The organism is Streptococcus pyogenes, assembly GCF_002055535.1.
GTDB classification, from domain to species: domain Bacteria; phylum Bacillota; class Bacilli; order Lactobacillales; family Streptococcaceae; genus Streptococcus; species Streptococcus pyogenes.
The window spans coordinates 57672-114732 of the sequence record NZ_LN831034.1; the positions used below are offsets into that span (position 1 = coordinate 57672).

The 57061-nt window shown below is 40.5% G+C and carries 61 protein-coding genes, 13 tRNA genes, 3 rRNA genes and 1 pseudogene (2 of these 78 only partly in view); 71 read left to right on the top strand and 7 right to left on the bottom strand.

The genetic code is table 11. From position 1 onward, the window contains the following. The 53 genes and pseudogenes from B6D67_RS00345 to B6D67_RS00610 form a co-directional block, all read left to right on the top strand. Positions 1-329: the 3' end of an acyltransferase family protein gene (locus tag B6D67_RS00345; RefSeq protein ID WP_010921782.1), read on the top strand. Its footprint begins 1447 nt before the window's first position; the window shows 329 of its 1776 coding nt (coding positions 1448-1776); its start codon lies beyond the left edge, outside the window; it ends in the stop codon at positions 327-329. 308 nt (positions 330-637) lie between these two features. After that, complete coding sequence (gene adhE / locus B6D67_RS00350; RefSeq protein WP_011285347.1) at positions 638-3280, top strand: bifunctional acetaldehyde-CoA/alcohol dehydrogenase; 2643 nt, start codon at positions 638-640, stop codon at positions 3278-3280. Positions 3281-3531: 251 nt separating this feature from the next. Next, on the top strand, positions 3532-4548 hold the full coding sequence (gene adhP, locus B6D67_RS00355) for an alcohol dehydrogenase AdhP (RefSeq protein WP_010921783.1): 1017 nt from the start codon (positions 3532-3534) through the stop codon (positions 4546-4548). Between the two features lie 387 nt (positions 4549-4935). Next, positions 4936-6228, top strand: coding sequence for an MATE family efflux transporter (locus tag B6D67_RS00360; protein WP_010921784.1), 1293 nt, complete (start codon positions 4936-4938; stop codon positions 6226-6228). 200 nt (positions 6229-6428) lie between these two features. Then, positions 6429-6737 carry a 30S ribosomal protein S10 gene (gene rpsJ, locus B6D67_RS00365; RefSeq protein ID WP_001284518.1) on the top strand — a complete coding sequence of 103 codons (309 nt, stop codon included), beginning with the start codon at positions 6429-6431 and terminating at the stop codon, positions 6735-6737. Positions 6738-6984: 247 nt separating this feature from the next. Continuing rightward, a complete protein-coding gene (gene rplC, locus B6D67_RS00370; protein WP_002986659.1) occupies positions 6985-7611 on the top strand; it encodes a 50S ribosomal protein L3 in 627 nt (208 codons plus the stop codon). A 23-nt stretch (positions 7612-7634) separates the two neighbouring features. After that, positions 7635-8258, top strand: a complete 624-nt coding sequence (rplD, locus tag B6D67_RS00375; protein ID WP_002986657.1) for a 50S ribosomal protein L4 — start codon at positions 7635-7637, stop codon at positions 8256-8258. Continuing rightward, the gene (locus tag B6D67_RS00380) at positions 8258-8554 is read left to right on the top strand and encodes a 50S ribosomal protein L23 (RefSeq protein WP_002986656.1); all 297 of its coding nucleotides are present in this window, start codon (positions 8258-8260) and stop codon (positions 8552-8554) included. The genes rplD and B6D67_RS00380 overlap by 1 nt, the downstream gene beginning before the upstream one ends. Positions 8555-8571: 17 nt before the next feature. Beyond that, positions 8572-9405: a 50S ribosomal protein L2 gene (gene rplB, locus B6D67_RS00385; protein WP_002986654.1), complete on the top strand. Its 834-nt coding sequence runs from the start codon at positions 8572-8574 to the stop codon at positions 9403-9405. A 138-nt stretch (positions 9406-9543) separates the two neighbouring features. Continuing rightward, positions 9544-9822 (top strand): 30S ribosomal protein S19, encoded by a 279-nt coding sequence (gene rpsS, locus B6D67_RS00390; protein ID WP_000533765.1) that lies wholly within the window; start codon positions 9544-9546, stop codon positions 9820-9822. A 15-nt stretch (positions 9823-9837) separates the two neighbouring features. Beyond that, entirely contained in the window at positions 9838-10182 is a 345-nt protein-coding gene (gene rplV / locus B6D67_RS00395) for a 50S ribosomal protein L22 (RefSeq protein ID WP_002986651.1), read from the top strand. Positions 10183-10194: 12 nt separating this feature from the next. Continuing rightward, positions 10195-10848: a 30S ribosomal protein S3 gene (gene rpsC / locus B6D67_RS00400; protein WP_000529929.1), complete on the top strand. Its 654-nt coding sequence runs from the start codon at positions 10195-10197 to the stop codon at positions 10846-10848. A gap of 3 nt (positions 10849-10851) precedes the next feature. Next, on the top strand, positions 10852-11265 hold the full coding sequence (rplP, locus tag B6D67_RS00405; protein WP_002986644.1) for a 50S ribosomal protein L16: 414 nt from the start codon (positions 10852-10854) through the stop codon (positions 11263-11265). Positions 11266-11274: 9 nt separating this feature from the next. After that, positions 11275-11481: a 50S ribosomal protein L29 gene (gene rpmC / locus B6D67_RS00410; RefSeq protein ID WP_000775731.1), complete on the top strand. Its 207-nt coding sequence runs from the start codon at positions 11275-11277 to the stop codon at positions 11479-11481. Positions 11482-11506: 25 nt separating this feature from the next. Further along, positions 11507-11767, top strand: a complete 261-nt coding sequence (rpsQ, locus tag B6D67_RS00415) for a 30S ribosomal protein S17 (protein WP_000440811.1) — start codon at positions 11507-11509, stop codon at positions 11765-11767. A 24-nt stretch (positions 11768-11791) separates the two neighbouring features. Beyond that, positions 11792-12160: a 50S ribosomal protein L14 gene (gene rplN / locus B6D67_RS00420; protein ID WP_000615920.1), complete on the top strand. Its 369-nt coding sequence runs from the start codon at positions 11792-11794 to the stop codon at positions 12158-12160. Positions 12161-12238: 78 nt separating this feature from the next. Continuing rightward, the gene (rplX, locus tag B6D67_RS00425; RefSeq protein WP_010921786.1) at positions 12239-12544 is read left to right on the top strand and encodes a 50S ribosomal protein L24; all 306 of its coding nucleotides are present in this window, start codon (positions 12239-12241) and stop codon (positions 12542-12544) included. 23 nt (positions 12545-12567) lie between these two features. Further along, complete coding sequence (gene rplE / locus B6D67_RS00430; RefSeq protein WP_002986634.1) at positions 12568-13110, top strand: 50S ribosomal protein L5; 543 nt, start codon at positions 12568-12570, stop codon at positions 13108-13110. A 15-nt stretch (positions 13111-13125) separates the two neighbouring features. Next, entirely contained in the window at positions 13126-13311 is a 186-nt protein-coding gene (locus B6D67_RS00435) for a type Z 30S ribosomal protein S14 (protein ID WP_002987746.1), read from the top strand. Between the two features lie 150 nt (positions 13312-13461). Further along, entirely contained in the window at positions 13462-13860 is a 399-nt protein-coding gene (rpsH, locus tag B6D67_RS00440; protein WP_002987748.1) for a 30S ribosomal protein S8, read from the top strand. Positions 13861-14062: 202 nt separating this feature from the next. Beyond that, positions 14063-14599 carry a 50S ribosomal protein L6 gene (rplF, locus tag B6D67_RS00445; RefSeq protein ID WP_002986629.1) on the top strand — a complete coding sequence of 179 codons (537 nt, stop codon included), beginning with the start codon at positions 14063-14065 and terminating at the stop codon, positions 14597-14599. Positions 14600-14703: 104 nt separating this feature from the next. Next, positions 14704-15060: a 50S ribosomal protein L18 gene (gene rplR, locus B6D67_RS00450; protein WP_002987751.1), complete on the top strand. Its 357-nt coding sequence runs from the start codon at positions 14704-14706 to the stop codon at positions 15058-15060. 18 nt (positions 15061-15078) lie between these two features. Next, positions 15079-15573: a 30S ribosomal protein S5 gene (rpsE, locus tag B6D67_RS00455; protein ID WP_002986625.1), complete on the top strand. Its 495-nt coding sequence runs from the start codon at positions 15079-15081 to the stop codon at positions 15571-15573. A gap of 14 nt (positions 15574-15587) precedes the next feature. Next, positions 15588-15770, top strand: coding sequence for a 50S ribosomal protein L30 (gene rpmD, locus B6D67_RS00460; RefSeq protein WP_002986624.1), 183 nt, complete (start codon positions 15588-15590; stop codon positions 15768-15770). A gap of 213 nt (positions 15771-15983) precedes the next feature. Further along, on the top strand, positions 15984-16424 hold the full coding sequence (gene rplO / locus B6D67_RS00465) for a 50S ribosomal protein L15 (protein WP_002986622.1): 441 nt from the start codon (positions 15984-15986) through the stop codon (positions 16422-16424). 16 nt (positions 16425-16440) lie between these two features. Then, positions 16441-17745 carry a preprotein translocase subunit SecY gene (secY, locus tag B6D67_RS00470; protein ID WP_002986618.1) on the top strand — a complete coding sequence of 435 codons (1305 nt, stop codon included), beginning with the start codon at positions 16441-16443 and terminating at the stop codon, positions 17743-17745. Positions 17746-17894: 149 nt separating this feature from the next. Beyond that, on the top strand, positions 17895-18533 hold the full coding sequence (locus B6D67_RS00475; protein ID WP_010921787.1) for an adenylate kinase: 639 nt from the start codon (positions 17895-17897) through the stop codon (positions 18531-18533). A gap of 117 nt (positions 18534-18650) precedes the next feature. Continuing rightward, on the top strand, positions 18651-18869 hold the full coding sequence (infA, locus tag B6D67_RS00480; RefSeq protein ID WP_001040189.1) for a translation initiation factor IF-1: 219 nt from the start codon (positions 18651-18653) through the stop codon (positions 18867-18869). Positions 18870-18894: 25 nt separating this feature from the next. Next, on the top strand, positions 18895-19011 hold the full coding sequence (gene rpmJ / locus B6D67_RS00485; protein ID WP_000868345.1) for a 50S ribosomal protein L36: 117 nt from the start codon (positions 18895-18897) through the stop codon (positions 19009-19011). A 17-nt stretch (positions 19012-19028) separates the two neighbouring features. After that, positions 19029-19394: a 30S ribosomal protein S13 gene (gene rpsM / locus B6D67_RS00490; protein ID WP_002986615.1), complete on the top strand. Its 366-nt coding sequence runs from the start codon at positions 19029-19031 to the stop codon at positions 19392-19394. Positions 19395-19411: 17 nt separating this feature from the next. Further along, positions 19412-19795, top strand: coding sequence for a 30S ribosomal protein S11 (gene rpsK, locus B6D67_RS00495; RefSeq protein ID WP_010921788.1), 384 nt, complete (start codon positions 19412-19414; stop codon positions 19793-19795). Between the two features lie 45 nt (positions 19796-19840). Beyond that, positions 19841-20779: a DNA-directed RNA polymerase subunit alpha gene (locus B6D67_RS00500; protein ID WP_002986607.1), complete on the top strand. Its 939-nt coding sequence runs from the start codon at positions 19841-19843 to the stop codon at positions 20777-20779. A gap of 14 nt (positions 20780-20793) precedes the next feature. Beyond that, positions 20794-21180 (top strand): 50S ribosomal protein L17, encoded by a 387-nt coding sequence (gene rplQ, locus B6D67_RS00505; protein ID WP_002986602.1) that lies wholly within the window; start codon positions 20794-20796, stop codon positions 21178-21180. A gap of 821 nt (positions 21181-22001) precedes the next feature. Beyond that, positions 22002-23550: ribosomal RNA gene (locus tag B6D67_RS00510) — 16S ribosomal RNA — on the top strand. Positions 23551-23601: 51 nt separating this feature from the next. Next, positions 23602-23674: transfer RNA gene (locus B6D67_RS00515), tRNA-Ala, on the top strand. A 298-nt stretch (positions 23675-23972) separates the two neighbouring features. Further along, positions 23973-26875, top strand: a 23S ribosomal RNA gene (locus B6D67_RS00520). Positions 26876-26960: 85 nt separating this feature from the next. Next, positions 26961-27076, top strand: a 5S ribosomal RNA gene (rrf, locus tag B6D67_RS00525). Together the 16S, 23S and 5S rRNA genes with 13 tRNA genes alongside form the textbook arrangement of a ribosomal RNA operon. A 17-nt stretch (positions 27077-27093) precedes the next feature. Beyond that, positions 27094-27166: transfer RNA gene (locus B6D67_RS00530), tRNA-Val, on the top strand. A gap of 5 nt (positions 27167-27171) precedes the next feature. Then, a tRNA-Gly gene (locus B6D67_RS00535) sits at positions 27172-27242 on the top strand. Between the two features lie 34 nt (positions 27243-27276). Then, positions 27277-27350 (top strand) — tRNA-Ile (locus tag B6D67_RS00540). 22 nt (positions 27351-27372) lie between these two features. Beyond that, positions 27373-27444: transfer RNA gene (locus tag B6D67_RS00545), tRNA-Glu, on the top strand. Between the two features lie 10 nt (positions 27445-27454). Next, positions 27455-27544: transfer RNA gene (locus B6D67_RS00550), tRNA-Ser, on the top strand. A gap of 9 nt (positions 27545-27553) precedes the next feature. Beyond that, positions 27554-27627, top strand: a tRNA-Met gene (locus B6D67_RS00555). A 20-nt stretch (positions 27628-27647) separates the two neighbouring features. Further along, a tRNA-Phe gene (locus tag B6D67_RS00560) sits at positions 27648-27720 on the top strand. A 19-nt stretch (positions 27721-27739) separates the two neighbouring features. Continuing rightward, positions 27740-27820 (top strand) — tRNA-Tyr (locus B6D67_RS00565). A gap of 6 nt (positions 27821-27826) precedes the next feature. Next, positions 27827-27897, top strand: a tRNA-Trp gene (locus tag B6D67_RS00570). Positions 27898-27908: 11 nt separating this feature from the next. Continuing rightward, positions 27909-27981, top strand: a tRNA-His gene (locus B6D67_RS00575). An 8-nt stretch (positions 27982-27989) separates the two neighbouring features. Further along, a tRNA-Gln gene (locus B6D67_RS00580) sits at positions 27990-28061 on the top strand. A gap of 19 nt (positions 28062-28080) precedes the next feature. Next, positions 28081-28164 (top strand) — tRNA-Leu (locus tag B6D67_RS00585). 857 nt (positions 28165-29021) lie between these two features. Then, positions 29022-29861: pseudogene (ispE, locus tag B6D67_RS10175) on the top strand (4-(cytidine 5'-diphospho)-2-C-methyl-D-erythritol kinase). Positions 29862-29929: 68 nt separating this feature from the next. Beyond that, positions 29930-30373, top strand: coding sequence for a zinc-dependent MarR family transcriptional regulator (locus B6D67_RS00600; protein WP_010921790.1), 444 nt, complete (start codon positions 29930-29932; stop codon positions 30371-30373). Between the two features lie 3 nt (positions 30374-30376). Beyond that, complete coding sequence (locus B6D67_RS00605; RefSeq protein ID WP_010921791.1) at positions 30377-31096, top strand: metal ABC transporter ATP-binding protein; 720 nt, start codon at positions 30377-30379, stop codon at positions 31094-31096. Continuing rightward, a complete protein-coding gene (locus B6D67_RS00610) occupies positions 31089-31904 on the top strand; it encodes a metal ABC transporter permease (RefSeq protein WP_010921792.1) in 816 nt (271 codons plus the stop codon). Before B6D67_RS00605 ends, B6D67_RS00610 begins: the two co-directional genes overlap by 8 nt. Positions 31905-31943: 39 nt before the next feature. Here the strand turns inward: B6D67_RS00610 and B6D67_RS00615 are convergent, their stop codons facing one another. Together B6D67_RS00615 and tyrS are read right to left on the bottom strand one after the other, a co-directional pair. After that, positions 31944-32327 carry an HIT family protein gene (locus B6D67_RS00615; protein ID WP_010921793.1) on the bottom strand — a complete coding sequence of 128 codons (384 nt, stop codon included), beginning with the start codon at positions 32325-32327 and terminating at the stop codon, positions 31944-31946. 50 nt (positions 32328-32377) lie between these two features. Then, complete coding sequence (gene tyrS / locus B6D67_RS00620; RefSeq protein ID WP_010921794.1) at positions 32378-33634, bottom strand: tyrosine--tRNA ligase; 1257 nt, start codon at positions 33632-33634, stop codon at positions 32378-32380. A gap of 103 nt (positions 33635-33737) precedes the next feature. Between tyrS and pbp1b the strand changes: the two genes are divergently transcribed. The 14 genes from pbp1b (at position 33738) to B6D67_RS00690 (ending at position 50628) form a co-directional block, all read left to right on the top strand. Further along, positions 33738-36038, top strand: coding sequence for a penicillin-binding protein PBP1B (gene pbp1b / locus B6D67_RS00625; protein WP_015055892.1), 2301 nt, complete (start codon positions 33738-33740; stop codon positions 36036-36038). Between the two features lie 263 nt (positions 36039-36301). Continuing rightward, positions 36302-39868, top strand: coding sequence for a DNA-directed RNA polymerase subunit beta (gene rpoB / locus B6D67_RS00630; RefSeq protein ID WP_010921796.1), 3567 nt, complete (start codon positions 36302-36304; stop codon positions 39866-39868). Between the two features lie 90 nt (positions 39869-39958). Beyond that, positions 39959-43600 carry a DNA-directed RNA polymerase subunit beta' gene (gene rpoC / locus B6D67_RS00635; RefSeq protein WP_010921797.1) on the top strand — a complete coding sequence of 1214 codons (3642 nt, stop codon included), beginning with the start codon at positions 39959-39961 and terminating at the stop codon, positions 43598-43600. Positions 43601-43751: 151 nt separating this feature from the next. Next, on the top strand, positions 43752-44117 hold the full coding sequence (locus tag B6D67_RS00640) for a DUF1033 family protein (protein ID WP_002986560.1): 366 nt from the start codon (positions 43752-43754) through the stop codon (positions 44115-44117). 92 nt (positions 44118-44209) lie between these two features. Beyond that, on the top strand, positions 44210-45148 hold the full coding sequence (gene comGA / locus B6D67_RS00645; protein ID WP_010921798.1) for a competence type IV pilus ATPase ComGA: 939 nt from the start codon (positions 44210-44212) through the stop codon (positions 45146-45148). Then, entirely contained in the window at positions 45084-46118 is a 1035-nt protein-coding gene (gene comGB, locus B6D67_RS00650; protein ID WP_011054115.1) for a competence type IV pilus assembly protein ComGB, read from the top strand. The genes comGA and comGB overlap by 65 nt, the downstream gene beginning before the upstream one ends. 1 nt (position 46119) lies before the next feature. After that, positions 46120-46446 (top strand): competence type IV pilus major pilin ComGC, encoded by a 327-nt coding sequence (gene comGC / locus B6D67_RS00655; protein ID WP_002986552.1) that lies wholly within the window; start codon positions 46120-46122, stop codon positions 46444-46446. Continuing rightward, positions 46421-46849: a competence type IV pilus minor pilin ComGD gene (gene comGD, locus B6D67_RS00660; RefSeq protein WP_002986548.1), complete on the top strand. Its 429-nt coding sequence runs from the start codon at positions 46421-46423 to the stop codon at positions 46847-46849. Before comGC ends, comGD begins: the two co-directional genes overlap by 26 nt. Beyond that, positions 46806-47090, top strand: coding sequence for a competence type IV pilus minor pilin ComGE (comGE, locus tag B6D67_RS00665; protein WP_002987779.1), 285 nt, complete (start codon positions 46806-46808; stop codon positions 47088-47090). The genes comGD and comGE overlap by 44 nt, the downstream gene beginning before the upstream one ends. Then, the gene (comGF, locus tag B6D67_RS00670) at positions 47083-47517 is read left to right on the top strand and encodes a competence type IV pilus minor pilin ComGF (RefSeq protein ID WP_010921800.1); all 435 of its coding nucleotides are present in this window, start codon (positions 47083-47085) and stop codon (positions 47515-47517) included. Before comGE ends, comGF begins: the two co-directional genes overlap by 8 nt. Beyond that, complete coding sequence (comGG, locus tag B6D67_RS00675) at positions 47501-47827, top strand: competence type IV pilus minor pilin ComGG (protein ID WP_010921801.1); 327 nt, start codon at positions 47501-47503, stop codon at positions 47825-47827. Before comGF ends, comGG begins: the two co-directional genes overlap by 17 nt. 97 nt (positions 47828-47924) lie before the next feature. Continuing rightward, on the top strand, positions 47925-48878 hold the full coding sequence (locus B6D67_RS00680; RefSeq protein WP_010921802.1) for a class I SAM-dependent methyltransferase: 954 nt from the start codon (positions 47925-47927) through the stop codon (positions 48876-48878). Positions 48879-48936: 58 nt separating this feature from the next. After that, entirely contained in the window at positions 48937-50133 is a 1197-nt protein-coding gene (locus tag B6D67_RS00685; RefSeq protein WP_029714175.1) for an acetate kinase, read from the top strand. A gap of 186 nt (positions 50134-50319) precedes the next feature. Beyond that, positions 50320-50628 (top strand): hypothetical protein, encoded by a 309-nt coding sequence (locus tag B6D67_RS00690; protein WP_010921804.1) that lies wholly within the window; start codon positions 50320-50322, stop codon positions 50626-50628. An 82-nt stretch (positions 50629-50710) separates the two neighbouring features. Here the strand turns inward: B6D67_RS00690 and proC are convergent, their stop codons facing one another. Then, on the bottom strand, positions 50711-51481 hold the full coding sequence (proC, locus tag B6D67_RS00695; protein WP_010921805.1) for a pyrroline-5-carboxylate reductase: 771 nt from the start codon (positions 51479-51481) through the stop codon (positions 50711-50713). A 47-nt stretch (positions 51482-51528) separates the two neighbouring features. Beyond that, positions 51529-52596 (bottom strand): glutamyl aminopeptidase, encoded by a 1068-nt coding sequence (pepA, locus tag B6D67_RS00700; protein ID WP_029714177.1) that lies wholly within the window; start codon positions 52594-52596, stop codon positions 51529-51531. Between the two features lie 464 nt (positions 52597-53060). Between pepA and B6D67_RS00710 the strand changes: the two genes are divergently transcribed. The 4 genes from B6D67_RS00710 (at position 53061) to B6D67_RS00725 (ending at position 54850) form a co-directional block, all read left to right on the top strand. Next, entirely contained in the window at positions 53061-53345 is a 285-nt protein-coding gene (locus B6D67_RS00710) for a DUF4651 domain-containing protein (RefSeq protein ID WP_002992749.1), read from the top strand. Continuing rightward, on the top strand, positions 53342-53659 hold the full coding sequence (locus B6D67_RS00715; protein ID WP_011285355.1) for a thioredoxin family protein: 318 nt from the start codon (positions 53342-53344) through the stop codon (positions 53657-53659). The genes B6D67_RS00710 and B6D67_RS00715 overlap by 4 nt, the downstream gene beginning before the upstream one ends. Before the next feature lie 17 nt (positions 53660-53676). Continuing rightward, the gene (ytpR, locus tag B6D67_RS00720; RefSeq protein WP_011285356.1) at positions 53677-54303 is read left to right on the top strand and encodes a YtpR family tRNA-binding protein; all 627 of its coding nucleotides are present in this window, start codon (positions 53677-53679) and stop codon (positions 54301-54303) included. 151 nt (positions 54304-54454) lie between these two features. Next, complete coding sequence (locus tag B6D67_RS00725; protein WP_003053955.1) at positions 54455-54850, top strand: single-stranded DNA-binding protein; 396 nt, start codon at positions 54455-54457, stop codon at positions 54848-54850. Positions 54851-55109: 259 nt separating this feature from the next. On the opposite strand, the gene B6D67_RS00730 is transcribed toward B6D67_RS00725, so the two are convergent. The 3 genes in view from B6D67_RS00730 to hslO are tightly spaced (at most 19 nt apart) and all read right to left on the bottom strand, a layout consistent with a single transcriptional unit that may run on beyond the window. Beyond that, positions 55110-55751, bottom strand: a complete 642-nt coding sequence (locus B6D67_RS00730; RefSeq protein ID WP_010921807.1) for a deoxynucleoside kinase — start codon at positions 55749-55751, stop codon at positions 55110-55112. Between the two features lie 19 nt (positions 55752-55770). Further along, positions 55771-56748, bottom strand: a complete 978-nt coding sequence (dusB, locus tag B6D67_RS00735; protein WP_002987812.1) for a tRNA dihydrouridine synthase DusB — start codon at positions 56746-56748, stop codon at positions 55771-55773. Then, positions 56735-57061: the 3' end of an Hsp33 family molecular chaperone HslO gene (hslO, locus tag B6D67_RS00740; RefSeq protein WP_010921808.1), read on the bottom strand. Its footprint extends 546 nt past the window's final position; the window shows 327 of its 873 coding nt (coding positions 547-873); the start codon falls outside the window, past its right edge; the stop codon is at positions 56735-56737. The genes dusB and hslO overlap by 14 nt, the downstream gene beginning before the upstream one ends.

Here is a 57061-nt window from a genome sequence, read left to right on the forward strand (position 1 = left end):
CAGTAGGTGTTAACTCGCTTGACAACTATTCTCAAGCAGTTCAGTCTTTTATTGAGGCATTGCCAAAAGGTCATCGTTTAGTTTTGGTTTCTCCATATAATGCCAAAAATGCCAGTCAGGTTGCAGAAGCTAGAGACTATGGTCTTAAATTGTCCAAAAAATACAAGTATGTCACTATTGCAGACTGGTATAAAGTTGCTGTTGAACATCCAGATATTTGGTATGGCAGTGATGGTGTTCATTATAGTGAAGATAGTCAAGGAGCAGAACTATATGTCTCCACAATCCAGACTGCTGTTGAGAAGTCAGCTAAAAAACCAGCTAAATAAAGTTAAAAAATGTCTAAGAGATAAGTCAGATCCATTGTGCTCTGGCTTTTTCTTGTGAACAAATGATGATGGTAAAATAGTAGTACTTTGAGGTTTTTAAAAGAAAGCGGTTTCAGAAATAAAACGGCTTTTTTTAGATATATTTCTGAAAAAAAGTTAATGAAGAATATTGATACCATAGGATTTCAGAAATAATTTGAAAAAAACTTCACAAATTTATTGTGAAATGATTTACAAAATTTCAAAAAGTGCTATAATAATTTTGTAAACAAAATTGTGAAACTTTTAACAATATAAAGGAGTCTCAAATGACTGAAGGACATAATACTGTTGAAACAACCTCTGTTTCTGTGACAATTGATGCTCTTGTTCAAAAAGGTTTAGCTGCTCTTGAAGAGATGCGTAAGCTTGACCAAGAACAAGTTGATTATATCGTAGCCAAAGCTTCTGTTGCTGCTTTGGATGCTCACGGTGAACTTGCTAAACATGCTTATGAAGAAACAGGTCGCGGTGTCTTTGAAGATAAAGCAACAAAAAATCTATTTGCTTGTGAGCATGTGGTTAATAACATGCGCCATCAAAAAACAGTAGGAATTATTGAAGAAGATGATGTGACAGGTTTGACATTAATTGCTGAGCCGGTGGGTGTTATCTGTGGGATTACACCAACAACTAACCCAACTTCAACAGCTATCTTTAAATCTTTGATTTCGTTAAAAACACGTAATCCAATTATTTTTGCCTTTCACCCATCAGCACAAGAATCATCAGCACATGCCGCTCGTATTGTTCGTGATGCTGCTATTGCCGCTGGTGCTCCTGAAAATTGTGTGCAGTGGGTTGAAACACCATCACTTGAAGCAACAAATGCTTTGATGAATCATGACGGCATTGCCACTATCCTTGCGACAGGTGGAAATGCGATGGTTAAAGCGGCATACTCATGTGGGAAACCTGCCCTTGGGGTAGGTGCTGGTAACGTTCCAGCTTATGTTGAAAAATCAGCTAATATCCGTCAAGCCGCTCATGATATTGTGATGTCTAAATCATTTGATAATGGTATGGTCTGTGCCTCTGAACAAGCTGTTATCATCGATAAAGAAATCTATGACGATTTTGTAGCAGAATTCAAATCTTACCATACTTATTTTGTAAATAAAAAAGAAAAAGCCCTTCTTGAAGAATTCTGTTTTGGTGCCAAAGCAAATAGCAAAAACTGTGCTGGTGCAAAATTAAATCCAAATATTGTAGGAAAACCAGCTACTTGGATTGCAGAACAAGCTGGATTTACTGTTCCAGAAGGAACCAATATTCTTGCTGCAGAATGTAAAGAAGTTTCAGAAAATGAGCCTTTAACACGTGAAAAATTATCTCCAGTCATTGCTGTTTTAAAATCTGAATCACGTGAAGACGGTGTTGAAAAAGCTCGTCAAATGGTTGAATTTAATGGACTCGGTCACTCAGCTGCCATTCATACAGCAGATGCAGAATTGGCAAAAGAATTTGGAACTAGAATCCGTGCTATCCGCGTCATCTGGAATTCACCTTCTACATTTGGTGGTATCGGGGATGTTTACAATGCTTTCTTACCATCATTGACTCTTGGTTGTGGTTCGTATGGACGTAACGCAGTTGGTGATAACGTTAGTGCTATAAATCTCTTGAACATCAAAAAAGTAGGAAGACGTAGAAATAATATGCAATGGTTTAAAGTTCCTTCAAAAACATACTTCGAACGTGATTCAATTCAATATTTGCAAAAATGTCGTGACGTTGAACGTGTCATGATTGTTACAGATCACGCTATGGTTGAGCTTGGTTTCTTGGATCGTATCATTGAACAACTTGATCTTCGTCGCAATAAAGTTGTTTATCAGATCTTTGCTGAAGTAGAACCAGATCCAGACATTACAACTGTTATGAAAGGTACTGAATTAATGCGTACCTTCAAACCAGACACCATTATTGCCCTTGGCGGGGGATCCCCTATGGATGCAGCCAAAGTTATGTGGCTCTTCTACGAGCAACCAGAAGTTGATTTCCATGACCTCGTTCAAAAATTCATGGATATCCGCAAACGTGCGTTCAAATTCCCAGAACTTGGTAAGAAAACAAAATTTGTTGCTATCCCAACAACTTCTGGAACAGGTTCAGAGGTGACACCATTTGCCGTTATCTCTGACAAAGCAAATAATCGTAAATATCCAATCGCTGATTACTCATTAACACCAACTGTAGCCATTGTTGACCCAGCTTTGGTATTGACTGTTCCAGGCTTTATTGCTGCTGATACTGGTATGGACGTTTTGACACACGCAACCGAAGCTTACGTGTCACAAATGGCCAATGACTTTACGGATGGTTTAGCTCTTCAAGCCATTAAAATTGTTTTTGATAATCTTGAAAAATCAGTTAAAACAGCCGATTTTGAAGCACGTGAAAAGATGCATAATGCGTCAACTATGGCAGGTATGGCTTTCGCCAATGCATTCTTAGGTATTTCTCACTCAATGGCGCATAAAATTGGCGCACAATTCCATACCGTACACGGACGTACAAATGCAATTCTTTTGCCGTATGTTATCCGCTATAATGGGACTCGTCCAGCTAAAACGGCGACATGGCCTAAGTATAATTACTACCGTGCGGATGAAAAATACCAAGACATTGCGAAATTGTTAGGGCTTCCAGCTTCTACACCAGAAGAAGCAGTGGAATCTTATGCGAAAGCTGTTTATGATCTGGGTTGCCGAGTTGGTATTCAAATGAACTTCAAAGCTCAAGGTATCGACGAAAACGAATGGAAAGAACATTCTCGTGAATTGGCTTACCTTGCTTATGAAGACCAATGTTCACCTGCTAACCCACGTCTTCCAATGGTTGATCACATGCAAGAAATTATTGAAGATGCTTACTATGGTTATGCTGAACGTCCAGGACGACGTAAGTGATTTTTAATGTTGATACCAGGAAATGATTTCTTATGATTAAAGTCATAAGAAATCATTTTATTTTCTAAATATATCATTTATATCCAGTGTCAGAAAATGTAGTTAAGTATTTTGCAGATAGGCAAACAGCTATAAGATTAACCAGTTAAGTTTCAGAAACTTTTCAGGTTTCTATTGACTTTCATTGTGAAAAGATGTACAATTTATTTGTAACCGATTACAAAAAAGTCATTATTAGATGGAGGACTGATATGAAAGCCGTAGTTGTTAATCAAGCTAGTACAGGTGTCGAAGTTGTTGAGCATGATCTTCCAAATATTGGTCATGGTGAAGCGCTTGTTAAAGTAGAATACTGTGGCGTTTGTCATACTGATTTACACGTTGCACATGGCGATTTTGGTCAGGTACCAGGACGTATTTTGGGGCACGAAGGTATTGGTATAGTAGAAGAAATTGGAGAAGGCGTAACATCCTTAAAGGTTGGTGATCGTGTCTCTATTGCATGGTTCTTTGAAGGATGTGGTCATTGCGAATACTGTACTACAGGACGTGAGACACTTTGTCGTAGTGTTAAAAATGCTGGATACAGTGTTGATGGAGGAATGAGTGAATATGCAGTAGTAACAGCTGATTATGCAGTTAAAGTTCCAGAAGGTTTAGACCCGGCTCAAGCTTCTTCCATTACTTGTGCTGGTGTAACAACTTATAAAGCTATTAAAGAGGCAGGTGCTGCTCCAGGCCAATGGATTGTTATCTTTGGGGCTGGTGGCCTTGGAAATCTGGCTGTTCAATACGCTAAAAAAGTCTTTAATGCACATGTTGTCGCAGTGGACATTAATAATGATAAACTTGAGTTAGCTAAAGAAGTTGGCGCAGATATTTTAGTTAACGGCAAAGAAATTGAAGATGTTCCAGGCTATATTCAAGAAAAAACCGGTGGAGCACATGGTGTTGTGGTAACGGCTGTTTCTAAAGTTGCTTTTAACCAAGCAATTGATAGTGTCCGTGCCGGTGGAACAGTTGTAGCCGTAGGTCTTCCATCAGAATACATGGAACTGTCTATCGTAAAAACTGTTTTAGATGGTATCAAAGTGGTCGGATCACTTGTAGGGACACGTAAAGACTTGGAAGAAGCCTTTGCCTTTGGTGCAGAAGGTCTGGTTGCTCCGGTTGTCGAAAAAGTTCCAGTTGACACTGCTCCAGAAGTCTTTGATGAAATGGAACGTGGTTTAATCCAAGGGCGCAAGGTCTTAGATTTCATCAGCTAAACATACAAATGTATTAAATATGAGATAAGCCTAAGTTGCTTAAACTTGATTCCAAATAAAATAGCACTCTCGAGTATCAGAAAACATTTTTGACTCGAGAGTGCTATTTTGATACATTGAAAGTTGCTAAATGAAGAATATATTATATAATAGAAAAAATTCGTTTGGAGTCCTTTTGTTCTTCATCTTCTTAGTTATAAACGTTAGGTAAATGTTAAGGATTGGCATGTGGTCAATTGTTACTGTAACACTAAGTGTCGTGTATCTTGGGACTCTGCTATTAAGATAGACTTTATGAATTCATTAATGGACCAAAATAACTGAATGAGTCCAGTGACTGTGTTTGAAAAAATCGTTTGATCAAGAATTTTTTATTAGGGGACATAAATGATATATAATAATAGAAGAAAAATTTTCTCTTTAGCTCTGCCTTCTATGATAGAAAATATTTTACAGATGTTAATGGGAATGGTTGATAATTACCTGGTGGCTCAAATTGGACTTGTAGCAGTCTCTGGTGTCTCCATAGCTAACAACATTATCAGTATTTATCAGTCCCTCTTTATCGCGCTGGGAGCTGCTGTATCTAGTCTGATTGCTCGAAGTATTGGAGAAAATAATCAGAACAAACAATTAAACTATATGGCAGGTGTCTTGCAAGTAACACTCCTCCTTTCGGTCGGCTTAGGGTTGTTATCAGTTGCTGGACATCATCAGGTGTTAGAATGGCTAGGAGCTGAAGCTTCTGTAACATTGGTTGGAGGGCAATATCTATCCATTGTCGGCGGTATGATTGTTAGTCTAGGACTTTTAACTAGCTTAGGAGCTATTGTTCGAGCTCAAGGGTATCCTAAGATTCCTATGCAAGTGAGCTTATTAATAAACGTACTCAATGCCATTTTTTCTGCCTTGTCTATCTATGTATGGGGATTTGGTCTTCTTGGTGTTGCTTGGGCGACGGTTTTATCTCGTTTAGTGGGTGTGTTTTTACTTTGTCAGTTTATTCCTATTAAACAGGTTGCGAAACGATTGATGAGACCTTTGGACAAAATTATTTTTGATTTATCACTACCTGCTGCTGGTGAACGTTTGATGATGAGAGCAGGAGATGTCCTAATTATTGGCATTGTTGTTCGCTTTGGGACAACGGCCTTGGCAGGTAATGCTATTGGAGAAACCTTGACTCAGTTTAATTACATGCCTGGCTTAGCCATGGCAACGGCAACAATTATTCTAGTGGCTAGGCAACTGGGGGGCGGTAAGGTGACTGAGATAAGGTATATTATTAGAGAAGCTTTTATTTTATCCACCCTCATGATGCTGGTTATGGGAGCCTTGACCTATCTGCTAGGTCCTAGTCTCTTGCCGCTATTTACACAGAATACTGATGCTCAAAGGTCTGCCATGATTGTTTTACTTTTTTCTTTACTAGGAGCTCCCGCAACGGCAGGCACTTTAGTTTATACAGCCGTCTGGCAGGGTTTGGGAAAAGCAAAGCTTCCTTTCTATGCAACAACCATAGGAATGTGGGTGATTCGCATTGGCCTTGGTTATGTGATTGGTGTGGTTTGGCAATATGGACTCATAGGGGTCTGGATGGCGACAGTGTTAGATAATACCAGTCGGTGGTTTATTCTCTCTAAACACTTTAAAAAGTACCAAGAAATTACCTTTCATTAGGAAGGTAGTTTTTTTTTGAAAAAAATGCCTAAAAAGCTTGCAATGACTAAATGATTCTGTTATTATATTGTGGTGCTGTAAAAATACAGCTTTAGCAATGATACAAGAGGTTGCGACACGCTCGGTTGCATTGCCACGCAACAGGTGTCGGTTTTCTTGAGGAGCTAGCCTATTATCGTAAATAGACGAGAGGAGAAAAGATGGCAAACAAAAAAATCCGTATCCGTTTGAAAGCGTACGAACACCGTACACTTGATACAGCGGCAGAAAAAATCGTTGAAACTGCAACACGTACAGGTGCTACAGTTGCTGGACCAGTTCCACTTCCAACTGAACGCAGTCTTTACACAATTATTCGTGCGACTCACAAATACAAAGATTCTCGCGAACAATTTGAAATGCGTACACACAAACGTTTGGTAGACATCATCAATCCAACACAAAAAACTGTTGATGCTTTGATGAAACTTGATCTTCCAAGTGGTGTCAACGTAGAAATCAAACTTTAATCGGTGAGATTTTGCAAGTACAGTTAGTGTTTGATGGAACTTGAACACGAGCTAAACTCTACATGAAAAAGATAAATCTTCCTCGAAACAGAAGCTTTTGTGTTAGATTTTCTATTTTTATTTTGAGTTTGACGCTCTTTGTATCTTGCTATGAGCACAAAAAACGCTCGTAAAAAACTTTTTTGAGCACAAAAAACGCTCATAAAAAACTTTTTGAAATATTATTAAGAAAAGGAAATATTTTCTCATGACAAAAGGAATCTTAGGGAAAAAAGTGGGAATGACTCAAATCTTCACTGAATCAGGCGAATTCATCCCTGTTACTGTCATTGAAGCAACTCCAAACGTTGTGCTTCAAGTTAAAACTGTTGAAACAGACGGTTATGAAGCAGTTCAGGTTGGTTTTGATGACAAACGTGAAGTCTTGAGTAACAAACCTGCCAAAGGCCATGTTGCAAAAGCAAACACAGCTCCTAAGCGCTTCATTCGTGAATTCAAAAACATTGAAGGCTTAGAAGTTGGTGCAGAATTATCTGTAGAACAATTTGAAGCTGGTGATGTTGTTGACGTCACAGGGACATCAAAAGGTAAAGGTTTCCAAGGTGTTATCAAACGCCATGGTCAATCACGTGGTCCTATGGCTCACGGTTCTCGTTACCATCGTCGCCCAGGTTCTATGGGACCTGTTGCGCCTAACCGCGTTTTCAAAAACAAACGCTTGGCAGGACGTATGGGTGGTAACCGTGTAACAGTTCAAAACCTTGAAATTGTACAAGTTATCCCAGAAAAGAACGTTATCCTTGTTAAAGGTAACGTACCAGGTGCTAAGAAATCTCTTATCACTATCAAGTCAGCAGTTAAAGCTGCTAAATAATAAGAAAGGAGAAAACAGTTAAAATGGCAAACGTAAAACTATTTGACCAAACTGGTAAAGAAGTTAGCTCAGTTGAATTAAACGACGCTATCTTCGGTATCGAACCAAACGAATCAGTTGTTTTTGATGTTGTAATTAGCCAACGCGCTAGCCTTCGCCAAGGTACTCATGCGGTTAAAAACCGTTCAGCAGTATCAGGTGGTGGACGTAAACCATGGCGTCAAAAAGGAACTGGACGCGCTCGTCAAGGTTCTATCCGCTCACCACAATGGCGTGGTGGTGGTGTTGTCTTTGGACCAACTCCCCGTTCATACGGATACAAACTTCCACAAAAAGTTCGTCGCCTTGCGTTGAAATCAGTTTACTCAGCAAAAGTTGCTGAAGATAAATTTGTAGCTGTAGAAGGCCTTTCATTTGCAGCACCAAAAACTGCTGAATTTGCAAAAGTGCTTTCAGCTCTTAGCATTGATACAAAAGTACTTGTTCTTGTTGAAGAAGGAAATGAATTTGCAGCACTTTCTGCACGTAACCTTCCAAACGTAACTGTTGCAACTGCAGCAACTGCAAGTGTTCTTGATATCGTGAACGCAGACAAACTTCTTGTTACTAAAGAAGCAATCTCTACAATTGAGGAGGTTCTTGCATAATGAATTTGTACGACGTAATCAAAAAACCAGTTATCACTGAGAAGTCAATGATTGCTCTTGAAGCAGGCAAATACACTTTCGAAGTTGATACTCGTGCACACAAACTTTTGATCAAACAAGCTGTTGAAGCTGCTTTTGACGGAGTTAAAGTTGCAAGTGTAAACACTGTTAACGTTAAACCAAAAGCAAAACGCGTTGGTCGTTACACAGGTTTCACTTCAAAAACTAAAAAAGCTATCATCACTCTTACAGCTGATTCTAAAGCAATCGAGTTGTTCGCAGCTGAAGCTGAATAATCTAAGGAGGAAATAACGTGGGTATTAAAGTTTATAAACCAACGACAAATGGCCGTCGTAACATGACTTCTTTGGATTTCGCGGAAATCACAACAAGCACGCCTGAGAAATCATTGCTTGTTTCTCTTAAGAGCAAAGCTGGTCGTAACAACAATGGTCGCATCACAGTTCGTCACCAAGGTGGTGGACACAAACGTCATTACCGTTTGATCGACTTCAAACGTAACAAAGATGGCGTTGAAGCAGTTGTTAAAACAATCGAATACGATCCAAACCGTACTGCAAACATCGCACTTGTACATTACACTGACGGTGTGAAAGCTTACATCATTGCACCTAAAGGTCTTGAAGTAGGTCAACGTATTGTTTCTGGTCCAGATGCAGATATCAAAGTTGGTAACGCACTTCCATTAGCAAACATTCCTGTCGGTACAGTTGTTCACAATATTGAGTTGAAACCTGGTAAAGGTGGAGAACTTGTTCGTGCAGCTGGAGCTTCTGCTCAAGTACTTGGTCAAGAAGGTAAATACGTTCTTGTTCGTCTTCAATCAGGCGAAGTTCGTATGATTCTTGGTACATGCCGTGCAACTATCGGTACTGTTGGTAACGAACAACAATCACTTGTTAACATTGGTAAAGCAGGACGTAGCCGTTGGAAAGGTATCCGCCCAACAGTTCGTGGTTCTGTAATGAACCCTAACGATCACCCACACGGTGGTGGTGAAGGTAAAGCACCAGTTGGACGTAAAGCGCCATCAACTCCATGGGGTAAACCAGCGCTTGGTCTTAAAACTCGTAACAAGAAAGCTAAATCAGACAAACTTATCGTTCGTCGTCGTAACGAAAAATAATTTTAGTAAGTTGCTAAAAACTTGCTGAAATAGCGTTACAATAGCTTTGCTATTTATTCCGCCAACTCGGTAGAGTTTGGAGTCTTGCTCTTGAATTCAAGCCGCTGTGGTACATTATTTAAAGGAGAAAACTACAAAATGGGACGTAGTCTTAAAAAAGGACCTTTCGTCGATGAGCATTTGATGAAAAAAGTTGAAGCTCAAGCAAACGACGAAAAGAAAAAAGTAATCAAAACTTGGTCACGTCGTTCAACGATTTTCCCAAGTTTCATCGGATATACAATCGCAGTTTATGACGGACGTAAACATGTACCTGTTTACATCCAAGAAGACATGGTAGGTCACAAACTTGGTGAATTTGCACCAACGCGTACTTACAAAGGTCACGCAGCTGACGACAAGAAAACACGTCGTTAATAGGAGGAGGACACAATGGCAGAAATTACTTCAGCTAAAGCAATGGCTCGTACAGTGCGTGTTTCACCTCGTAAAACACGTTTAGTACTTGATCTTATCCGTGGTAAGAAAGTTGCTGACGCAATCGCAATCTTAAAATTCACTCCAAACAAAGCAGCTCGTGTTATTGAGAAAACTCTTAACTCAGCAATTGCTAACGCAGAAAACAACTTTGGTTTGGAAAAAGCAAACTTGGTAGTATCTGAAACATTCGCTAACGAAGGACCAACAATGAAACGTTTCCGTCCACGTGCGAAAGGTTCAGCTTCACCAATCAACAAACGTACAACTCACGTAACTGTAGTTGTATCAGAAAAATAAGGAGGTAAAATCGTGGGTCAAAAAGTACATCCAATTGGTATGCGTGTCGGAATCATCCGTGACTGGGATGCGAAATGGTATGCTGAAAAAGAATACGCGGATTACCTTCATGAAGATCTTGCAATCCGTAAATTCATTAATAAAGAATTAGCTGACGCATCAGTTTCAACTATTGAAATTGAACGTGCAGTAAACAAAGTTATTGTTTCACTTCACACTGCTAAACCAGGTATGGTTATCGGTAAAGGTGGCGCAAACGTTGACGCTCTTCGTGGTCAACTTAACAAATTAACTGGAAAACAAGTACACATCAACATCATCGAAATCAAACAACCTGATTTAGATGCTCACCTTGTTGGTGAAAACATTGCTCGTCAACTTGAGCAACGTGTTGCTTTCCGTCGTGCTCAAAAACAAGCAATCCAACGTACAATGCGTGCAGGAGCTAAAGGGATTAAAACTCAAGTTTCTGGTCGTTTGAACGGTGCTGATATCGCTCGTGCTGAAGGTTATTCAGAAGGAACTGTTCCACTTCACACGCTTCGCGCTGATATCGACTATGCTTGGGAAGAAGCTGACACAACTTATGGTAAACTTGGCGTTAAAGTTTGGATTTACCGTGGAGAAGTTCTTCCAGCTCGTAAAAACACTAAAGGAGGCAAATAACAAATGTTAGTACCTAAACGTGTTAAACACCGTCGCGAATTCCGTGGAAAAATGCGCGGTGAGGCTAAAGGTGGTAAAGAAGTTTCATTCGGTGAATACGGACTTCAAGCCACAACTAGCCACTGGATTACAAACCGTCAAATCGAAGCTGCCCGTATTGCGATGACTCGTTACATGAAACGTGGTGGTAAAGTTTGGATTAAAATCTTCCCACACAAATCATACACTGCAAAAGCTATCGGTGTACGTATGGGTTCTGGTAAAGGGGCACCTGAAGGTTGGGTAGCACCAGTTAAACGTGGTAAAGTGATGTTTGAAATTGCTGGTGTTTCTGAAGAAATTGCTCGCGAAGCATTACGTCTTGCTAGCCACAAATTACCAGTTAAGTGCAAATTCGTAAAACGTGAAGCAGAATAAGGAGAAGACATGAAACTTCAAGAAATTAAAGATTTTGTTAAAGAGCTTCGTGGATTGTCTCAAGAAGAACTTGCTAAGAAAGAAAACGAACTCAAAAAAGAATTGTTTGATCTTCGTTTCCAAGCTGCAGCAGGTCAACTTGAAAAGACTGCTCGCCTTGACGAAGTTAAGAAACAAATTGCACGTGTTAAAACTGTGCAATCAGAAATGAAATAATAGATTGGGAAAGGAGAAATTCTAAATGGAACGTAATCAACGTAAAACTCTTTACGGACGCGTAGTGTCTGACAAGATGGACAAAACAATCACAGTTGTAGTTGAAACTAAACGTAACCACCCAGTCTATGGTAAACGTATCAACTATTCTAAAAAATATAAAGCACATGACGAAAACAACGTTGCTAAAGAAGGCGATATCGTTCGTATCATGGAAACTCGCCCACTTTCAGCTACAAAACGTTTCCGTCTTGTGGAAGTAGTGGAAAAAGCTGTTATTATCTAATCAAACTAAAAGGAGAAAATTGAAATGATTCAACAAGAAACTCGCTTGAAAGTTGCTGATAATAGCGGTGCTCGTGAGATCTTGACTATCAAAGTACTTGGTGGTTCAGGACGTAAATTCGCTAACATCGGTGACGTAATCGTTGCTTCTGTAAAACAAGCTACTCCTGGTGGAGCAGTTAAAAAAGGTGATGTGGTTAAAGCTGTTATCGTTCGTACAAAAACTGGTGCACGCCGTCCAGACGGTTCATACATCAAATTTGACGACAATGCTGCTGTAATCATCCGTGATGATAAAACTCCTCGCGGAACTCGTATCTTTGGCCCAGTTGCACGCGAATTGCGTGAGGGTGGCTACATGAAGATCGTATCACTTGCACCAGAAGTACTTTAATCTCAGATTAACAAACGTAGTCCCCTAGGTTTTCCTAGGGTGCCCATCGGGGCGTAAGAAATAATAGGAGAAACCAGAATGTTTGTAAAAAAAGGCGACAAAGTTCGCGTAATTGCTGGCAAGGACAAAGGCACTGAAGCTGTAGTTCTTAAAGCACTTCCAAAAGTTAACAAAGTTATTGTTGAAGGTGTTGGAATGATTAAAAAACACCAAAAACCTAACACTGAAAATCCTCAAGGAGCTATCGTCGAAAAAGAAGCACCTATCCATGTCTCTAATGTTCAAGTATTAGATAAAAATGGTGTAGCTGGACGTATTGGTTATAAAGTTGTTGACGGTAAAAAAGTACGTTACAGCAAAAAATCAGGCGAAGTGCTTGATTAATCACGAAGGAAAGGAGAAGCATAATGGCAAATCGTTTAAAAGAAAAATATACTAACGAAGTAATTCCTGCGTTGACAGAGAAATTCAATTACACATCAGTTATGGCTGTGCCAAAAGTTGAGAAAATTGTTCTCAATATGGGTGTTGGTGATGCTGTATCCAACGCAAAAAACCTAGAGAAAGCTGCAGCTGAATTAGCACTTATCTCAGGTCAAAAACCACTTATTACTAAAGCTAAGAAATCAATCGCTGGCTTCCGTCTTCGTGAAGGTGTAGCGATCGGTGCAAAAGTTACCCTCCGTGGCGAACGTATGTACGAATTCCTAGACAAATTGGTTAGCGTTTCACTTCCTCGTGTACGTGACTTCCATGGCGTTCCAACAAAATCGTTTGATGGACGCGGAAACTACACTCTCGGTGTGAAAGAACAACTTATCTTCCCAGAAATCAGCTTTGATGATGTTGATAAAGTACGTGGTCTTGATATTGTAATCGTCACTACTGCAAATACTGACGAAGAATCACGTGAATTGCTTAAGGGCCTTGGAATGCCTTTTGCAAAATAATAGGGGGTAAATAAATTGGCTAAAAAATCTATGATTGCTAAGAACAAACGTCCTGCAAAACACTCTACACAAGCTTATACTCGCTGTGAAAAATGTGGACGTCCACATTCAGTTTACCGCAAGTTTAAACTTTGTCGTGTTTGCTTCCGTGAATTGGCTTACAAAGGTCAAATTCCAGGTGTTGTCAAAGCTTCTTGGTAAAAATATGACACAAAACTTAATTTGTTCTTCAGATTAAGTCTTGTGCTTAATTAAAACGGTGTGAGCATAAGCTGATACCAAAGTCCTTTAAGGACAACATTAACTAGTAAGTGATAGCATCAAACTGCTAGTAAGAGGAGAATATAAAAAATGGTTATGACTGACCCAATTGCAGACTTTTTAACACGTATCCGTAATGCTAATCAAGTAAAACACGAAGTGTTAGAAGTACCTGCTTCAAACATTAAAAAAGGGATTGCTGAGATTCTTAAACGTGAAGGTTTTGTAAAAAATGTTGAAGTTATCGAAGATGATAAACAAGGCATCATTCGTGTGTTCTTAAAATACGGAAAAAATGGTGAACGTGTTATCACTAACTTAAAACGTATTTCAAAACCAGGTCTTCGCGTTTACGCAAAACGTGATGACATGCCTAAAGTTCTTAACGGACTTGGAATTGCAATCATTTCAACATCAGAAGGTCTTTTGACTGACAAAGAAGCTCGCCAAAAGAATGTTGGTGGAGAAGTGATCGCTTACGTTTGGTAATTTAAGATACTAAGAGCGTCGTGGACAAAGTGAAAATAGGAAATCTGACGTAGCGTGTTTACACTCAAGGAAGATTTATCTTTTTCACACAGACCACAGCTCGTGTTCAATTTTGAAATATAAATTGAAGTATATCATTCTATCAAACCCCCGTGAAAACTAGTCGCTATGCGGCTTGACAATTTAACAGGAGAAAATAAACATGTCACGTATTGGTAATAAAGTAATTACTATGCCTGCAGGCGTTGAATTAACAAATAACAACAATGTTATTACTGTTAAAGGCCCTAAAGGCGAACTCACTCGTGAGTTCAACAAAAATATTGAAATCAAAGTTGAAGGGACTGAAATCACAGTTGTACGTCCTAACGACTCAAAAGAAATGAAAACAATCCATGGTACAACCCGTGCTAACTTGAATAACATGGTTGTAGGTGTTTCTGAAGGTTTCAAAAAAGATCTTGAAATGAAGGGTGTCGGTTACCGTGCTCAACTTCAAGGTACTAAACTTGTCCTTTCAGTAGGTAAATCTCACCAAGACGAAGTTGAAGCTCCAGAAGGAATTACTTTCACTGTTGCTAACCCAACTTCAATCTCAGTTGAAGGAATCAACAAAGAAGTTGTTGGTCAAACAGCTGCTTACATCCGTAGCTTGCGTTCACCAGAGCCTTACAAAGGCAAAGGGATCCGTTACGTTGGTGAATACGTACGCCTTAAAGAAGGTAAAACAGGTAAATAATGTTCTTAGTCGGGTATGGGAAGTATTGCACCTTAACATGCTCGATAAGTTCAATCGACAACTTGTCAATGAGACAAATTGATTAAAATTAAGAGGTGAAAATTGTGATTTCGAAACCAGATAAAAACAAAATCCGCCAAAAACGCCACCGTCGCGTCCGCGGTAAACTCTCTGGAACTGCTGATCGCCCACGTTTGAACGTATTCCGTTCTAATACAGGCATCTACGCTCAAGTTATTGATGACGTAGCGGGTGTAACGCTCGCAAGTGCATCAACTCTTGATAAAGACGTTTCTAAAGGAACAAAAACAGAACAAGCCGTTGTAGTCGGCAAACTTGTTGCTGAACGTGCAGTGGCTAAAGGTATTTCTGAAGTGGTGTTTGACCGCGGTGGATATCTCTATCACGGACGTGTTAAAGCCTTGGCTGATGCAGCTCGTGAAAACGGATTGAAATTCTAATAGGGAGGACACAAAATAATGGCATTTAAAGATAATGCAGTTGAACTTGAAGAACGCGTTGTTGCGATTAACCGCGTTACAAAAGTTGTTAAAGGTGGACGTCGTCTTCGCTTTGCAGCTCTTGTAGTTGTTGGTGATGGAAATGGTCGTGTTGGATTTGGTACTGGTAAAGCTCAAGAAGTTCCAGAAGCTATCCGTAAAGCAGTTGAAGCTGCTAAGAAAAACATGATCGAAGTACCAATGGTTGGTACAACAATCCCTCACGAAGTTTACACTAACTTCGGTGGAGCTAAAGTATTATTGAAACCAGCTGTAGAAGGTTCTGGAGTTGCTGCTGGTGGTGCAGTTCGTGCCGTCATCGAATTAGCAGGTGTTGCTGATATTACTTCAAAATCTCTTGGTTCAAACACTCCAATCAACATTGTTCGTGCAACTGTTGAAGGATTGAAACAACTTAAACGTGCAGAAGAAGTTGCCGCACTTCGTGGCATCTCAGTTTCTGACTTAGCATAAGAAAGGGGATCATCATGGCTCAAATTAAAATTACTTTGACTAAGTCTCCTATCGGACGTAAGCCAGAACAACGTAAAACTGTTGTTGCTCTTGGACTTGGTAAATTAAACTCTTCAGTAGTCAAAGAAGATAATGCTGCTATCCGTGGTATGGTGACAGCTATTTCTCACTTGGTTACCGTTGAAGATGTTAAATAAGTTATAACTGTGAAATCTCTGATTTCATAATTAAAAACGAGCACAAAACCGACTCTTGTAGTTTGCTTTTTGGCAACAAACAGTAGTCGGTTAGTGCGTATCTGTATTAAGTTATTTTGGATAACTTAAGTATCATTAATGTATAGGCGAGTTTCTATAGGGAGTCCTTTTCCCTCATAGAGGCGCTAGCATTTTACAAAAAAAGGAGAAAAAATGAAACTTCATGAATTAAAAGCTGCTGAAGGCTCACGTAAAGTACGTAACCGTGTTGGTCGTGGGACATCATCAGGTAATGGTAAAACATCTGGTCGCGGTCAAAAAGGTCAAAAAGCTCGTAGCGGTGGCGGTGTACGTTTAGGTTTTGAAGGTGGACAAACACCATTGTTCCGTCGTATTCCAAAACGTGGCTTTACAAATATTAATACTAAAGAATATGCACTTGTGAATCTTGATCAACTGAATGTTTTTGATGATGGTACAGAAGTGACTCCGGCTATTTTAAAAGATGCTGGTATTGTCCGAGCTGAAAAATCAGGCGTTAAAGTGCTTGGTAACGGTGAATTGACTAAAAAATTGACTGTAAAAGCAGCTAAGTTCTCAAAATCTGCTGAAGCAGCTATTATTGCTAAAGGTGGTTCAATCGAAGTCATCTAATGAGGGGATACTCATTATGTTCTTAAAAATACTAAAAGACGCGTTAAAGATAAAGACTGTACGGAATAAAATTTTCTTTACTATATTTATCATTCTTGTATTCCGAATTGGGACACATATTACCGTACCTGGTGTAAATGCCAAGAGCTTAGAGCAATTAAGTGAACTCCCTTTCTTAAATATGTTAAACTTAGTTAGTGGTAATGCGATGAGAAATTTCTCAGTATTTTCAATGGGGGTTAGCCCATATATTACTGCTTCTATCGTTGTTCAGTTATTGCAGATGGATATTTTACCTAAGTTTGTTGAGTGGGGCAAACAAGGTGAGGTTGGACGTCGTAAATTAAATCAAGCGACGCGCTATATTTCACTTGTTTTGGCTTTTGCCCAATCCATTGGTATCACTGCAGGGTTTAATACTTTGTCGAACGTTGCACTTGTTAAGACACCAGACATCAAAACATATTTACTGATCGGGGCATTACTGACAACAGGTAGCGTTATTGTTACCTGGCTTGGAGAACAAATCACAGATAAAGGATTTGGTAATGGCGTATCAATGATTATCTTTGCGGGTATTATTTCGTCTATTCCAAGTGCAATTGCAACAATTCGTGAAGACTATTTTGTAAATGTTAAGGCAAGTGATTTACACTCGTCTTATCTCATTGTTGGGATTTTAATCATAGCTGTTCTTGCTATTGTTTTCTTTACAACATATGTCCAACAAGCGGAATATAAAATTCCAATCCAATACACAAAGCTAATGCAAGGTGCACCTACAAGTTCATATCTTCCATTAAAAGTAAATCCAGCCGGCGTTATTCCCGTTATCTTTGCTAGCTCGATTACAACTATCCCAAGTACGATTATTCCTTTTGTTCAAAATGGTAGAGATTTACCGTGGTTAAACCGTTTGCAAGAAATTTTTAATTATCAAACTCCAGTCGGAATGATAGTTTACGCCTTGTTGATTATATTGTTCTCATTCTTCTATACCTTTGTACAAGTTAATCCTGAGAAGACAGCAGAAAATCTTCAGAAGAATTCCTCATATATACCAAGTGTTCGCCCTGGACGTGAGACAGAACAATTTATGTCCGCATTGCTAAAAAAACTAGCAACCGTAGGAGCTATCTTCTTAGCATTTATCTCTTTAGCGCCAATAGCAGCACAACAAGCTCTCAACCTTTCTTCTAGTATTGCTTTAGGTGGAACTAGTTTGCTCATTTTGATTTCAACTGGTATCGAAGGTATGAAACAGCTTGAGGGATATCTTCTAAAGAGAAAATATGTCGGATTTATGAATACAGCAGAATAGAATACAGGTTGACATTGTCAACCTTCTATTTTGTTTTTAAATGACAATAAGACTTGGTTATCATCAAACGATTTCTTGTTGCCATTTGAAAACAAAAACCAAGGAAAATAATTTCCTACTATGTATTTATTTTAAAAGAGGAGGAAAAGATGAATCTTTTAATCATGGGTTTGCCGGGAGCTGGTAAAGGGACCCAAGCAGCTAAGATTGTTGAAGAATTTGGTATTGCTCACATCTCAACAGGGGATATGTTCCGCGCCGCAATGGCTAATCAAACCGAAATGGGACGTTTAGCTAAAAGTTATATTGATAAAGGTGAATTGGTTCCTGATGAAGTCACAAACGGGATTGTAAAAGAGCGCTTAGCTGAGGATGATATCGCAGAAAAAGGTTTTTTGCTTGATGGGTATCCACGTACTATTGAACAAGCACACGCCTTAGATGCAACACTTGAAGAACTAGGACTCCGCTTAGATGGTGTTATTAATATTAAAGTGGATCCATCATGTCTTGTAGAGCGTTTGAGTGGTCGTATTATCAATCGTAAAACTGGTGAAACGTTCCATAAAGTGTTCAACCCACCAGTAGATTATAAAGAAGAAGATTACTATCAACGTGAAGATGATAAGCCTGAAACTGTTAAACGTCGTTTGGACGTCAATATGGCTCAAGGAGAACCTATTCTTGAACACTATCGTAAGCTTGGTCTTGTTACAGATATTGAAGGTAATCAAGAAATAACAGACGTTTTTGCAGATGTTGAAAAAGCGTTGCTAGAACTCAAATAAATTATACAAATCTACTTGCATAAGTAGATTAGTAATGATATACTAGTTTAGTCTGACTTATAATTGTTACCTCTGTGCTCAGAGGACATCAAATCGAAATTTAGGGGGTACTTTTGCGTGGCAAAAGAAGACGTGATTGAAATTGAAGGCAAAGTAGTAGAAACGATGCCAAATGCAATGTTTACTGTTGAATTGGAAAATGGACATCAAATTCTAGCAACTGTATCAGGAAAAATCCGCAAAAATTACATTCGTATTTTAGTAGGTGACCGTGTTACAGTAGAAATGAGTCCTTATGACTTGACACGTGGACGCATCACATACCGCTTTAAATAATCGAAATAATTGGAGGGATTAAAACATGAAGGTAAGACCATCGGTTAAACCAATTTGCGAATACTGTAAAGTTATTCGCCGTAATGGTCGTGTTATGGTAATTTGTCCGACAAATCCAAAACACAAACAACGTCAAGGATAAAATAGAAAGGAGAAAAAATGGCTCGTATTGCTGGAGTTGATATTCCAAATGATAAACGCGTAGTAATTTCACTTACTTATGTTTACGGAATTGGTCTTGCAACATCTAAAAAAATCTTAGCAGCTGCAGGTATTTCTGAAGATATCCGTGTTAAAGATTTAACATCAGATCAAGAAGATGCTATCCGTCGTGAAGTGGATGCAATCAAAGTTGAAGGTGACCTTCGACGTGAAGTAAACATGAACATTAAACGTTTGATGGAAATCGGTTCATACCGTGGAATCCGTCATCGTCGTGGACTTCCTGTCCGTGGACAAAATACTAAAAACAATGCTCGCACTCGTAAAGGGAAAGCTGTTGCGATTGCAGGTAAGAAAAAATAAAATAGGAGGTAAAACAATTGGCTAAACCAACACGTAAACGTCGTGTGAAAAAGGACATCGAATCTGGTGTTGCACACATTCACGCTACATTTAATAACACTATTGTTATGATTACAGATGTGCATGGTAATGCTCTTGCATGGTCATCAGCTGGTGCTCTTGGTTTCAAAGGTTCTCGTAAATCTACTCCATTTGCTGCTCAAATGGCTGCAGAAGCTGCTGCAAAATCTGCACAAGAACACGGACTAAAAACTGTTGAAGTGACTGTAAAAGGTCCTGGTTCAGGTCGTGAATCAGCTATTCGTGCTCTAGCAGCTGCAGGTCTTGAAGTAACTGCAATTCGTGATGTGACCCCTGTGCCACATAATGGTGCTCGTCCTCCAAAACGTCGTCGTGTATAATCATATAACAAATAGTACACAAGTTTCGTTTCGAGGGGTGAAAAAATGATTGAGTTTGAAAAACCAATAATAACAAAAATTGATGAAAATAAAGATTACGGTAGATTTGTCATCGAACCACTTGAACGTGGCTACGGAACAACTCTAGGTAATTCTCTTCGTCGTGTACTCTTGTCTTCACTTCCAGGTGCAGCAGTAACATCAATTAAAATTGATGGAGTACTACACGAATTTGATACAATCCCAGGTGTACGTGAAGATGTCATGCAAATTATCCTTAATGTTAAGGGACTTGCTGTGAAATCATACGTCGAAGACGAAAAGATTATCGAACTTGAAGTAGAAGGACCAGCAGAGGTAACAGCTGGTGATATTCTTACTGACAGTGATATCGAACTTGTTAACCCGGATCATTATCTTTTTACAATCGCTGAAGGACATTCTCTACGTGCAACAATGACTGTTGCTAAAAAACGTGGTTATGTGCCAGCAGAAGGCAACAAAAAAGATGATGCACCTGTGGGTACATTGGCAGTAGATTCAATCTATACGCCAGTTAAAAAAGTTAATTATCAAGTTGAACCTGCCCGTGTAGGTAGCAATGATGGCTTTGATAAATTAACGATTGAAATCATGACAAACGGAACAATTATTCCTGAAGATGCTTTAGGTCTATCTGCTCGAGTTTTGATCGAACACTTAAACCTGTTTACTGATTTAACAGAGGTTGCAAAAGCTACCGAAGTAATGAAAGAAACTGAAAAAGTGAACGATGAAAAGGTACTTGACCGCACCATCGAGGAGCTTGATTTATCCGTACGCTCATATAACTGTTTAAAACGTGCAGGCATTAACACTGTCTTCGATTTAACAGAAAAATCTGAGCCTGAAATGATGAAAGTCCGTAATCTTGGACGTAAGAGCCTTGAAGAAGTTAAGGTTAAACTTGCTGACTTAGGTCTCGGACTAAAAAACGATAAATAATATAGGAGGACAAAATGGCTTACCGTAAACTAGGACGCACTAGCTCACAACGTAAAGCAATGCTTCGTGATTTGACGACAGATCTTTTGATCAACGAATCAATTGTAACGACAGAAGCACGTGCAAAAGAAATCCGTAAAACAGTTGAAAAAATGATTACTCTTGGTAAACGTGGTGATCTTCATGCTCGTCGCCAAGCAGCTGCATACGTTCGTAACGAAATCGCATCAGAAAATTATGATGAAGCTACCGATAAATACACATCAACGACAGCTCTTCAAAAACTTTTCTCAGAAATTGCACCTCGTTATGCAGAACGTAACGGTGGATACACTCGTATTCTTAAAACAGAACCACGCCGTGGAGATGCTGCTCCAATGGCAATTATTGAATTAGTTTAATTTTTATCAATTTTGTTGAGTGTTATGATGATGGAGTAATCGAGAGATTATTCTTAGTCTAGCTCTGGTCTACCGCTAGGATTTTTCCTAGCGGGAACACTCATCATATTGTTAATATGTAACGCTTGTTTATGAAAGGTATCTAAGCTATAGAAACTTTTTATAAGCAGGCGTTTTGTTGTATTATGAGGTGAACACCCCCCGCTTTTAAGCTGAGCAAAACAATAACACAGAAGCCTCTTCTGATGCGTTTATAAAGTTTTCTCAGAGACAATAAGGTCATCAGAATAAGAAAACCTTATGCAGGTGTTTAAAGACCTCTCATGGGCAAATAAACGGTGTAATCCCCTCGTTTAAATGTCCGAAAAAAACTTGCATCGCAAACAGATGCTCAAACTATATTGTTAGTTTTATCCCCTATTCAATATTTTATTAATAAGTATTCTAAAATCCTCTTTTAATTTGGAGGTGAAAATATCTTTTTTACTTTTAAAATCTGTCACTTTAAGCCGTTTCCAACAAAATTGTAAAAAAGTACAAAAAAAGTAAAAAAAGAGTTGACAATGACAGTAAAGATATCGTATACTAATAAAGCTGTCAGAGAGGTTCCTGTAACACACTTATTGAAAAAAGATGAAAAAGTAGTTGACAGGCTATGAGAAACCTGATAGAATAAAGAAGTTGTCTCTTAGGAGACGTTAAGACCTTTGAGAACTGAATAAGACGAACCAAACGTGAGGGTGATATGGAGACATATTACCCGTCAAGAAACGAGAAATAAATCTGTCAGCGACAGAAGGAACGAGTAAGTTCAAACGCAAATTAAAGAGAGTTTGATCCTGGCTCAGGACGAACGCTGGCGGCGTGCCTAATACATGCAAGTAGAACGCTGAGAACTGGTGCTTGCACCGGTTCAAGGAGTTGCGAACGGGTGAGTAACGCGTAGGTAACCTACCTCATAGCGGGGGATAACTATTGGAAACGATAGCTAATACCGCATAAGAGAGACTAACGCATGTTAGTAATTTAAAAGGGGCAATTGCTCCACTATGAGATGGACCTGCGTTGTATTAGCTAGTTGGTGAGGTAAAGGCTCACCAAGGCGACGATACATAGCCGACCTGAGAGGGTGATCGGCCACACTGGGACTGAGACACGGCCCAGACTCCTACGGGAGGCAGCAGTAGGGAATCTTCGGCAATGGGGGCAACCCTGACCGAGCAACGCCGCGTGAGTGAAGAAGGTTTTCGGATCGTAAAGCTCTGTTGTTAGAGAAGAATGATGGTGGGAGTGGAAAATCCACCAAGTGACGGTAACTAACCAGAAAGGGACGGCTAACTACGTGCCAGCAGCCGCGGTAATACGTAGGTCCCGAGCGTTGTCCGGATTTATTGGGCGTAAAGCGAGCGCAGGCGGTTTTTTAAGTCTGAAGTTAAAGGCATTGGCTCAACCAATGTACGCTTTGGAAACTGGAGAACTTGAGTGCAGAAGGGGAGAGTGGAATTCCATGTGTAGCGGTGAAATGCGTAGATATATGGAGGAACACCGGTGGCGAAAGCGGCTCTCTGGTCTGTAACTGACGCTGAGGCTCGAAAGCGTGGGGAGCAAACAGGATTAGATACCCTGGTAGTCCACGCCGTAAACGATGAGTGCTAGGTGTTAGGCCCTTTCCGGGGCTTAGTGCCGGAGCTAACGCATTAAGCACTCCGCCTGGGGAGTACGACCGCAAGGTTGAAACTCAAAGGAATTGACGGGGGCCCGCACAAGCGGTGGAGCATGTGGTTTAATTCGAAGCAACGCGAAGAACCTTACCAGGTCTTGACATCCCGATGCCCGCTCTAGAGATAGAGTTTTACTTCGGTACATCGGTGACAGGTGGTGCATGGTTGTCGTCAGCTCGTGTCGTGAGATGTTGGGTTAAGTCCCGCAACGAGCGCAACCCCTATTGTTAGTTGCCATCATTAAGTTGGGCACTCTAGCGAGACTGCCGGTAATAAACCGGAGGAAGGTGGGGATGACGTCAAATCATCATGCCCCTTATGACCTGGGCTACACACGTGCTACAATGGTTGGTACAACGAGTCGCAAGCCGGTGACGGCAAGCTAATCTCTTAAAGCCAATCTCAGTTCGGATTGTAGGCTGCAACTCGCCTACATGAAGTCGGAATCGCTAGTAATCGCGGATCAGCACGCCGCGGTGAATACGTTCCCGGGCCTTGTACACACCGCCCGTCACACCACGAGAGTTTGTAACACCCGAAGTCGGTGAGGTAACCTATTAGGAGCCAGCCGCCTAAGGTGGGATAGATGATTGGGGTGAAGTCGTAACAAGGTAGCCGTATCGGAAGGTGCGGCTGGATCACCTCCTTTCTAAGGAAATGGAACACGTTTATCGTCTTATTTAGTTTTGAGAGGTCTTGTGGGGCCTTAGCTCAGCTGGGAGAGCGCCTGCTTTGCACGCAGGAGGTCAGCGGTTCGATCCCGCTAGGCTCCATCAGGATACAATCCTACTAAACTTAATACAAGTGAAGTTGAACACGCAACTCACTTCCTAGGAAAATGGACAATCTTCCCTTGTGTGCAAGGCCCACATGGTCAGATTCCTAATTTTCTACAGAAGTTTCGCTAAAGCGAGCGTTGCTTAGTATCCTATATAATAGTCCATTGAAAATTGAATATCTATATCAAATTCCACGATCTAGAAATAGATTGTAGAAAAGTAACAAGAAAATAAACCGAAAACGCTGTGACTATTTAATAAGTTTTCTAGTTTAAAAAAACTAGGTTAATAAGGTTAAGTTAATAAGGGCGCACGGTGGATGCCTTGGCACTAGAAGCCGAAGAAGGACGTGACAAACGACGAAATGCTTTGGGGAGCTGTAAGTAAGCGCTGATCCAGAGATGTCCGAATGGGGGAACCCACTAACTAATGGTTAGTATCCATAACTGTTAAGGTTATGAGAAGGAAGACGCAGTGAACTGAAACATCTAAGTAGCTGCAGGAAGAGAAAGCAAACGCGATTGCCTTAGTAGCGGCGAGCGAAACGGCAGGAGGGCAAACCGAAGTGTTTACACTTCGGGGTTGTAGGACTGCGACGTGGGACTTTAAAAGGATAGAAGAATTACCTGGGAAGGTAAGCCAAAGAGAGTAAAAGCCTCGTATTTAAAATTCTTTTGAGCCCTAGCAGTATCCTGAGTACGGCGAGACACGTGAAATCTCGTTGGAATCTGGGAGGACCATCTCCCAACCCTAAATACTCTCTAGTGACCGATAGTGAACCAGTACCGTGAGGGAAAGGTGAAAAGCACCCCGGGAGGGGAGTGAAATAGAACCTGAAACCGTGTGCCTACAACAAGTTCGAGCCCGTTAATGGGTGAGAGCGTGCCTTTTGTAGAATGAACCGGCGAGTTACGATATGATGCGAGGTTAAGTTGAAGAGACGGAGCCGTAGGGAAACCGAGTCTTAATAGGGCGATTTAGTATCATGTTGTAGACCCGAAACCATGTGACCTACCCATGAGCAGGTTGAAGGTGAGGTAAAACTCACTGGAGGACCGAACCAGGGCACGTTGAAAAGTGCTTGGATGACTTGTGGGTAGCGGAGAAATTCCAAACGAACTTGGAGATAGCTGGTTCTCTCCGAAATAGCTTTAGGGCTAGCGTCGATGTTAAGTCTCTTGGAGGTAGAGCACTGTTTGGGTGAGGGGTCCATCTCGGATTACCAATCTCAGATAAACTCCGAATGCCAACGAGATATCATCGGCAGTCAGACTGCGAGTGCTAAGATCCGTAGTCGAAAGGGAAACAGCCCAGACCACCAGCTAAGGTCCCAAAATAACTGTTAAGTGGAAAAGGATGTGGGGTTGCACAGACAACTAGGATGTTAGCTTAGAAGCAGCTATTCATTCAAAGAGTGCGTAATAGCTCACTAGTCGAGTGACCCTGCGCCGAAAATGTACCGGGGCTAAAACAGTTTACCGAAGCTGTGGATGACACAAAAGTGTCATGGTAGGAGAGCGTTCTATGTGTGAAGAAGGTGTACCGTGAGGAGCGCTGGAACGCATAGAAGTGAGAATGCCGGTATGAGTAGCGAAAGACAGGTGAGAATCCTGTCCACCGTAAGACTAAGGTTTCCAGGGGAAGGCTCGTCCGCCCTGGGTTAGTCGGGACCTAAGGAGAGACCGAAAGGTGTATCCGATGGCCAACAGGTTGATATTCCTGTACTAGAGTATATAGTGATGGAGGGACGCAGTAGGCTAACTAAACCGGACGATTGGAAGAGTCCGGCTAAGCAGTGAGGTGTAAGATGAGTCAAATGCTTATCTTTATAACATTGAGCTGTGATGGGGAGCGAATTTTAGTAGCGAAGTTAGTGATGTCACACTGCCAAGAAAAGCTTCTAGCGTTTAATGATACTCTACCCGTACCGCAAACCGACACAGGTAGTCGAGGCGAGTAGCCTCAGGTGATCGAGAGAACTCTCGTTAAGGAACTCGGCAAAATGACCCCGTAACTTCGGGAGAAGGGGTGCTGACTTAGGTCAGCCGCAGTGAATAGGCCCAAGCAACTGTTTATCAAAAACACAGCTCTCTGCTAAATCGTAAGATGATGTATAGGGGGTGACGCCTGCCCGGTGCTGGAAGGTTAAGAGGAGGGTTTAGCGCAAGCGAAGATCTGAATTGAAGCCCCAGTAAACGGCGGCCGTAACTATAACGGTCCTAAGGTAGCGAAATTCCTTGTCGGGTAAGTTCCGACCCGCACGAAAGGCGTAATGATTTGGGCACTGTCTCAACGAGAGACTCGGTGAAATTTTAGTACCTGTGAAGATGCAGGTTACCCGCGACAGGACGGAAAGACCCCATGGAGCTTTACTGCAGTTTGATATTGAGTATCTGTACCACATGTACAGGATAGGTAGGAGCCATTGACTTCGGGACGCCAGTTTCGAATGAGGCGTTGTTGGGATACTACCCTTGTGTTATGGCTACTCTAACCCAGATAGGTTATCCCTATCGGAGACAGTGTCTGACGGGCAGTTTGACTGGGGCGGTCGCCTCCTAAAGAGTAACGGAGGCGCCCAAAGGTTCCCTCAGATTGGTTGGAAATCAATCGCAGAGTGTAAAGGTATAAGGGAGCTTGACTGCGAGAGCTACAACTCGAGCAGGGACGAAAGTCGGGCTTAGTGATCCGGTGGTACCGAATGGAAGGGCCATCGCTCAACGGATAAAAGCTACCCTGGGGATAACAGGCTTATCTCCCCCAAGAGTTCACATCGACGGGGAGGTTTGGCACCTCGATGTCGGCTCGTCGCATCCTGGGGCTGTAGTCGGTCCCAAGGGTTGGGCTGTTCGCCCATTAAAGCGGCACGCGAGCTGGGTTCAGAACGTCGTGAGACAGTTCGGTCCCTATCCGTCGCGGGCGTAGGAAATTTGAGAGGATCTGCTCCTAGTACGAGAGGACCAGAGTGGACTTACCGCTGGTGTACCAGTTGTCTTGCCAAAGGCATCGCTGGGTAGCTATGTAGGGAAGGGATAAGCGCTGAAAGCATCTAAGTGCGAAGCCCCCCTCAAGATGAGATTTCCCATGATTTTATATCAGTAAGAGCCCTGAGAGATGATCAGGTAGATAGGTTAGGAGTGTAAGTGTAGCGATACATGTAGCGGACTAATACTAATAGCTCGAGGACTTATCCAAAAAGAAATATTGACAACGTTACGGATTCTTGTTAGACTATAGATATTCAATTTTGAGTGGGTTATGAAAATAGCACATTTACAAGTTAAGTGACGATAGCCTAGGAGATACACCTGTACCCATGCCGAACACAGCAGTTAAGCCCTAGAACGCCTGATGTAGTTGGGGGTTGCCCCCTGTGAGATAAGGTAGTCGCTTAGCTTAATGACACACTCAATGGGAGTTTAGCTCAGCTGGGAGAGCATCTGCCTTACAAGCAGAGGGTCAGCGGTTCGATCCCGTTAACTCCCATTTTAGCGGGTGTAGTTTAGTGGTAAAACTACAGCCTTCCAAGCTGTTGTCGCGAGTTCGATTCTCGTCACCCGCTTTATAGTTTTCCCAAGCTATATCAATAAAAGCTTGGGCGCGTAGCTCAGGTGGTTAGAGCGCACGCCTGATAAGCGTGAGGTCGGTGGTTCGAGTCCACTCGTGCCCATTATCTATAATTATATTATTATGGTCCGTTGGTCAAGGGGTTAAGACACCGCCTTTTCACGGCGGTAACACGGGTTCGAATCCCGTACGGACTATATTATATTTGGAGGATTACCCAAGTCCGGCTGAAGGGAACGGTCTTGAAAACCGTCAGGCGTGTAAAAGCGTGCGTGGGTTCGAATCCCACATCCTCCTTTTAACTATCGCGGGATGGAGCAGTTAGGTAGCTCGTCGGGCTCATAACCCGAAGGTCGTAGGTTCAAATCCTGCTCCCGCAATACATAAGTATGTAGTTGTTGGCTCGGTAGCTCAGTTGGTAGAGCAATGGATTGAAGCTCCATGTGTCGGCGGTTCGATTCCGTCTCGCGCCATTAAAGTTTAATATTTTACGGAAAGATAGCGAAGAGGCTAAACGCGGCGGACTGTAAATCCGCTCCTTCGGGTTCGGGGGTTCGAATCCCTCTCTTTCCATCCTAAACGGGCATAGTTTAAAGGTAGAACTAAGGTCTCCAAAACCTTCAGTGTGGGTTCGATTCCTACTGCCCGTGTTAGAAATATGGCGGGTGTGGTGAAGTGGTTAACACATCAGATTGTGGCTCTGACATTCGTGGGTTCGATTCCCATCACTCGCCTATTTTATTGGGGTATAGCCAAGCGGTAAGGCAAGGGACTTTGACTCCCTCATGCGTTGGTTCGAATCCAGCTACCCCAGTTTAAATTTTATATTTAAAGCCGGCGTGGCGGAATTGGCAGACGCGCTGGACTCAAAATCCAGTGTCCGCAAGGACGTGCCGGTTCGACCCCGGCCGCCGGTATACTTGAAAAACAAGGTTTGTAAACCTTGTTTTTTGTTTTGATCTTAAGCTGTAGCTACGTAGTACAATCTCTTATATTACTGATAAGGTCTATTTAATGCGCAAGATTTGTGGTATGATGAATATGATTGAGTATTGATGCTTTATGGGATTACCGGTAAGGTTTTGAAAAAGGTTTGTCACTACTAGGTGCTTTTTTAACTATAGAAAGACAGTTATGGATTGATGTATTGTAACTAATGTTGGAGGTTAATGGTGGTTGAGTTTTGAGATATTTACACTGATAATCGGGTGGAAACTGGTCGGGTATCGGGTAATGGAGTGTGGTTCTTCGTTTAAGCAAGGAGATTATCGTTTGGTGGTTCATATTTGCTTGTTAAATGTTAGGGATGAGATGCTGAGTCAGCAAGGCCATGAAGATAAAGCTGACTGGCTAGAGCCTTGAGATGTGACGTTTGGTGGAAGTCCTTTTTGGTGAGATGGCACAGCATATAGTAATATTAGATCCTGAGGAAGAATTGGGACTTTCATTAGGCTTGACTGGGGTATGACCTCACTTTACAATTCATTTCGATGATGGGTTTGATGATACGTTTTTAGTTCAAGACTTTGTAGAGTTGGAGAATTTGGTTCTTTATGAAGAAGAAGTGCAGGTAATTCGTTGAGCCAGTCGTGAAGATATTTTAGGTATGATTGATGAAGGTTCGTTTATTCCTTATCTGAAGTATAAAATAAATTTGTGCTTTGAGATGGTTGGCCAATATAAAGTCCATCAATCTTAGAAGTAATAATTTTTGAATTTTTTCTGAGGTTTGTGTATATTTGATAGTGTACTGATGTAAGAAGTAAGGAGTACTATGATGGCAATCAATGAGAGAGCTTCTGTAAAAATCAAGTTAGGCCTTGATACTAAGAATAAGCGATGAGATGGTTACCACGATTTATCGATGGTCATGATGAGTATTGATCTGTGTGACTATGTGACGGTTGACCATATAGATGACAATAAGATTGTCTTTGCCTCAAACTGTCCGAAAATACCTATTAACTAAGATAATGATGTTTATAAGATAGTTCAGCTAATGAAACATCGATTTCAAGTTAAAAGAGGAGTTTCCGTTTACTTGGAAAAGCGGATTCCCATGTGTGCTGGTATGGGAGGAGGTTCTAGCGATGCTGTTACTATCAGAGCATTAAATCAGATGGCTCCTTACTCTTAGCCGAAAAGATATGATGGATATTGGTATACCGATTGGTAGTGATGTGCCTTATTGCTTGCTTTCAGGTTGTGCCCAAGTCACTGGTAAAGGTGAAGTGGTTTGTCGCATTTTGGGGCTGTTATCGTCTTGGGTGGTTTTGGTTAAACCAGATTTTGGTATCTCGACTTGAACATTTTTTCTAGATATTAATTGTAAAATCATTTCAAGAGTGTCTACTACTCATTTGGTTGCGGCGATTGAAGCGGGTAACTATAATGATGGGATATTGACTGAAATGAACAATTTGCTGGAAGATATTTTCATTGCCAAGCGACCCTTTATTCAAAAAATAAAAGAGAAAACACTGCAAGCTGGTGCTGCTAATGCTTTGATGACAGGAAGTGGACCGACTGTTTTTGCTTTGTGCCAAACCGAAAAACAAACTATAATAGTTTAAAAGGACTTTGCAAGGAAGTTTTTAAGGTGAGAATGTTGTAATATTTTGTTGGGATTGCTTCTTTGGAAGCTTCATGTTATAATTAACTGGTTAATGAAAGAGGAGATTTATGGGGATTTTAGAAAAAAAACTTGATAACTTAGTAAATACTATTTTATTAAAAGCAGAAAATCAGCATGAGTTATTATTTGGAGCTTGTCAAAGTGACGTTAAGCTTACTAATACGCAAGAACATATTTTAATGTTACTATCTCAGCAACGTCTCACTAATACAGATTTGGCTAAGGCATTAAATATTAGTCAGGCGGCAGTAACTAAGGCTATCAAGAGTTTGGTCAAACAAGACATGTTAGCAGGAACTAAGGATACGGTTGATGCTAGGGTGACTTATTTTGAATTAACCGAGTTAGCTAAGCCTATTGCGTCAGAACATACCCATCATCATGATGAAACCTTAAATGTTTACAACCGTTTATTACAAAAATTCTCCGCGAAAGAATTAGAGATTGTAGATAAGTTTGTAACAGTTTTTGCTGAGGAATTAGAAGGGTAATCCATGAGATACATATCAGTGAAAAATCTCTCCTTTCAATATGAAAGTGAGCCAGTTTTAGAAGGGATCACTTATCATTTAGATAGTGGAGAATTTGTCACCATGACCGGTGAAAATGGTGCTGCAAAGTCAACCTTAATAAAAGCAACCTTAGGAATTTTACAACCAAAGGCTGGACGAGTTACTATTGCTAAAAAAAATAAAGACGGTAAACAATTAAGAATTGCTTACTTGCCGCAGCAAGTAGCTAGCTTTAACGCTGGTTTTCCATCCACCGTTTACGAGTTTGTCAAATCAGGTCGCTACCCACGTAGTGGTTGGTTTAGACATTTGAACAAACACGATGAAGAGCATGTGCAAGCAAGCTTAGAAGCAGTCGGCATGTGGGAAAACCGTCATAAGAGAATTGGTAGTTTATCAGGTGGTCAAAAACAACGTGTGGTTATTGCCCGTATGTTTGCTTCTGACCCTGATATTTTTGTGCTAGACGAGCCAACAACGGGAATGGATAGCGGTACTACTGATACCTTTTATGAACTGATGCACCACAGTGCACATCAACATGGGAAATCCGTTCTGATGATTACCCATGACCCAGAAGAAGTGAAGGCTTATGCTGATCGGAACATTCATTTAGTCAGAAACCAAAAACTTCCTTGGCGTTGTTTCAACATTCATGAAGCTGAAACAGATGACGAAAAAGGAGGTCATGGTCATGCTTGATATTTTATTCTATGATTTCATGCAACGGGCGGTAATGGCGGTAGTTGCCATTAGTATTTTTGCTCCGATTTTAGGTATTTTCCTTATTTTACGTCGTCAAAGTTTGATGAGCGATACCCTTAGTCATGTTTCTTTGGCTGGGGTAGCGCTTGGGGTAGTCCTTGGTATTTCACCAACCATCACTACTATTATTGTTGTGGTTTTAGCTGCTATTTTGTTAGAATACCTGCGTGTAGTTTACAAACACTACATGGAGATTTCAACGGCGATTTTGATGTCACTTGGCTTGGCCCTATCTCTGATTATTATGAGTAAGTCGCATAGTTCATCAAGCATGAGTTTAGAACAATACCTTTTTGGATCGATCATCACGATTAGTATGGAACAAGTTGTCGCCTTGTTTGCTATTGCTGCGATTATTTTAATCTTGACCGTTCTCTTCATTAGACCGATGTACATTCTGACCTTTGATGAAGATACTGCTTTTGTAGATGGTTTGCCCGTTCGCTTGATGTCTGTTCTATTCAATATCGTCACTGGGGTTGCTATTGCTTTGACCATTCCAGCAGCAGGAGCACTTTTGGTTTCTACCATTATGGTCTTGCCAGCAAGTATCGCAATGAGATTGGGTAAAAACTTTAAAACAGTTATCTTACTGGGAATTGTCATCGGTTTTAGCGGTATGTTATCTGGTATTTTCTTATCTTATTTCTTTGAAACGCCAGCTAGTGCCACTATTACCATGATTTTCATTAGTATTTTCCTCTTAGTTAGTCTAGGTGGAATGCTTAAAAAACGGTTATTTTAATAAGAAAAATCCTCACATGTTTAACATGTGAGGATTTATTTATAAATGCTTTAAAAAGGGGGTAAGGTCCCAATTTTCTTGATTAATGGTGATGCCCTCCCAAAAGCTATCATTAGTTAAACGAGGAATCAAATGAAGGTGAAAATGAGTCCCCTCATCCATCAACTCCTTGTCATTGCTGACGCTAGTAACGCCTGAAATGGGAAGGTGCTGCTCTAGCTTAGCAACTAGAGCGGCTTGTAAGTCGATGAGATCATAGTGCCCTTCCTTTGGTAGTTGTGTCAGACTAGTGTAATGGTCTTTGGAAATCAGTAAAAGGTGCCCCTTTTGGATAGGATCAATATCAAAAACAACCTTGAAATATTGACTTTGAGTCAGTAGCTGATTTGCTTTGAGCTGATGGCAAAAGATACATTCTGTCATAGGTACATCTCCTTATGAAAAAACGAGCCAGAGCTCGTTTAATCGGTTATCTAGTAAGTGAGAACAGCGTATTTTTTCTTACCGCGGCGAATAACGGTTAATTGATCATCAATTTTATCATCATTACTTAATTGGTAATCTAAATCTTGAACGCGGTCTCCGTTAATGTAGATTGCTCCATTTTGCACGTCTTCACGCGCCTGGCGTTTTGATGGGGAAATCTTAGCAGCTACTAAAATCTCGACAATATTATGATTGTCTATTGATTGAACGTGATAATTTGGTACATTGCTCAATCCTTGTTTTAATTCATTGGCAGAAAGATTTTTGATGTTTCCAGCAAATAACTGCTCGGTAATGTTAAGAGCTTGTTTATAAGCTTCTTCGCCATGAACCAAGGTAACCACTTCGCGTGCCAAGGTTTTTTGAGCGAGACGCTCGTGACGAGCGGCATTAAATTGAGTTTCAATTTCTGCAATCTCATCTAGAGATAAGAAGGTGAAGATTTTCAAGAAACGCACTGCATCATCATCCATGACATTTAACCAGAATTGGTACATCTCGTAAGGAGACGTCTTATCGGCATCAAGCCAGACAGCATTACCTTCTGATTTACCGAATTTTTTCCCGGTTGAGTCAGTGATGAGTGGTACAGTCATGACGTGCCCAGTTTTATCAGCCTTTTTGCGGAGCAATTCAGTACCAGCTGTCATATTACCCCACTGGTCAGAGCCGCCAATTTGTAAGGTTACATTATGCTTGTCATTGAGTTCGTAGAAGTCGTAGCCCTGCATGATTTGGTAAGCAAACTCAGTGTAAGAAATGCCTGTTTCAATGCGTTTTTTAACAGAGTCTTTACTCATCATGTAGTTAACGGTGAAGTATTTACCGACATCACGGAGGAAGTCAATAAAGCTGATTTGCGAGAACCAGTCGTAGTTGTTGACAAGCTCTGCTTTATTATCACCATTTTCAAAATCAAGGAAAGTAGACAACTGCCCTTTAATCTTGTCACTCCACTCCAAAACTGTTTCTTTGGTTTGAAGGCTGCGCTCTGCATCTTTAAAGGAAGGATCACCAATTAAACCTGTGGCACCCCCCACAAGAGCGTAAGGTTTGTGCCCTGCTAGTTGCAAGCGACGAGATGTTAAGATAGCCACTAGATGGCCCAGATGAAGGCTGTCAGCGGTTGGATCATAACCGGTATAATAGGATACTTGCCCTTCTGTTAATGCTTTGACAAGGGCTTGTTCATCAGTCGTTTGAAAGACCAAGCCACGAGCTTTGAGTTCTTCAAAAATATTCATAGGCTTTCTCCATTTTCATTATAGTTTCGAATCATTATATCAAAAAACGCTACTGCTATGCAAGCTTTATCAAAGTTTGGTATAATGATAAATGAGGTATTTTATGGTGAAATGGAACACGAAACAAAAGCGTATAAGTCATCAAAGATTAGGTCTCTTGGATTTGGGGCCGGTGCTATTACGTACGTTGAGACTACTGTCTAACTTTTTTTATATTGTTATCTTCCTTTTTGGAATGATGGGATTTGGTATGGCATTTGGGTATTTGGCTAGTCAGATTGAATCTGTTAAGGTACCAAGTAAAGAAAGTTTAGTCAAACAAGTTGAATCATTAACGATGATTTCGCAAATGAACTATTCTGATAATAGTTTAATTTCTACTTTAGATACGGATTTACTTCGAACACCAGTAGCTAATGATGCGATTTCAGAGAATATCAAAAAAGCTATTGTATCAACAGAAGACGAACATTTTCAAGAACATAAAGGTATCGTGCCAAAAGCTGTTTTTCGGGCAACATTGGCTTCTGTATTGGGATTTGGAGAAGCTAGTGGAGGTTCGACCTTAACACAGCAATTAGTCAAGCAACAAGTTTTGGGAGACGATCCCACATTTAAGCGCAAGTCTAAGGAGATCGTTTACGCTCTTGCCTTAGAGCGTTATATGTCCAAAGACAATATCTTATGTGATTATCTTAATGTTTCACCTTTTGGCCGTAACAACAAGGGTCAAAATATTGCTGGTGTTGAAGAAGCTGCGCGTGGCATTTTTGGCGTTTCTGCCAAAGATTTAACGGTGCCACAGGCAGCATTTTTGGCGGGTCTTCCGCAGAGTCCTATTGTTTACTCTCCTTATTTGTCAACGGGACAACTGAAATCAGAAAAGGACATGGCTTATGGCATCAAGCGTCAGCAAAATGTTCTCTTTAACATGTACCGTACAGGTGTTCTGTCTAAAAAAGAATACGAGGACTATAAGGCTTATCCGATTCAAAAGGATTTTATTCAACCGGGAAGTGCAATAGTAAATAATCACGATTACCTTTATTACACGGTGTTAGCGGATGCTAAGAAAGCCATGTATAGCTATTTGATTAAGCGAGATAAGGTGTCTAGTCGTGACTTGAAAAATGACGAGACTAAGGCTGCTTATGAAGAGAGAGCCTTAACAGAATTGCAACAGGGTGGCTATACCATCACCACAACCATTAATAAGCCTATTTACAATGCGATGCAGACAGCGGCAGCTCAGTTTGGTGGCTTGTTAGATGATGGCACTGGTACAGTTCAAATGGGAAATGTCTTGACAGACAATGCGACTGGTGCTGTGTTAGGTTTTGTTGGTGGTAGAGATTATGCTCTGAATCAAAATAATCATGCTTTCAATACAGTTAGATCGCCAGGTTCTAGCATTAAACCGATAATCGCTTATGGTCCTGCTATTGATCAAGGTTTAATGGGGAGTGCTAGCGTTTTGTCTAATTACCCAACAACTTACTCGAGTGGCCAAAAAATCATGCATGCTGATAGTGAAGGAACAGCCATGATGCCACTTCAAGAGGCCCTAAATACTTCTTGGAACATCCCAGCTTTTTGGACACAGAAATTACTGCGTGAAAAAGGTGTCGATGTCGAAAATTATATGACAAAAATGGGTTATAAGATTGCAGACTACTCGATTGAAAGTTTACCTCTAGGGGGCGGTATTGAAGTCTCGGTTGCTCAACAAACCAATGCTTACCAAATGCTTTCAAACAATGGCTTATATCAAAAGCAATATATTGTAGATAAGATTACTGCTAGCGATGGTACAGTCGTTTACAAACATGAAAATAAGCCAATTCGTATTTTTTCTGCAGCAACAGCTACGATTTTACAAGAATTGTTGAGAGGTCCGATTACTTCAGGCGCTACGACTACTTTCAAGAACCGTTTGGCGGCTATTAATCCGTGGCTTGCTAATGCTGATTGGATTGGTAAGACCGGAACAACTGAGAATTATACGGATGTTTGGCTAGTCCTGTCTACTCCAAAAGTTACTTTAGGCGGTTGGGCAGGACATGATGACAATACCTCATTAGCGCCATTAACAGGATATAACAATAATTCTAATTATCTTGCCTATTTAGCTAATGCCATTAATCAGGCCGATCCCAATGTTATTGGAGTAGGGCAACGCTTCAACTTAGATCCAGGAGTCATTAAGGCGAATGTCTTGAAGTCAACAGGTTTACAACCAGGAACTGTTAATGTCAATGGACATACTTTTTCTGTTGGTGGAGAAATGACCACCAGTCTATGGTCCCAAAAAGGACCGGGGGCTATGACTTACCGATTTGCTATTGGTGGCACGGATGCCGATTATCAAAAAGCCTGGGGGAACTTCGGGTTCAGAAAAAATTAGGTTGCCATTTATCGATAAAAAGGGTATAATAGTAATAACTATTTGTCGTCCAATCTAGCTGAAATATTGTCCAGTTAGGAAGAACAGCAGTTAAATCACACTGATAAAGTCAGATTTAGCTGCTCTTTTTGTGTCTATTTTTAGAAAAGATAGGGTTTGTAACCTATATTTAAATATTCTAAAAATTAACATTTAGGGCAAATGATAACTTAGTTGCGATTTGCTGAAACAGCAAAGCTTAAATAGAAGAAGGAGCTAAAAACTTGGCAGGACATGAAGTTCGATACGGAAAACACCGTACACGTCGTAGCTTTTCAAGAATCAAAGAAGTTCTTGATTTACCAAATTTGATTGAAATTCAAACTGACTCATTCCAAGATTTCCTCGATTCAGGTTTGAAAGAAGTATTTGAAGATGTACTTCCTATTTCAAACTTTACGGATACTATGGAACTTGAATTTGTTGGTTACGAATTTAAAGAACCTAAATATACCCTTGAAGAAGCTCGTATCCACGATGCAAGTTATTCTGCACCAATCTTTGTTACCTTCCGTTTGGTCAATAAAGAAACTGGTGAGATTAAAACTCAAGAAGTCTTCTTTGGTGATTTCCCAATCATGACGGAAATGGGTACCTTTATTATCAATGGTGGTGAACGTATCATCGTTTCTCAGTTGGTGCGTTCTCCAGGTGTTTATTTCAACGATAAAGTTGATAAAAACGGTAAAGTTGGTTACGGATCAACAGTGATTCCTAACCGTGGGGCTTGGTTGGAATTAGAGACTGACTCAAAAGACATTGCCTACACTCGTATTGACCGTACCCGTAAGATTCCATTCACAACCTTGGTTCGTGCCCTTGGTTTCTCAGGTGATGATGAAATTGTTGATATCTTTGGTGAAAGCGACCTTGTTCGTAATACCATTGAAAAAGACATTCACAAAAATCCAAGTGATTCTCGTACAGACGAAGCCCTTAAAGAAATTTACGAGCGTCTTCGTCCAGGTGAGCCAAAAACTGCAGATAGCTCTCGTAGTCTTTTGATTGCGCGTTTCTTTGATGCACGTCGTTACGATTTGGCTGCGGTTGGTCGTTACAAAGTGAACAAAAAACTTAATATCAAGACTCGTCTTTTGAACCAAATCATTGCTGAAAACCTTGTGGATGCTGAAACTGGCGAAATTTTGGTAGAAGCTGGAACTGAGATGACTCGTAGCGTCATCGAATCCATCGAAGAACACCTTGACGGTGATTTGAACAAGTTTGTTTACACACCAAATGATTACGCTGTGGTTACTGAACCAGTTGTCCTTCAAAAGTTCAAGGTTGTGTCACCAATTGATCCTGATCGTGTAGTAACTATTGTTGGTAATGCCAATCCAGATGATAAGGTTCGTGCATTGACACCTGCTGATATTTTGGCAGAAATGTCTTACTTCTTGAACCTTGCTGAAGGTCTTGGAAAAGTTGACGATATTGACCACTTGGGTAACCGTCGTATCCGTGCCGTTGGTGAATTGCTTGCCAACCAATTCCGCATCGGTCTTGCTCGTATGGAGCGTAACGTGCGTGAGCGTATGTCTGTTCAAGACAACGATGTGTTAACACCACAACAAATCATCAATATCCGTCCTGTCACAGCAGCTGTCAAAGAATTCTTCGGTTCGTCTCAGTTGTCACAGTTCATGGACCAACACAACCCATTGTCAGAGTTGTCTCACAAACGTCGTTTATCTGCCTTAGGACCTGGTGGTTTGACACGTGACCGTGCTGGTTATGAGGTTCGTGACGTGCATTACACGCACTATGGCCGTATGTGTCCGATTGAAACACCTGAAGGACCAAACATTGGTTTGATTAATAACTTGTCTTCATTTGGACATCTTAATAAATATGGTTTCATCCAAACACCTTACCGTAAGGTTGACCGTGCGACTGGTACGGTAACTAACGAGATTGTTTGGTTGACTGCCGACGAAGAAGACGAATACACAGTTGCACAGGCCAATTCGAAACTAAACGAAGATGGCACTTTTGCTGAAGAAATCGTTATGGGTCGTCACCAAGGTAATAACCAAGAATTTTCTGCAAGTGTTGTTGATTTCGTTGACGTTTCCCCTAAACAGGTAGTTGCTGTTGCGACGGCATGTATTCCTTTCTTGGAAAACGATGACTCCAACCGTGCCCTCATGGGTGCCAACATGCAACGTCAGGCTGTGCCATTGATTGATCCAAAAGCACCATATGTTGGTACTGGTATGGAATATCAAGCTGCCCATGACTCAGGCGCTGCGGTGATTGCTCAGCAAAATGGTAAAGTTGTCTTTTCTGATGCTGAAAAAGTGGAAATCCGTCGTCAAGATGGCTCGCTTGATGTTTACCACATTACCAAATTCCGTCGTTCAAACTCAGGAACAGCCTATAACCAACGCACCCTTGTTAAAGTAGGAGACATTGTTGAAAAAGGTGATTTCATCGCTGATGGACCTTCTATGGAAAATGGTGAAATGGCTCTTGGACAAAACCCAGTCGTTGCTTACATGACTTGGGAAGGTTATAACTTTGAGGATGCCGTTATCATGAGTGAGCGCCTTGTGAAAGAAGATGTCTACACATCTGTTCACTTGGAAGAATTCGAATCTGAAACGCGTGATACAAAACTTGGCCCTGAAGAAATCACTCGGGAAATCCCAAATGTTGGTGAAGAAGCCCTCAAAGACCTTGACGAAATGGGCATTATCCGTATCGGTGCTGAGGTTAAAGAAGGCGACATCTTAGTAGGTAAAGTCACACCTAAAGGTGAAAAAGACCTTTCTGCTGAAGAACGTTTACTTCACGCCATCTTTGGGGATAAATCGCGTGAAGTGCGTGATACCTCACTTCGTGTCCCTCACGGTGGTGATGGTATCGTTCGTGATGTGAAAATCTTTACACGCGCTAACGGCGATGAATTGCAATCAGGTGTTAATATGCTTGTGCGTGTTTACATCGCTCAAAAACGTAAAATCAAGGTCGGAGATAAAATGGCCGGTCGTCACGGAAACAAGGGTGTCGTTTCACGTATTGTACCAGTTGAAGACATGCCATACCTTCCAGACGGAACACCAGTTGACATCATGTTGAACCCTCTTGGGGTGCCATCACGGATGAATATTGGTCAGGTTATGGAACTTCACCTTGGTATGGCTGCTCGTAATCTTGGTATTCACATTGCAACACCTGTCTTTGACGGGGCTTCATCAGAAGACCTTTGGGACACTGTTCGTGAAGCTGGTATGGATAGCGATGCTAAGACGGTCCTTTATGATGGTCGCACCGGTGAACCATTTGACAACCGTGTATCCGTTGGTGTCATGTATATGATCAAACTTCACCACATGGTTGATGATAAACTTCATGCCCGTTCTGTAGGACCATACTCACTTGTTACCCAACAGCCACTTGGTGGTAAAGCTCAATTTGGTGGACAACGTTTTGGTGAGATGGAGGTTTGGGCCCTTGAAGCTTATGGTGCATCAAATGTTCTTCAAGAAATCTTGACCTACAAGTCAGATGACGTCACAGGACGTTTGAAAGCCTATGAAGCGATTACTAAAGGTAAACCAATTCCAAAACCAGGTGTACCAGAATCCTTCCGTGTTCTTGTAAAAGAATTGCAATCGCTTGGTCTTGATATGCGTGTGCTTGACGAGGATGATAATGAAGTGGAACTTCGTGATCTTGATGAAGGTGAAGACGATGACATTATGCATGTTGACGATCTCGAGAAGGCACGTGAAAAACAAGCTCAAGAAACTCAAGAAGTTTCTGAAACAACTGACGAAAAATAAGCAATCAATTCTTATTAAATAATTATTTACTGGTCTGGGGCAAAGGCCCCAGGAACTGGTAAAGTCATCAAAGGCAGAAAGGTAAAACTAGTGGTTGACGTAAATCGTTTTAAAAGTATGCAAATCACATTAGCCTCACCAAGTAAGGTCCGTTCATGGTCTTATGGTGAAGTTAAAAAACCTGAAACAATCAACTACCGTACATTAAAACCAGAACGTGAAGGACTCTTTGACGAAGTCATCTTTGGTCCAACAAAAGACTGGGAATGTGCGTGTGGTAAGTACAAACGTATCCGTTATAAAGGGATCGTTTGTGATCGCTGTGGGGTTGAGGTAACTCGTGCTAAAGTACGTCGTGAACGTATGGGTCACATTGAGTTAAAAGCTCCTGTATCACATATCTGGTATTTCAAAGGGATTCCATCTCGTATGGGATTGACTCTTGATATGAGTCCTCGTGCCCTTGAAGAAGTGATCTATTTTGCGGCTTATGTGGTCATTGATCCAAAAGATACACCGCTTGAACCAAAATCATTATTAACAGAACGTGAATACCGTGAAAAACTACAAGAGTATGGTCATGGGTCATTTGTCGCTAAGATGGGTGCTGAAGCCATTCAAGATCTCTTGAAACGTGTGGACTTGGCAGCTGAAATCGCTGAATTAAAAGAAGAGTTGAAATCTGCTTCTGGTCAAAAACGGATTAAAGCAGTTCGTCGTTTAGACGTCCTTGATGCCTTTAACAAATCTGGAAATAAACCAGAATGGATGGTTCTTAACATCCTGCCGGTTATTCCACCAGATCTTCGTCCGATGGTTCAATTGGATGGTGGTCGTTTTGCGGCATCAGACTTGAATGACTTGTACCGTCGTGTGATTAACCGTAATAACCGTTTGGCACGTTTGTTAGAACTTAATGCCCCTGGCATCATTGTTCAAAATGAAAAACGAATGCTTCAAGAAGCCGTTGATGCTTTGATTGATAATGGTCGTCGTGGTCGTCCAATCACTGGACCAGGAAGTCGTCCATTGAAATCATTGAGCCACATGCTTAAAGGTAAACAAGGGCGTTTCCGTCAAAACTTGCTTGGTAAACGTGTAGACTTCTCTGGACGTTCCGTTATCGCTGTTGGTCCAACCCTTAAAATGTATCAATGTGGTGTCCCACGTGAAATGGCTATCGAGCTTTTTAAACCATTTGTAATGCGCGAAATTGTTGCCAAAGAATATGCTGGTAACGTTAAAGCCGCTAAACGTATGGTTGAACGTGGCGACGAACGCATCTGGGATATCTTAGAAGAAGTTATCAAAGAACACCCAGTCCTACTTAACCGCGCACCGACTCTTCACAGACTTGGTATTCAGGCTTTTGAACCCGTTCTTATTGACGGTAAGGCACTTCGTCTTCACCCACTTGTGTGTGAGGCCTACAATGCCGACTTCGATGGAGACCAAATGGCCATTCACGTGCCACTTTCAGAAGAAGCACAAGCTGAAGCTCGTCTTTTGATGCTTGCTGCAGAGCACATCTTGAACCCTAAAGATGGTAAACCAGTTGTTACTCCATCTCAGGATATGGTTCTTGGTAACTACTATCTTACGATGGAAGATGCTGGTCGCGAAGGCGAAGGTATGATTTTCAAGGATAAAGACGAAGCTGTGATGGCATATCGTAATGGTTATGCTCATCTTCATAGTCGTGTGGGTATCGCTGTTGACAGCATGCCAAACAAACCTTGGAAAGACAATCAAAGACATAAAATCATGGTGACAACTGTTGGTAAGATTCTCTTTAACGATATCATGCCAGAGGACCTTCCTTACCTCCAAGAGCCAAACAATGCCAACTTGACAGAAGGAACACCTGATAAATACTTCCTTGAACCTGGTCAAGACATCCAAGAAGTGATTGATCGCTTAGACATCAATGTGCCATTTAAGAAGAAAAACCTCGGTAACATCATTGCGGAAACCTTCAAACGTTTCCGTACAACAGAAACATCAGCCTTCCTTGACCGCTTGAAAGACCTTGGTTACTACCACTCAACCCTTGCTGGTTTGACAGTGGGTATCGCTGACATTCCTGTTATTGATAATAAAGCTGAAATCATTGATGCTGCTCACCATCGTGTTGAAGAAATTAACAAAGCCTTCCGTCGTGGTTTGATGACAGATGATGACCGTTATGTTGCCGTTACAACAACATGGCGTGAAGCTAAAGAAGCCCTTGAAAAACGTCTGATTGAAACACAAGATCCTAAGAACCCAATCGTTATGATGATGGACTCAGGAGCTCGTGGTAACATCTCAAACTTCTCACAGCTTGCTGGTATGCGTGGTTTGATGGCTGCTCCTAACGGACGCATCATGGAACTTCCTATCTTGTCAAACTTCCGTGAAGGTTTGAGCGTTTTGGAAATGTTCTTCTCAACCCACGGTGCACGTAAAGGGATGACCGATACGGCCCTTAAAACAGCCGACTCAGGTTACCTTACTCGTCGTTTGGTTGACGTTGCCCAAGATGTTATCATTCGTGAGGACGATTGTGGCACTGATCGTGGTCTTCTTATCCGTGCTATTACAGATGGTAAAGAAGTTACCGAAACGCTTGAAGAGCGTCTTCAAGGTCGTTACACACGTAAATCAGTCAAACACCCTGAAACTGGTGAAGTCTTGATTGGTGCTGACCAATTAATCACTGAAGACATGGCTCGTAAGATTGTTGATGCAGGTGTTGAAGAAGTGACCATTCGTTCTGTCTTTACCTGTGCGACTCGTCATGGTGTCTGCCGTCACTGTTATGGTATCAACTTGGCAACTGGTGATGCTGTTGAAGTGGGTGAAGCAGTTGGTACTATTGCTGCCCAATCTATCGGTGAGCCTGGTACTCAGCTTACCATGCGTACCTTCCACACGGGTGGTGTAGCCTCAAATACCGATATCACCCAGGGTCTTCCTCGTATTCAAGAGATCTTTGAAGCACGTAATCCTAAAGGGGAAGCGGTCATTACTGAAGTGAAAGGGAATGTCGTCGAGATTGAAGAAGATGCGTCAACTCGTACCAAGAAAGTCTACGTTCAAGGAAAAACTGGCATGGGCGAATATGTCATACCATTTACAGCACGTATGAAAGTTGAAGTTGGCGACGAAGTTAATCGCGGAGCTGCCCTTACAGAAGGGTCAATTCAACCGAAACGTCTCCTTGAAGTGCGTGATACCTTGTCAGTTGAAACGTACCTTCTTGCAGAAGTACAAAAAGTTTACCGTAGCCAAGGGGTAGAAATCGGAGACAAACACGTTGAGGTAATGGTTCGCCAAATGCTTCGTAAAGTTCGTGTCATGGATCCAGGTGATACAGACCTCCTTCCAGGTACACTTATGGATATTTCTGATTTCACAGATGCTAACAAAGATATTGTTATCTCTGGTGGTATTCCTGCGACATCTCGTCCTGTTCTTATGGGTATTACTAAGGCTTCCCTTGAAACCAATTCCTTCTTATCAGCTGCATCCTTCCAAGAAACAACTCGTGTTCTTACAGATGCTGCTATCCGTGGTAAAAAAGATCATCTTCTTGGTCTTAAAGAAAATGTTATCATTGGTAAAATCATCCCAGCTGGTACTGGTATGGCTCGTTACCGTAACATTGAACCACAAGCGATGAATGAGATTGAAGTGATTGATCATACAGAAGTCTCAGCAGAAGCCGTTTTTACAGCAGAAGCAGAATAATCTCATGAAAGGGTCCTTAGGGGCTCTTTTTTGTCTGAGTTTGTTGGCAGTAAAAAGCATTGACAATCAGTCTTAGTCCCAATGAGCAGATGTTTTTCAAAATACTTATGATTTAGCTATAATAATGCATAAGAGGAATGGGTAATGTGTTATGTATCAAGTAATTAAAATGTATGGTGATTGGGAGCCTTGGTGGTTCATCGATGGATGGCAAGACGATATTATAGATGAGCAACAATTTAGTGACTGGCAAGAAGCGCTTGATTATTTTAATCAAGAATGGCAGCGCATGAAAGCTATTTTTCCTAGTTATCATAGTCAAAAGAATTTGTTAGCTACTTTTTGGGAAAAAGAAGATAAAAGATGGTGCGAGGACTGTGACGAAGATTTGCAGCAGTTTCATTCTCTTTTACTCCTTAAAAATAAAGATATTGTACCAAGCAATAATTATATCCCTGAATTTGAACAACGAAATGATTCACCACAGGTAGCTTATCTTTGCAAGTTAAACCTTTAAGTGTTTGTTAAAAACAAAATAAGTTAAAAGAAAATATCACTTCTTCTGATATTTTCTTTTTTTGTTTACGAATAAATGAGTAAGGAGGAATTATGGTACAAGCATTAGCAAAAGCTATTCTAGCAAAAGCTGAACAGGTTCATGCACAAGATATTTATATTTTGCCAAGAGCAGATCAATATGATCTTTTTTTACGAATAGGAGATGAAAGGAGATTAGTTGATGTTTATCAGAGCGATCGGATGGCTCCTCTTATTAGTCACTTTAAATTCGTTGCAGGAATGATAGTTGGTGAAAAGAGACGTTGTCAGGTGGGTTCATGTGATTATAAGCTTAGTAAAGATAAGCAGTTATCTTTGCGCTTATCTAGCGTGGGTGATTATCGCGGGCAAGAAAGCTTAGTGATTCGTCTGCTTCATCATCAAAATAAAAGTGTACATTATTGGTTTGATGGATTGACAAAAGTAGCCAATCAGGTTGGCGGTAGAGGGTTGTATTTATTTGCAGGACCAGTTGGGTCTGGGAAGACAACCTTGATGTACCAGCTGATTTCGAATTATCATCAAGAAGCACAGGTTATTAGTATAGAAGATCCTGTAGAAATTAAAAATCACCAAATTTTACAATTACAAGTGAATGATGATATTGGTATGACTTATGACAATTTGATCAAACTGTCTTTACGCCATCGACCAGATATTTTAGTTATTGGTGAGATTCGAGATAGTCAAACAGCAAGAGCCGTTATTAGGGCTAGTCTAACAGGTGCCATGGTTTTTTCAACGGTTCACGCTAAAAGTATCTCGGGTGTTTATGCAAGATTGTTAGAACTTGGTGTAACGAAAGCAGAACTGTCTAATTGCTTAGCATTAATTGCTTACCAAAGGTTACTTAATGGAGGAGCATTGATTGACTCTACTCAAAACGAATTTGAATATTATTCCTCATCGAACTGGAATCAACAAATTGATCAGCTTCTTGAGGCAGGACATCTCAATCCCAAGCAAGCTAAGCTTGAAAAAATTATCTAGTAAACATCAGCATAAATTCATTCAATTACTAGCTAATCTTTTATCTACAGGATTTAGCTTCGCAGAGGTTATTGCTTTTTTAAAAAGAAGCCAGTTGCTTCAGCTAGATTATGTTCTTAAAATGGAAGAGTCTTTATTAAAAGGACAAGGCTTAGCAGATATGTTGTCGGGTTTAGGTTTTTCAGATGCTATTCTTACTCAAATTAGTTTAGCTGATAGACACGGTAATATTGAAACAACATTAGTAGCGATTCAACATTACTTGAACCAAATGGCAAGGATCAGACGAAAAACTGTTGAAGTTATCACCTATCCTCTTATTCTTTTACTTTTTCTTTTTGTGATGATGCTAGGGTTGAGACGCTATTTAGTCCCTCAATTAGAAACTCAAAATCAGATAACTTACTTTCTTAACCATTTTCCTGCCTTCTTTATAGGTTTTTGCTCAGGTCTTATTTTGTTGTTCGGGATGGTATGGCTACGATGGCGATCTCAAAGCCGCTTGAAACTCTATAGTCGGCTAAGCCGTTATCCTTTTTTAGGTAAACTGTTAAAACAATACTTAACTAGTTATTATGCTAGAGAATGGGGTACGTTAATAGGTCAAGGTCTTGATTTGATGACTATTTTAGACATTATGGCCATTGAGAAATCCTCACTAATGAAAGAATTAGCTGAGGACATCAGAATGAGTCTGCTTGAAGGGCAAGCCTTTCACATTAAAGTAGCTACCTACCCTTTTTTTAAAAAAGAATTAAGTTTAATGATTGAATACGGTGAAATCAAATCGAAACTGGGGGCTGAGTTGGAAATCTATGCCCAGGAAAGCTGGGAACAATTTTTTAGTCAGCTTTATCAAGTGACACAACTTATTCAACCAGCTATTTTTTTAGTAGTTGCTGTGACAATCGTCATGATTTATGCGGCAATCCTATTACCAATTTACCAAAATATGGGAGGTATTTTTTAAGATGATTAATCAATGGAACAACTTACGACACAAGAAGCTAAAAGGATTTACTCTTCTAGAAATGTTATTGGTGATTCTTGTCATCAGTGTTTTGATGCTATTATTTGTGCCTAATTTAAGCAAGCAAAAAGACAGGGTTACAGAAACAGGTAATGCCGCTGTTGTTAAATTAGTGGAGAATCAAGCAGAACTATATGAATTATCTCAAGGCTCAAAACCAAGTTTGAGCCAGTTAAAGGCAGATGGTAGTATCACTGAGAAACAAGAAAAAGCTTATCAAGACTATTATGACAAACATAAAAATGAAAAAGCCCGTCTTAGCAATTAAAGCTTTTACTTTGCTTGAAACTTTACTAAGTTTGTCAGTGATGAGTTTCATTATATTGGGATTGTCTGTACCAGTGACAAAAAGCTATCAAAAAGTAGAAGAGCATCTGTTTTTTAGCCATTTTGAACATTTGTATCGACATCAGCAAAAGTTAGCCATATTACAGCAAAAACAGCGCGTCTTGGATATTTCTTCAACAAAAATTGTTACAGAAGGTAATAGCCTAACAGTTCCTAAATCAATAACAGTGAATCATCCTTATCGGTTAGTTATTGATCAGATGGGAGGCAACCATTCCTTAGCTAAAATTATTTTTGACATGACTGATCGACGCTTTAAATACCAATTTTATCTAGGGAGTGGGAATTATCAAAAAACAAGTCAAAGCTTACATAGCCCTTGAAAGTATGATCGCAACAGGCATCCTCTTTAGTATTGTCATTCTCGTCTTAAGCAGTTTACAGCAGAGTCAGGCTGCTCTAACGTACTATCGAAAGCAGCAAGAAAAGCTTAATCTAGCCTTGATGGCAGTACAAACTAGAACTAAAGAGATGACATTGAATGGTTGTCATATTACTATTTTACGTACGGATAGATACATTAGTATTCACGATGACGAAGGAGAAGTGATGAAGATTGAGTAAACAATTAAGTAACATAAAAGCTTTTACCCTTCTAGAGGCGTTAATAGCCTTACTCGTGATATCAGGGTCTTTATTGGTTTATCAAGGTTTGACCCGAACCCTCCTTAAACATAGCCATTATCTAGCCCGTCATGATCAAGATAATTGGCTCTTATTTTCTCATCAATTGCGAGAGGAGTTAAGTGGAGCAAGGTTTTACAAAGTAGCTGATAATAAACTATACGTTGAAAAAGGAAAGAAAGTACTAGCTTTTGGCCAATTTAAAAGTCATGATTTTCGAAAATCAGCTAGTAATGGAAAAGGGTATCAACCCATGTTATTTGGAATATCACGTAGTCATATTCACATAGAGCAGTCACAGATTTGCATTACTTTAAAGTGGAAAAGTGGGTTAGAAAGGACTTTTTATTATGCCTTTCAAGACTAATCTCAAAGCAGGCATCCTTTTGTATGCTATGTTTATGGCTAGTATTTTTTTGCTGGTTTTACAGGTTTACCTTTCTCAAGTGACAGCTCTACACAAGGAATACCAAGCTCAAACTGACTATGTTAAAGCCCGACTGATAGCAGAAATAGTTTATCAAGATCATAGATATAAAGCTTCTAATCCTGTCTTTTTTAAAGGTGGTCAAGTCATTTGTCGAGAGCGAAAAGAGAGATGGATGTTAATTGTTAAGTTAGATCAGCAACGACAGTATCAGTTTGAATACCTTAAACCCAAACAATATAGTCAATAAATAGTATTGTTGTCATAAATCCTTAAAATGATCCAATATATAGTAATTAAAGGTGACACTTCTTTTCATTTCAAGTGTAATTTGGTATGATAAGGTTATGACTTTTGAAAAAATTGAAGAAGCTTATCAGCTGCTCTTAGAGAACTGTCAACTAATTGAAAATGATCTAAAAACACATATATACGATGCCATTGTTGAACAAAACTCCTTTTATTTAGGGGCTGAGGGAGCTAGTCCTCAAGTTGCTCAAAATAGTGATAAACTGAAAGCCTTGTGCCTGACAAAAGAAGAATGGCGTAAGGCCTACCAGTTTCTTTTTATTAAGGCAGCTCAGACTGAGCAACTCCAAGCCAACCATCAGTTCACACCAGATGCTATTGGCTTCATTCTGCTGTATCTTTTGGAACAATTGAGTGATAAAGATAGCTTAGAGGTACTTGAGATTGGAAGTGGAACAGGGAACCTAGCCCAAACCCTTCTCAACAACACGAGCAAGAGCCTTGATTATGTAGGGATTGAACTTGATGATCTCTTGATTGATCTGTCAGCCAGTATTGCTGAGATAATGGATTCTTCAGCTCATTTTATTCAAGAAGATGCGGTAAGGCCTCAATTACTAAAAGAAAGTGACATTGTCATCAGTGACTTACCAGTTGGTTATTATCCTAACGATGATATTGCCAAACGGTACAAGGTGGCTAGTTCAGATAAGCATACCTATGCCCATCATTTATTAATGGAACAGTCTTTAAAATACTTGAAAAAAGACGGTTTTGCGATTTTTCTGGCACCAGTCAATTTATTGACGAGCCCTCAGAGCCAGTTGTTGAAACAGTGGTTAAAAGATTATGCTCAGGTGGTGACCTTGATTACGCTACCAGATTCTATTTTTGGTCATCCCTCAAATGCCAAGTCCATTATTGTCTTACAAAAACAAACAGACCACCCAATGGAAACCTTTGTCTATCCAATTCGGGATTTGAAGCTTGCAGAGAATATTCATGATTTTATGGAAAATTTCAAAAAATGGAAACTGAGTAATGTCAATTAATTGATTTTTTGTTATAATAAAAAAGCATCACAGAAAACGATTTCAAGAGAGGTTAAAAATGTCAAAGACAATTGCAATTAATGCAGGTAGTTCTAGTTTAAAATGGCAACTTTATCAGATGCCAGAAGAAGCAGTGTTAGCACAAGGAATTATTGAGCGTATCGGTCTCAAGGATTCTATTTCAACAGTTAAGTACGATGGCAAAAAAGAAGAGCAAATTCTTGATATTCACGATCATACAGAAGCTGTTAAAATCTTATTGAACGATTTGATTCACTTTGGAATCATTGCAGCTTATGATGAAATTACAGGAGTTGGACACCGTGTTGTTGCTGGTGGTGAACTTTTCAAAGAATCCGTTGTGGTTAATGACAAAGTTCTTGAACAGATTGAAGAATTATCCGTTTTAGCTCCACTTCACAATCCTGGAGCGGCGGCAGGGATTCGTGCCTTCCGTGATATTTTGCCAGATATTACCAGTGTTTGTGAGTTTGACACGTCATTTCACACTAGCATGGCAAAGCATACTTACCTTTACCCAATTCCTCAAAAATATTATACGGACTACAAGGTTCGTAAATATGGGGCGCATGGGACAAGTCATAAATATGTAGCGCAAGAAGCTGCTAAAATGCTTGGTCGTCCATTAGAAGAATTAAAACTAATTACTGCTCATATTGGAAATGGTGTCTCAATTACAGCTAATTACCACGGTAAATCAGTTGATACCTCGATGGGCTTTACACCACTTGCTGGTCCTATGATGGGAACACGTTCTGGTGACATTGACCCAGCTATCATTCCTTATTTAATTGAGCAAGACCCAGAGTTAAAAGACGCTGCTGACGTTGTTAATATGTTAAACAAAAAATCAGGTCTTAGTGGGGTGTCAGGCATTTCTAGTGATATGCGTGATATCGAGGCTGGTTTACAAGAAGATAATCCAGATGCTGTTTTAGCTTACAATATCTTTATTGATCGCATTAAAAAATGCATTGGTCAATATTTTGCTGTTTTGAATGGAGCAGATGCTTTGGTCTTTACAGCTGGTATGGGTGAAAATGCACCATTGATGCGTCAAGATGTTATTGGTGGCTTAACATGGTTCGGAATGGACATTGATCCTGAGAAAAATGTTTTTGGATACCGTGGTGACATTTCAACTCCTGAGTCAAAAGTGAAGGTGCTTGTTATCTCAACAGACGAAGAATTGTGCATCGCGCGTGACGTTGAACGTTTAAAAAATACAAAATAAAAGAGACTAAGTCTCAATAGATTAACCAAGTAAGGTAACACTTTACTTGGTTTTTTATGAGGTTTATCTGTTGGTTATGGTGCCTAGGTATTAGTTCTGATCAGTCTCCTTGCTTTTTGTAATCTTGTGCTAGGCGATTTGGATGTCAGCCTTATTTAGAAGTTTTTAATTGCTTCAACGCTTTTCTTGTATGTGTTTATAGAGCCCAATGATCTAAAAGACTATTTGATAACGGTTTATGATGAGCGTAATCGTGCGATTCGAAAACAGACACAAGTTTACTGCTTTTACCTGATGATTGTTCTATTTGTTGCCTTATTCTTTTTCTTCCCTTGCTTAACCATTCGAGATCTTGTTTCTTATAAGCTACCTTTGATTTTTGCTTACCTTTACTTGATTATCAGAAGTCTGGTGGCTAAGAAAATGGAGGCACTAGGGAAAATAACAACTAATAGTCAAAAACCTCCGTTTGATACGAGTCAGGTTCTTTGTTAGATGACTTGTCTAACGGTTGAGTTTCCTGTCTGGTCAACGGAGGTGTTTGTATTGTTGTCTGATTTGTATTGGGGCACTTATTTTACAAGCTTTTAGCTTTATCGATGGTTTTGTCAATGGCAGAGCTGACAGTAGCTGTGAGGCCAAGGCGTTCTAACTCCATCAGACCAGCAATAGTTGTGCCACCGGGGCTACAAATAGCGTCAATGAAATCGTGCGGACTTTGAGAACTGGTCTTGAGATTGCTGGCGCTAGCCAATACTGTTTGAGTAACAATCTCCAGCGCCTTTGCTTTAGGTATGCCATTCTTGACGCCAGCCTTAGCCAAAGCCTCAATAAAGAGATAAATATAGGCAGGACTTGACCCTGCTAAAGCGGTAAAGGTGTCAAAATCCTTTTCACTAATATCAAATGTGCTACCAAAGCTATCTGTTAAGTCTCGAACACGTGCTTGTAATTCCTGGGACACCAAAGCATTTCCCGTTAAAGCGGTACTGCTTTGGAGAATTTGTGCATTCATGTTTGGCATGATACGTAGCAGCGGAAGGTCTTGTCCTACGAATGTTGCTAGTCGTTGAAGGGAAATGCCTGCTGCCATAGATATAATAGGCTGTTTGAAGTGAAGCGGTTTGAGTACCGTTTCAAATAGTTGAGGCTTGATGCCTAAAATAACAAGATCAACCTGGTCAATAAGGTCTTGGTGGGACATAGCATAAGGCAGTGCTAACTGCTCCGCAATTTCCTTGGACCGTTCTAAAGATGATCCTGAAATGATAAGTTCATGGGGTGTTTGTTTAAGGCCTTTGATGATAGCGCTAGCCATTTTGCCAACACCAATAATGCCAATTTTCATTCTGTTGCTCCTTGTGGGATATTATGGTTAATCAGGCTAATGCTAGTTTAGTAACATTTAATCAAGTCAACGGTTGAGCGATCCAGTTTTTTGATAATGGCTTGTAAGAAGGCTTGGGCTTCTACGAAATCATCCATAGCGTAGAGGGTTTGATGAGAGTGAATGTAGCGTGCACAGACTCCGATGGTTGTTGATGGGACACCACCATTTTGAAGGTGTGCAGCACCTGCATCTGTGCCTCCCTTGCCACAATAGTATTGGAAATTGACACCAGCTTCCTCAGCAGTAGTCAGTAAGAAGTCGCGCATATCTTTGAGCATGACATGGCCTGGGTCGTAGAAACGCAACAAGGTACCATCTCCGATTGTTCCAGGATTGCCATAAATATCACCAGCAGGCGAACAATCTACTGCGAAAAAGAGTTCAGGGTCGAACTTGGTGGTTGAGACGTGGGCTCCGCGCAGACCAACTTCTTCTTGAACGTTAGCACCTGCAATTAGGGTGTTGTTAAGGTCTTGTCCTTTTAACGCTTCAAGCATTTCTGTTATCATGAGAACGCCATAGCGATTGTCCCAAGCTTTTGAAATAATATTTTTTTGATTGGCTGTTAGGATCGTTTCAGATTGAGGGATAATAATATCACCCGGTGTAATACTAAATCTTTCAGCTTCTGCCTTATCCGTAAAGCCACCATCAAACACAATATCTTCGATATGTGGTAGACTAGCAGAGCCATTTGCCCCACGTAAAAAATGGGGAGGTACCGATCCTGAAATAAGGGGAATAACTTGGCCAGTGCGTGTGTAAAGGGTAAACCGTTGTGAACTGACAACAAGTGGGTTCCAACCACCGATACCAACCACGCGTAGCGTTCCGTCAACTTTGATATCACTGACCATAAAACCGACTTCGTCCATGTGCGCAGCTACTAAAATACGGGGGGCTTTTTCAGCTTTACTATCTCTGATACCAAAAATGCCACCAAGCCCGTCTGTTTCAACACGGTCAACCAGCGGGGTTATTTTGGTGCGTAGGTAGTCACGAACGCTATGTTCATAGCCCGCAATGCCATCCAGTTCGGTAACTTCTTTGATTTTTGAGAATAAGTCTGTCATTTTTCATCTCCATTTAAAAGGTTTCAGACCAGTTCAACGCGGTCATCTCCTTATATTCTACCACTTTTTAAGTAAGAATGGGTTTCACAGAAAAGAAAAATCCCAGAGACTAGAGATCTCTGGAAGAAGTGTTTGTCTTTTGGCGATAACCTGTTTTTTTAGGCAGCAAGGAAATCATTAAAATGATAAAGCACAAGCTGGTTAATAAGAATAGTAGGGCGCTTAGGATGCGAAAAGACTCTTCACTAGCGAAAAGTAAGGATAATGGAGTCATAAGGAGAACCTTCCATTTTAGGTTAATCAGTGATTTTTATAGCGTGGTTAAATTAATAATAAACCACACCTAATCAACGTACCTTTAGTTTAGTTGTTTTTACTATTTTTGTCAATACATAACAGTAGAAATCTTTAGTTTTCTTATTTCAGATCGTCCAATTTGATCTTTTTATGATAAAATGAGGGATATGAGTAAAAAGAAAATAGGTATGATTTCAGGTATCTTTGGATTTAGTTTAGCTATTGGCCTAGGAATAGTTATCAAAGATTATTGCCAAGACAGGCAGCGTCGACAAATGACAAGGGATTTACGCACCTTTTTTTCACCTTTAGGACAAATCGAAGTTTTATATATCAATCCTTGTCAGGTCAAACAAGATTATATTTCAGGTGGGGTTGTTATGTCAAACGGCAAACAGTACCAATTCACCTATCACAGTCGACAAATTAGTTTTGAGGAGGACAAGGGATGATCAGACCGACTTCTTATGAGTCATTAGCGACTCTTATTGAAAAAGAAGATAAGCTGGTGTTATTTTTTACGGCAGACTGGTGTCCAGACTGTCAATTTATTTATCCTATTATGCCAGAAATTGAAGCAGAACTTACAGATATGACTTTTGTTTGTGTTAATCGTGATCAGTTTATAGAGGTAGCACAAAAGTGGAATATTTTTGGTATTCCTAGTTTTGTCGTGATTGAAAAAGGTCAGGAAGTAGGGCGTCTGGTTAACAAAATGAGAAAGACAAAAACTGAGATTATGCATTTTTTAGCTGCTTATCAATAAGAAAAGAGGAAGAATAAATGATTTTTGCATACAATAAAGAACAAGTTGGCGATGTCTTGATGGTTATCTTACAAGACACCAAAGATATCAAACGTCAAGTAGAACGAAAAGGCAAAGTAGCCCGTGTTTTTGCAGAAGAAAGCGGCAAAACCCTTGCTTGGAATATCTTTGAAGCGTCAAGCTTGATTACTATTGAAGGCAATGGACAGATTTTTTTGACAGACGAGAACCTTGCAAGATTAAATGCAGAGCTTGCTAAGGAAGGATTTTCAGAAAGGCTTGAACCGATTGTGGGACCTGTTTTTGTGGTTGGTCAAATTGTTGAGATGGTGGCTCATCCAGATAGCGACCATCTTAATATCTGCCAAGTGGCTATTGGTGAAGATCAAACGGTTCAAATCGTAGCGGGCGCACCAAATGCTGCGCTTGGTTTAAAAACGATTGTTGCCTTACCAGGTGCTATAATGCCAAATGGTAGTCTGATTTTCCCAGGAAAATTGCGTGGTGAAGAAAGTTATGGTATGATGTGCTCTCCTCGTGAGTTAGCCTTGCCAAATGCACCGCAAAAACGTGGCATTATTGAATTTGATGAGTCAGCTGTGGTAGGAGAAGCTTTTGACCCAGCCAAACATTGGAAAGGTTAGAAAAACCAGCTGAAATAAGACTGTATTTAACTAAATGACCAGAAAAAAAGGATTAGGAGCCCTTAATCCTTTTTTCTTATGTTTTCAAAAACGTTTAAAATGAAACTTATTTTACCACAATTTTTACGAATAATAAGATAAGGAGGTCAGTATGTATAATAAAGTGATAGCAATCGGTCGTTTGGTAGCTAAACCAGAATTGGTAAAAACAGCTACGGATAAGCATGTAGCACGTCTCTCTTTAGCTGTTAATCGAAGATTTAAAAATGCTTCTGGAGAGCGAGAAGCTGATTTTATTTCAGTTGTTGTTTGGGGAAAGTTAGCAGAAACTCTGGTTTCTTATGCTAGCAAAGGTAGTTTGATGTCTATTGATGGCGAACTTAGGACCCGCAAGTATGATAAAGATGGGCAAGTGCATTATGTGACAGAAGTTCTCTGCCAATCATTTCAACTGCTTGAAAGTCGTGCTCAGCGCGCTATGAGAGAAAATAATGTTACTAATGATCTAGTTGATTTAGTCTTAGAAGAAGATACTCTTCCCTTTTGATAGAGGATAATGCTTCTCATCAGGGTTCAGCTGATTACTGAAATATATGATGAGGTGATATCCGAACAACAAAAGTGTGACTAGATACTTCTGATAAAAATAAAAAAACACCTTACGAGTATGAACAAAGTTTCAAGTGCTAGATGTTGGAACTTTGTTCATCATAGGAATAGTAGGGTGTTTTTTAGTGTATTACTTCTTTTTGTTGCTAGTGTTAAGGTTTACTTGCTTACAAGCGGTTATCAGGCCACTAGAACTCTTATAATAAATGGAGCTCTTTGAGTTTGGTGTCAATCATTTTTAAGACAGTCGCCAAATCTTGTGGGTTTTGAACGAAGTCAAGGGAATTGCCATCAATTTTCATTTTTGGAGAGACCTCGTAGTCTTCGTACCAGGTTGGGTATTCACCGTGGACTTGATGGTAATATTGCTCAAGACTAGGATTGCCGTCGACCTGCTCAAAACTTCGGCCACGTCTTTCAATGCGCTCAAGCATTTTGTCAAAAGACACATCAATGTAGATGAGAAGATCAGGGCGTTTTTTAGGCATGCCTTCTAGTTCTTCTAACATGTTGGCGAGAAGTTCCTGATAGATGTCAAGTTCTGTCTTAGTGACATTGCCATTTTTGTAGTTAAGTTTTAAGAAGAGTTCGTCTTCAAAAATAGAGCGGTCAAGAATGTTGTTATCGGCTTGATAAGCTTCTTTGATGGACTTAAATCGTTTATTCAAAAAATAAATTTGAAGTAAAAAGGCGTATTTTTTAGGGTCTTGGTAGTAGAGGTCTAGCACGGGGTTATTATCAACAGCTTCGTAAAAAACGTCAGTTCCTAAATGCTCTCCAAGTGCAGCAGCAAGCGAGCTCTTGCCAGCCCCAATTGTTCCAGCTAGTACAATCAACATGCGTCTCCTTCTAATATCATTAGCGTACTGTTTCGAAGATGGCTTCAACCTCAGCTAGAGTCTCAGCGCGTGAAACAGCACCACGAACTTTGGCAGCACCTGCTGTTCCGCGAAGATAGTGTGGTGCTAAGCCCCGAAATTCCCGAACAGCAATGGTTTCACCTTTGAGGTTAATCAGGCGTTTAAGGTGGTCTTTGGCGATGTCTAATTTTTTGGCAAAGGGAAGATCTGGCAATTCTTGACCAGTTTCAAAGAAATGATTGATTTGGGTAAAAAGATAAGGATTGTTCATGGCTGCGCGGCCAATCATCACGGCATCTACACCGATTTCTTCAATCATAAATTTGGCGTCTTGCACCGAACGCACGTCCCCATTTCCAATAAAGGGAATCTTAGTGATAGCCTTAGAAACTCGGGCTAATGTCTCATGGTCGCAGGTTCCTGTATACATTTGTTCACGGGTACGACCGTGCATGGCAAGAGCAGATACACCTGCCGACTCAGCGGCAAGGGCATTTTCAACAGCAAGTGAACTATCCGCCCAACCTGTACGCATTTTGACAGTCAGTGGAATATCTAAAACAGACGTGACTTCCTTGACAATGTGGTAAATCTTATCAGGGTCACGGAGCCACTTGGCACCAGCCTCGTTTTTGACAACTTTATTAACAGGGCAGCCCATATTAATATCAACAATATCGGCCTTGGTATTGGTTTGAATGAAATCAGCTGCACGTTTCAACCCTTCTGCGTCACCACCAAATAATTGAATGGACATAGGGTGCTCATTTTCATCAATATGGAGCATGTGAAGGGTCTTTTCATTGTTGTAAAGAAGCCCTTTTTCGGAAATCATTTCCATAACCACCAAACCAGCACCAAATTCTTTGGCGATGGTACGAAAGGCAGAATTGGTCACGCCAGCCATGGGAGCAAGGACAGTGCGGTGAGGGATTTCCACATCACCAATCCTAAAGGAAGAATTAAGCTTTATCACTGATAATGGCCTCCAAATCACTTTCATTAAATTGGTACTTGGTACCACAAAATTGGCAAACAATCTCAGCACCCTTATCTTCGTCAATCATGGCCTGTAAATCTGCTTTTGGCAAAGTCATTAGGGCTGCTTCAAAACGTTCTCTAGAACAGTCACACTGAAAACTCAGAGGTTCTTCAGAAAGACGCTTGTAAGGTTCATCTCCATAGATGGCCTCCAAAAGGGCATCCACATGATTTTTGGAAGCTAGTAGGTGAGAAATGGCAGGCATTTCTTGCAGGCGTTTTTCATAGCGAGCAATCTCTTCTTCAGA

Excerpts from the sequence above, each read along its gene's own strand:
- B6D67_RS00725 (WP_003053955.1), top strand. The coding sequence starts at position 54,455 with ATGTATAATAAAGTGATAGCAATCGGTCGTTTGGTAGCTAAACCAGAA.
- pepA (WP_029714177.1), bottom strand. The coding sequence starts at position 52,596 with ATGACAGACTTATTCTCAAAAATCAAAGAAGTTACCGAACTGGATGGC.
- comGA (WP_010921798.1), top strand. The coding sequence starts at position 44,210 with ATGGTACAAGCATTAGCAAAAGCTATTCTAGCAAAAGCTGAACAGGTT.
- rpsS (WP_000533765.1), top strand. The coding sequence starts at position 9,544 with ATGGGACGTAGTCTTAAAAAAGGACCTTTCGTCGATGAGCATTTGATG.
- B6D67_RS00500 (WP_002986607.1), top strand. The coding sequence starts at position 19,841 with ATGATTGAGTTTGAAAAACCAATAATAACAAAAATTGATGAAAATAAA.
- B6D67_RS00710 (WP_002992749.1), top strand. The coding sequence starts at position 53,061 with ATGAGTAAAAAGAAAATAGGTATGATTTCAGGTATCTTTGGATTTAGT.
- B6D67_RS00475 (WP_010921787.1), top strand. The coding sequence starts at position 17,895 with ATGAATCTTTTAATCATGGGTTTGCCGGGAGCTGGTAAAGGGACCCAA.
- rpmJ (WP_000868345.1), top strand. The coding sequence starts at position 18,895 with ATGAAGGTAAGACCATCGGTTAAACCAATTTGCGAATACTGTAAAGTT.
- B6D67_RS00600 (WP_010921790.1), top strand. The coding sequence starts at position 29,930 with ATGGGGATTTTAGAAAAAAAACTTGATAACTTAGTAAATACTATTTTA.
- pbp1b (WP_015055892.1), top strand. The coding sequence starts at position 33,738 with ATGGTGAAATGGAACACGAAACAAAAGCGTATAAGTCATCAAAGATTA.
- rplX (WP_010921786.1), top strand. The coding sequence starts at position 12,239 with ATGTTTGTAAAAAAAGGCGACAAAGTTCGCGTAATTGCTGGCAAGGAC.
- B6D67_RS00605 (WP_010921791.1), top strand. The coding sequence starts at position 30,377 with ATGAGATACATATCAGTGAAAAATCTCTCCTTTCAATATGAAAGTGAG.
- B6D67_RS00685 (WP_029714175.1), top strand. The coding sequence starts at position 48,937 with ATGTCAAAGACAATTGCAATTAATGCAGGTAGTTCTAGTTTAAAATGG.
- rpsM (WP_002986615.1), top strand. The coding sequence starts at position 19,029 with ATGGCTCGTATTGCTGGAGTTGATATTCCAAATGATAAACGCGTAGTA.
- rpsJ (WP_001284518.1), top strand. The coding sequence starts at position 6,429 with ATGGCAAACAAAAAAATCCGTATCCGTTTGAAAGCGTACGAACACCGT.
- B6D67_RS00380 (WP_002986656.1), top strand. The coding sequence starts at position 8,258 with ATGAATTTGTACGACGTAATCAAAAAACCAGTTATCACTGAGAAGTCA.
- adhP (WP_010921783.1), top strand. The coding sequence starts at position 3,532 with ATGAAAGCCGTAGTTGTTAATCAAGCTAGTACAGGTGTCGAAGTTGTT.
- B6D67_RS00360 (WP_010921784.1), top strand. The coding sequence starts at position 4,936 with ATGATATATAATAATAGAAGAAAAATTTTCTCTTTAGCTCTGCCTTCT.
- proC (WP_010921805.1), bottom strand. The coding sequence starts at position 51,481 with ATGAAAATTGGCATTATTGGTGTTGGCAAAATGGCTAGCGCTATCATC.
- comGC (WP_002986552.1), top strand. The coding sequence starts at position 46,120 with ATGATTAATCAATGGAACAACTTACGACACAAGAAGCTAAAAGGATTT.
- B6D67_RS00640 (WP_002986560.1), top strand. The coding sequence starts at position 43,752 with ATGTATCAAGTAATTAAAATGTATGGTGATTGGGAGCCTTGGTGGTTC.
- rplC (WP_002986659.1), top strand. The coding sequence starts at position 6,985 with ATGACAAAAGGAATCTTAGGGAAAAAAGTGGGAATGACTCAAATCTTC.
- secY (WP_002986618.1), top strand. The coding sequence starts at position 16,441 with ATGTTCTTAAAAATACTAAAAGACGCGTTAAAGATAAAGACTGTACGG.
- B6D67_RS00610 (WP_010921792.1), top strand. The coding sequence starts at position 31,089 with ATGCTTGATATTTTATTCTATGATTTCATGCAACGGGCGGTAATGGCG.
- rpmD (WP_002986624.1), top strand. The coding sequence starts at position 15,588 with ATGGCTCAAATTAAAATTACTTTGACTAAGTCTCCTATCGGACGTAAG.
- comGD (WP_002986548.1), top strand. The coding sequence starts at position 46,421 with ATGAAAAAGCCCGTCTTAGCAATTAAAGCTTTTACTTTGCTTGAAACT.
- rpmC (WP_000775731.1), top strand. The coding sequence starts at position 11,275 with ATGAAACTTCAAGAAATTAAAGATTTTGTTAAAGAGCTTCGTGGATTG.
- rplF (WP_002986629.1), top strand. The coding sequence starts at position 14,063 with ATGTCACGTATTGGTAATAAAGTAATTACTATGCCTGCAGGCGTTGAA.
- rpsQ (WP_000440811.1), top strand. The coding sequence starts at position 11,507 with ATGGAACGTAATCAACGTAAAACTCTTTACGGACGCGTAGTGTCTGAC.
- rplO (WP_002986622.1), top strand. The coding sequence starts at position 15,984 with ATGAAACTTCATGAATTAAAAGCTGCTGAAGGCTCACGTAAAGTACGT.
- rpsE (WP_002986625.1), top strand. The coding sequence starts at position 15,079 with ATGGCATTTAAAGATAATGCAGTTGAACTTGAAGAACGCGTTGTTGCG.
- rplP (WP_002986644.1), top strand. The coding sequence starts at position 10,852 with ATGTTAGTACCTAAACGTGTTAAACACCGTCGCGAATTCCGTGGAAAA.
- tyrS (WP_010921794.1), bottom strand. The coding sequence starts at position 33,634 with ATGAATATTTTTGAAGAACTCAAAGCTCGTGGCTTGGTCTTTCAAACG.
- rplD (WP_002986657.1), top strand. The coding sequence starts at position 7,635 with ATGGCAAACGTAAAACTATTTGACCAAACTGGTAAAGAAGTTAGCTCA.
- rplE (WP_002986634.1), top strand. The coding sequence starts at position 12,568 with ATGGCAAATCGTTTAAAAGAAAAATATACTAACGAAGTAATTCCTGCG.
- comGG (WP_010921801.1), top strand. The coding sequence starts at position 47,501 with ATGCCTTTCAAGACTAATCTCAAAGCAGGCATCCTTTTGTATGCTATG.
- adhE (WP_011285347.1), top strand. The coding sequence starts at position 638 with ATGACTGAAGGACATAATACTGTTGAAACAACCTCTGTTTCTGTGACA.
- rpsH (WP_002987748.1), top strand. The coding sequence starts at position 13,462 with ATGGTTATGACTGACCCAATTGCAGACTTTTTAACACGTATCCGTAAT.
- rplV (WP_002986651.1), top strand. The coding sequence starts at position 9,838 with ATGGCAGAAATTACTTCAGCTAAAGCAATGGCTCGTACAGTGCGTGTT.
- B6D67_RS00730 (WP_010921807.1), bottom strand. The coding sequence starts at position 55,751 with ATGTTGATTGTACTAGCTGGAACAATTGGGGCTGGCAAGAGCTCGCTT.
- ytpR (WP_011285356.1), top strand. The coding sequence starts at position 53,677 with ATGATTTTTGCATACAATAAAGAACAAGTTGGCGATGTCTTGATGGTT.
- rplQ (WP_002986602.1), top strand. The coding sequence starts at position 20,794 with ATGGCTTACCGTAAACTAGGACGCACTAGCTCACAACGTAAAGCAATG.
- B6D67_RS00680 (WP_010921802.1), top strand. The coding sequence starts at position 47,925 with ATGACTTTTGAAAAAATTGAAGAAGCTTATCAGCTGCTCTTAGAGAAC.
- rplN (WP_000615920.1), top strand. The coding sequence starts at position 11,792 with ATGATTCAACAAGAAACTCGCTTGAAAGTTGCTGATAATAGCGGTGCT.
- B6D67_RS00615 (WP_010921793.1), bottom strand. The coding sequence starts at position 32,327 with ATGACAGAATGTATCTTTTGCCATCAGCTCAAAGCAAATCAGCTACTG.
- B6D67_RS00715 (WP_011285355.1), top strand. The coding sequence starts at position 53,342 with ATGATCAGACCGACTTCTTATGAGTCATTAGCGACTCTTATTGAAAAA.